We start from the raw sequence: 54879 nt of genomic DNA, 5'->3' as shown, positions 1-54879 counted from the left end.
GCTACCCGGCGGCCGCCCCCATACATGGTCGTGTGCGGTGAGGAAATCAGACACGCATGGCGTGTCCCTACGCGGGAGAGCGGCATTTCGACGTGGATGCGTGATCGTGCGCTGGCTGTTTTGGTAGGGTCGGTTCCCAAACGACCGCCGTGAAATCCTCCGCGTCCGGTGACGCATGGAAATGATCGGCACGGCCATGTCGGCCAACGGCCGGCACCGGCGTTTCCCGTGGCCACCGGCTCACTGTCAAAGGGTCGACCGGAGTCGGTTTGCGGGGGAATCGGCGCCATGGATGGCGTCCGCTTAGCCCCCATGGACGGGTTTACGGCGACCCCGCAAACCGGCACCGGGCGGCCCAAGCCAGGGAAACCGCGCCGGCAACGGCTGTTCGCCAAAAGCCAACAGCAGCCGGGCAGAGCCCGGCTCTACGTTGTCTGTCGAATACCGCCCCAAACAAACAAAAGCCCGCATAAGCGGGCTTTTATTTACTTCCCCCGGCAACCGTCCCGGCGGCGTCTATTTCGGCTTGGGCGCGGGCCGCGTAGAGCGTGCCTGGCGGAGGCTGGCGGCTGAAGAAGGTATGCACGCCATCCAGAACGGCACCGGCGATCTGGCGCTGGTAGGCCGGATCCATCAGGCGGCGCTCTTCGTCCGGGTTCGAGATGAACGCCGTTTCCACCAGCATCGCCGGCATGTCCGACGTACGCAGCACCGCGAAGTTCGCGCGCTCGATGTTCGGCTTGTGGTTCTTGCCGATCCGCTTCAACCCGCCCAGCACATGCCCCGCCGCGTCTTCCGACGCCTTCATGTAACCGCTCTGCGCCAGGTCCAGCAGCACATTGGCCAGCGTCCCCTCGGTCTGCTGCAGGCGCACGCCACCGACAAGGTCCGCCGCGTTTTCCTTGTCCGCCAGCCAGCGCGCACGCTGCGACGAAGCACCCTTGGTCGAGAGCACGTACACCGACGACCCCGTCGCCGCGCGGTTTTCCGCCGCGTCGGCATGGATCGAAATGAAGATGTCCGCCTTCGCCGAACGCGCCTTCTGCGCACGCATCGGCAGCGGAATGAACACGTCCGTATCGCGGGTCAGGTACGCCTTCAGGCCCGGCGTCGCATTGACCTGGCGTGCCAGCTCACGCGCCACCGCCAGCGTGATGTCCTTCTCCCGCTTCCCGGTCGGCCCCACCGCACCCGGATCCTGGCCGCCATGGCCCGGATCGATCGCCACCACCAGCGGGCGCATGCCCGACTGCATCTTGACCCGCGACGCATCGCTCGGCATCGCGGGACGCGGCGGCACCACCGTGGTCTGCACCGGCGTCGGCGCAGGCTGGGAAGGAACCACCGCCGAGGTGGGCTGGCCGGCCAGGATCGCCGCCGGCGACGCCGCATTGCTGGCCGCATTCGCGGTTCCGGCTGCGGCTACATTGGTGGTAGTTACTGCGGTCGGCGCTGCCGGCGTCGGCACGGCCGTAGCCACACTCGCACTGGCCTGCTGCCGCACCGTCGCAGTCAACAACGCCGCAGCGCGGGCTGCATCGGCACGCGCCTGCGCCTGCGCGGCTTCAGCCGGCGTCGGCGGCAACGTACGGGTTGTTTGAGCAACCGGCGCCGGCGTCGGCTGCGCGGCCACAGGGGTCGACGCGGTCAGCGACGTCGCAGACGGAGTTGATGCAGGCGCGGACGCAACCGGCGCACTCGCAGCCGGCGTCTTGGCAACGCTGCCCGGCGCGTCGCCCGGCCACTCGATCACCAGCCGCGAATCCTGGCCCTGCTTCACCATCTGCGGCTTGAACGGCGCCACCGACTCGGCCAGGTCGAACACCACCCGGAACGTGCCCGGCACCGGTTGCCCGGTACGCACCGCCGTAACCACGCCGGTCGGCGCAGGCAGCTTCAGGTTGCGCACCGCGCTGGAATCCGGGAAATCGACCACCAGCCGGTTCGGACCGGACAGGCTCAAGGTCTTGTAACCACCGCTGCCAGCCAGCGCGATCTCCGCTCGGGTGCCGGTGGAACCGGTCTCCAGGGCCACCTGGCGGACCTCGCCAGCCCACGACATCGCGCTCGCCAGACAGAGTCCGACGGCGGCGCAGATGGCGGTGAGTGGTTTCCCCATTGGCATGGCTGAGGATTCAATCACCGCGCTGAATGAAATGCAACCGCTTTTTCCTTAATAATCCGTAACCTGGGGGTCTTTCCTACTGTCAGCCCACAGATAGGGCCTGCAAGTCGCCCCCTTGCGGCAACCGTTCCAGCCATTCATGTCCGGCCGCACTGACCGCGGAAAGCCGCGCCCGGCGGCCCTTCCCTTCGATTTCCAGCGCCACGATGAGGTCGCTCGGCGGCAGCGCACCGGCGCCGCGCTCCGGCCATTCGACCAGCCACAGCGAGGCGCTGCCCTCGTCCAGGCCGAGGAAGTCCAGCTCCTCGGCCTGCCCGATCCGGTACAGGTCCAGATGCCAGGCCTCGTGCCCGTCGGCCAGCGGGTAGCGCTCCACCAGGGTGTAGGTCGGGCTGCGGATGCCGCCTTCCACCCCCAGCGCGCGCAGCAGCGCCCGCGCCAGCGTGGACTTGCCGGCGCCCAGATCGCCCTGCAGCTGCACCACCGCGTGCGGCGGGCGGGTGGCGGCCAGCCATTGCCCCAGCAGGTCGGTGTCCTGCGGTTCGGCCAGGAAGAAGTCGATCATGGGGTCACGGTTCCGGGTTCGCCCGCCGGCGCAGCGGCACCAGCAGGTCGGTGGGGAGCAGGCCACGCTGGCCGTCGCGGGCCGCGTCGTCGCCAGCCAGGGCATGCAGCAGCGCGCCGCCGCTGGCGGCGTCGAACGCGTCCAGGCCCTGCGCGCGCAGGGACGCAACGACGCCGGTAAGCAGATCGCCCATGCCGCCCACCGCCATGCCAGGGTTGCCGGCGGCGATGCATCGGGGCCGCGACTGCGGTGCAGCCACCAGCGTTGCAGCGCCCTTGAGCACCACCACCGCGTTGTAGCGGGCCGCCAGCGCGGTCACGGCGGCGACGCGGTCGGCCTGCACCGCCTTGGTCTCGGTTTCGAGCAGGCGCGCGGCCTCGCCCGGGTGCGGGGTCAGGATTGCGTCGTGCAGCGGCTGCGGATGCGCGGCCAGCAGATTGAGCGCGTCGGCGTCGATCACCAGCGGCTTGCCGCTGGCCAGCACCTGGCGCCACAGCTCGCGGGCCCAGTCGTCCTGCCCCAGTCCGGGGCCGATCGCCACCACCGTGGCACGCTTCAGGAGTGACTGCAGGTCACTGCTGTCCTCCACGGCGTGCACCATGGCCTCCGGCAAGCGCGCCAGCAGTGGCGCCACGTGCTGCGGCCGGGTCGCCACGCTGACCAGGCCCGCACCGGCGCGCAGCGCCGATTCGGCGGCCAGCATCACCGCACCGCCGCTGCCGGCATTGCCGCCCACGCACAGCACGTGGCCGTTGCTGCCCTTGTGGCTGTCCACGGGCCGTGGCGGCAGCAGCGGCACCAGGCGCTGCGCCTCCCACACGTCATACGGTTCAGCAAGCTCGGACATGCCGGGATTCTATACTTGTCGCCATGTCCGCGGTTCCCCTGCCCACGCCCGTCCACCTGCCACGCGCTGCCGAACGCGTGCGCGCACTCGCGCGCGAACACGGCTTCCAGCGCTGCGGCATCGCCGGCATCGAACTGGGCGAGGACGAAGCGCACCTGGCGGATTGGCTCGGCAAGGGCCTGTACGGGACGATGGAATGGATGGCACGCCACGGCACCCTGCGCGCGCGCCCGGCCGAACTGCTGCCCGGCACCGTGCGGGTGATTTCGGTCGGCATGGACTACGGCCACAAGGACGACAGCCAGGCCTGGGATACCCTGCACGACGGCGACCGCGCCTACGTGGCGCGCTATGCGCTGGGCCGCGATTACCACAAGCTGATGCGCAACCGCCTGCAGAAGTTCGCCGACGCGCTGGCCGCGGAGATCGGCACGTTCGGCTACCGGGTGTTCGTCGATTCGGCACCGGTGCTGGAGCGCGCACTGGCCCGCAACGCCGGGCTGGGCTGGATCGGCAAGCACACCTGCCTGATCGACCGCCACGGCGGGTCGTGGTTCTTCCTGGGCGAGATCTACATCGACCTGCCGCTCCCGGTGGACACACCGGCCACCGCGCACTGCGGCACCTGCACGCGCTGCATCGACGTGTGCCCGACCCAGGCCATCATCGCGCCGCAGCGGCTCGACGCGCGGCGCTGCATCTCCTACCTGACCATCGAGCACGACGGCGCCATTCCCGAAGACATGCGCGTGCCGATGGGCAACCGCATCTACGGCTGCGACGACTGCCAGCTGGTCTGTCCCTGGAACAAGTTCGCACGCCGCACCGACGAGCCGGATTTCCGCGCACGCAACGATCTGGACAAGGCCACCCTGGCCCAGCTGTTCGCATGGGAAGAGGACGAATTCCTGCGCCGCACCGAGGGCAGCCCGATCCGCCGCAGCGGCCACGAACGCTGGCTGCGCAACATCGCGGTGGCGCTGGGCAACGCGCCTGGCCACGCCGATACGCTGGCCGCGCTGCAGTCGCGCGTGGAACACCCCTCCGCGCTGGTCCGCGAGCACGTGCAGTGGGCGCTGCAGCAGCACGCCCTGCGCGGCAACGCCGGCTGACCATTGCCTGCACGCCGCGCGCGCGGGCATGCGACCATGGACCCCCGTTCGTACCGTTTGACCCGTCATGGACCGTAGCGCGCAGATCCTCACGCCCAGCCAGCTCAACATCCTGGCCCGCGACCTGCTGGAGGGCTCGTTCCCGTCGGTGTGGGTGGAAGCCGAACTGGGCAGCGTGACCCGCCCCGCCTCCGGCCACATGTACTTCACCCTGAAGGACGCGCGCGCGCAGATCCGTGCGGCCCTGTTCAAGCCCAAGAGCCAGTGGCTGAAGTTCGTGCCGCGCGAAGGCATGCGCGTGCTCGCACGCGGCCGCCTGACCCTGTACGAAGCGCGCGGCGAGTACCAGATGGTGCTCGACCACATGGAAGAAGCCGGCGAAGGCGCGCTGCGCCGCGCCTATGAGCAGCTCAAGGCGCGGCTGGAAGCCGAAGGGCTGTTCGCGCCCGAACGCAAGCGTCCCCTGCCCGCCCATGTACGCCGGCTGGCGGTGATCACCTCGCCCACTGGTGCGGCCGTGCGCGACGTGCTGAGCGTGCTCGAACGACGCTTCCCACTGCTCGAAGTCGATCTGCTGCCCAGCCTGGTTCAAGGCGACAGCGCCGCCGCGCAGATCACCGCGCTGTTGCGCAGCGCCGATGCCAGCGGCCGTTATGACGTGATCCTGCTGACCCGCGGCGGCGGCTCGATGGAAGACCTGTGGGCCTTCAACGACGAGCAGCTGGCCCGCGCGATCGCGGCCAGCGGCACGCCGGTGGTGTCGGCGGTAGGCCACGAAACCGACTTCAGCCTGGCCGATTTCGCCGCCGACCTGCGCGCGCCGACGCCCTCCGTGGCGGCGGAGCTGCTGGTGCCCGACCAGCGCGATCTGCAGCTGCGCCTGCGCCGCCAGGCGGCGCGGCTGGTGCAACTGCAACGGCACGGACTGGGACAGGCCATGCAGCGTGCAGACCGCGCCCTGCTGCGGCTCAACGCACAAAGCCCGCAGAATCGCCTGCAGCTGCTGCAGCGGCGCCAGCAGGATCTGGCGCGGCGCCTGGCCGGCATCTGGCAGCAGCAGCATGAGCGCCGCCTGGCACGCCTGCGGCACGCCAGCGTGGTGTTGCGCAACGGCCACCCGCAGCGGCAGCTGGATGCGCTGGGCCAGCGCCTGCAGCGCGCGTTGCCGCGTGTCGAAGCGGCGATGGCGCGGCAGTTGCAGCGCGACACGCTGCGCCTGCGCGCGTTGGCGCGTTCAATGGAGGCGGTGAGCCCGCTGGCGACGGTGGCGCGCGGTTACGCGATTCTTACGCGGGAAGACGACGGCCGCCTGGTGCGGTCGCCGCTGGATGTGTCGCCTGGCGACGCGCTTAAGGCGCGGGTGCAGGATGGGGTGATCGAGGTGGTGGTCAAGGACCGTTGATCAATGCGTCGCGGCCGACCCACCGGCCGTTTCGCAGAACCGTTGGCGGTATTCCATGGCCTTGGGCATCAACGCCTGCAGGTTCTGGATGCGCGTGCCGGGATTCGGGTGCGTTGAGGAGAATTCCGGCGGGGCCTGGCCGCCGCTGGCCTGGCCCATGCGCTCCCACAGCGGCACCGCTTCGCGCGGGTCGAAGCAGGCGGCCGCCGCCAGCATCAGGCCGACCTCGTCCGCCTGGGTTTCATGGCTGCGCGCGTACGGCAGCAGATAGCCGTAGCCCATCGCCGACATCACCATCTGTTGCTGCCCGGGGTCCATGCCGCTGGCGGCACCGGCCATCTGGCCGATCTGGGTCAGCTTCTGCTGGGCCATGCGCTGGGCGCCATGACGCAGCAGCGCGTGCGCGATTTCATGGCCCATCACCACCGCCATCGCGTCCTGGGTCTGGGCCACCGGCACCAGCCCGGTGTAGACCGCCATCTTGCCGCCGGGCAGGCAGAACGCGTTGGCCTGGTCGGACTGGATGACGTTGACCTCCCACTGGAAGTCTCGCGAGAAGTGCGCCGGCTTCAACCCGTGTTCCTGGGCCAGCGAGGTCTCCACCACGTCGACCTTGCGGATGAGCCGTTCGGCAATGGCGCGCACGTCGCGCGAGACCTGCGCGTTGGGGTCCAGCGGGCGCTCCTGCTGCAGGATCTCCTGGTAGGCCTGCAGGCCCATCGCCATTTCCTGGTCGGCATCCAGCGAGCTGTCGATCAGCACGCTTTCACCGGTGTACGGGTCCACGCTGCGGTTGGAGAACCAGTAGAACGCGGCATAGCCGGCGAACGCCAGCAGGACCCACCAGCGGATGTTGCCGAACAAACCCGGGCGCCGCGCCCGTTGCTGCTGCTGACCGCCGAAGGGATCGCTGCGCATGCTGGAGGTTCCTGAGGGTTGAGGGAAATGCTACCGCCAAATCCGCCCGGTCAGATACCCCGGACCAGGCGGAATCCGATCCTGGCGCTGGTCGTGTCCGAATCCTGTGATTGTCGCCACGCCGCCCGGGTCTGCTCCGGCGCATTGGCCCAGTTGCCGCCCCGGATCACCCGCTGCCGGCAGCCCGGGTTGAACCAGGCCAGGCCATCGGCCGGGGCCCGCCGGTAGCTGGCGTGCCAGCAGTCGGCCACCCACTCGCTGAGGTTGCCGGCCATGTCGTGCAGCCCCCAGGCGTTGGGCTCGAAGGTGGCCACCGGGGCCGGACCCCACCAACCGTCGCCATAGCCGACGAAGGCGTTGAACCAGCGCCTGCCGGACGGCGAGACGTCTTCGCCGCCGGTGAAGTTGCCCGACAACGGCGGCGGCGTACCCTCATTGCCCCACGGATACCGGCCGCTCGTGCCGGCGCGCATGGCGTATTCGAATTCGGCTTCGCTGGGCAGGCGGTAGGAGCGCCCGGTCTGCTCGGACAGCCACATCGCATAGTGCTCGGCATCGCGCACGCTGACGTGCATCACCGGCGAGTTGGCGATGGCCGGGGTGCCGTCATAGCCCGAACGCCAGTCCACCCCGCTGCTGCGGGTGAAGTTGCCGCTGCGCTCGTCGTAGATGATCGAATGGCCGCGCCGGGTGGCGCGCGGGCGTGCGTTGCTGGCCTGTACGTAACGGCGGTAGTCGGCCACGGTGACTTCGGTGATCGCCATGGCGAAGCCGCGTTCGAAGCGCACGTAATGCGCTGGCTTTTCCGCATCGCTGGCGCCGAGCTCGTTGTCGCCGGCGCCCATCTGGAAGCCGCCATGTGGCACCACGATCATCTGCGGGCCGCGGCCACCGTCGCGCAGCGCGTCGCTGAACACCTGGCGCGGGCGGAAGCTGCCGTAATGGGTCGCCAGCTCGATGCGCTCGCGCAGCTGGGCCACCACCGGGTCGCCGGGCATCGCGATGCGCAACGCGTCTTCCAGCTTCTCCCGTGCCGACTTGAGCCCCTGCGGCGTAGCCAAGTCGCGCAGCCCCTGGTCGCGCAGGCGGACCAGGGTCTGGGCACGGATGGATTCGATCCGCTCGAACGCGTCGTCGATGGTCGGGGCCGAATCGCGCACCTTGGCTGCTTCGGCCAGCCAGGTACCGGCGGCGGTGAAATCGGCGCTGCGGGCGGCCGCTTCGGCACGCCGGATCAACGCGCTTTCGGCAGCCGCCAGGCCCTGATGCGCGCGCGGGCTGTCGGCCTGCAGCGCCAGCGCCTCGCGGAAGTTGGGAATGGCGCCGTCGCCGTCTTCGCCGATCCGGTCGGCACGCAGGTCATCTTCACCCGCACGGTTGTAGGCGATCACCCGCTGGGCGAGTTCCACGCGGGACTGCAGCTGCCGTACCTTCGGGTCTTCGGGGGCCAGGGTGAGCAGGACCAGCGCCTTCTCGCCCGCTTCAGCCACCGCCTCACGCTGTTTCAGGGGACGCTCCAGCAGGGCCGAAGCGTCAGTGAGCAGGCGCTGGCGTGCCCTGGCCAGCCCGGCCAGGGCCTGGCGGTCCTTCGGATCGCGCTCGAGCAGCGCCAGCCAGATGGGAATGGCGTCGGCGGCCGTCGCGTACAGCCGGTCTTCGGCGAAGGCCTTGGCCGCATCCTTTCGCGCCCCGGCCACGCCGTCGTCGGCAATGACCACGGCGGGCGGCTGCCAGCGCTGCGCGGTTTCGGCCGCATCTTCCCCGCCGATGGTGACCTGGGCCGGTACCGGGGCCGCGCGCCTGCCCGGTTTGGCCGGCGCCTTCTGCTTGCCCGGCTCGGCCTGGCGCGCCGTTGGCGGCGACGGCGCAGGCGTGTCGGGCGAGCACGCGGTCGTGGCCAGCAGCAGCGCGGCCAGCAACAACGGGGCGGGGCCTGGAATGCGCAATTCGGGATCCTTCGGCGGGGCAGGTTCGACGTTAGGCTATTCTCCCTCACCTGAGCAAACCTGCAGTAGACGGAATCCCTACGTGGCCTATTGGATCAAAACCCCGGCGGAACTGGACGAGCGCTACCGCCAGCGCCCCACCCGGATCGGGCTGGACACCGAATTCATCCGCGAGCGCACCTACTGGCCGCAGCTGGCCCTGGTACAGATGGCGGTCGGCGACGAAATCCTGCTGATCGACCCGCTCATTCCCGGCATGAACGAAGCGCTGGCCAAGTGGCTGGCCGACACCTCGATCACCAAGGTCATGCACAGTGCCAGCGAAGACCTGGTCACCTTCAAGGTAGCCTGCGGCGTGTTGCCGCGGCCATTGTTCGATACGCAGATCGCCGCCTCGCTGGCCGGCATTGGCGGCGGCATGGGCTACCAGAAGCTGGTCACCGCGATCACCGGCGTAACCCTGGCCAAGGGCGAGACCCGTTCGGACTGGATGCGCCGCCCGCTCTCGGACGCGCAGCTGGAATATGCCGCCGACGACGTCGAGTACCTGTTCGCGATCCATGATGTGGAAGAAGCGAAACTGGCCGAGCTCGACCGCCGCCAGTGGCTGCAGGACGACGCCGAGCGCCTGCTGGCCAGCGTTGAGCATGACGAAGAGCGCTGGCCGCACGTGGCGATGCGCTCGGCGCAGTTCATGGACGCGGCCGCCCAGCGTCGCCTGTTGCGCCTGCTGCGCTGGCGCGACGTGCAGGCGCGCGCCAGCGACAAGCCGCGCAGCTGGATCCTGGACAACGAGCTGGCCGCCCTGCTCGCCCGCACCCCGCCGGCCGATGCGGCCGCACTGGCGAAGGTGATGGAAGGATTCCCGAAGGCGCCGCGCAAGCTCGCCACGCAGGTGTGGGAAGCACTGGACACCCCCCTGCACGACGAAGCCGAGGCACCGCTCGCGCTGCCCGCCAACGACGCCAACAAGCAGGCCCTGAAGCGCCTGCAGGACGCGGTGAGCGCGCGCACCGCCGAACTCGGCCTGCCCGACGGCGTGCTGGCCTCGCGCAAGCACCTGGAGAGCTATCTGGAAAGCCGGAAGTGGCCGCAGGCTTTGGCCGGCTGGCGGCAGGCGGTGCTGGAACCGGTGTTGGCGCCGTTGTTGCCTGTCGCAGGCTGATTGCACGCAATCAAAAGGCCCCGCTTTCGCGGGGCCTTTTGTATTCAACCCATTACCAGTTGAGGTTCAACGAGACCCCCACGGTCCGCGGTTCGTTGTACACCGCTGCCATGTAGTTCTCGATCACGCCCTTCAGGTTCTTCTCGTTGGTGATGTTGCGCGCGAACAGCGCCGCTTCCCACGCACCGTAGTTGCCGGAGTACCCCAGCTTCAGACCACCCTCGAAGCTGCCCTTCGAGTTGAACTCGGCAGTGTCATACAGCACGAAGCTCGTATATCCCTGCTTGTTCCAGTCGGTGGAAATGAACACCGCGTCGCTGTCGTTCACCGGCATGTCGTAACGCGCGGCGAAGTTCAGGTTGTACTTCGGCGCATTCGGCAGCGGGCTGCCATTGATCTGCGCGAAGGTATTGGCGCCGACCTTGATGGTCGGGTCGTTCACCGTACACACCACCACGCCATTGAGCGCGCAGACCTGCGCATACACGCGGTCGTCCTGGATCTCGCTGTGCAGCAGGCTCACGCCGGCGGTCAGGCTCAGGTTCGGGATCGGGCGCAGTTCCATGTCCGCTTCCAGGCCGTAGGCCTTGGCCTTGTCGGCGTTGAACAGCACGCCGTTGCCGTTGGAGTCGTTGCCGTTGAGCTGGATGTCGTTGACCGTATAGGTGAACGCCGTGGCGTTCAAACGCAGGCGGTTGTCCCACAGGCTGCTCTTGACCCCCGCTTCCCACGACAGGATGGTTTCCGAGTCGGCGGTGGTGAAGTCGGCATTGAACACCGCCGAGCGGCCCTGGATGGTCGGGCCGCGGAAACCGCGCGCGACCTTGGCATACACGCTCACCTGCGGATTGAACGCATACATCGCGCTCAGGTCCCAGCTCGGCGTGGTGTCGCTCATCTCCACATCGGTGCGGCCACGGTAGGTGACCACGCCGGCGGCGGTGTCGGCCGTCTTGAGCAGGCGCGTACGCTTCTCGTCGCGGGTCTGGCGCAGGCCCGCGGTCAAGGTGAATTTGTCGGTCACGTCGTAGCTGAGCTGGCCGAACCCGGCGAACGAGGTGTTGGTGTTGCGCAGGCGCACCCAGTTGTTCGGGTTGCGCGCGGCGCCCTGCAGGAACCAGGCGCGCTGGTAGAAGTCGGTCGTGTCGCGACCGTCGAAGTAGTACGCGCCAACCTGCCACTTCAGGCGGTTGTCGTCGGCATTGGCCAGGCGCACTTCCTGGGTCCACTGGTCCAGGTCACGGATCTGGCCCATCGACTGGCCGTAGCCGTTCGGCACGCCATTGACCGGGAAGTTGACTGCCGCGCCGCCGTCGGTGTCGCCACGGCTGTAACCGGACGTGGTTTCGTACGCGGTGATCGAGGTCAGCGAGACGTTGCCGAAGTCGTAGATCGCCTTCAGCGAGCCGCCGTAGGTCTTGTACGCCTGCGGATTGTTGTCCGCTTCGTCGTAGGCGACCTGGTCGCGCGGCACGTCCACGCTGTTGGAGCCCTTGGTGATCGCGCTGCGCAGGAACAGGGTCGAGGTGCCTTCGTAATCGCGGGCATGCGCCGAGGCCAGCAGCGAGAAGTTCTCGCTGGGCTGCAGCAGCAGCTGTGCGCGCACGTTGCGGTCGTCGAAACCGCCCATCGCGTTCTTCTTCGGCGCCACCGTCCCGTCGGCGCTGGGGCCGGTGTAGGTGTTGTCCACGTAATCGTCGCGGTGCTGGTACAGCGCCGAAACGCGGAACGAAGCGATGTCGTTGATCGGGCCGCCGAAGCCCCCGTCAACCGCCACGCTGCCGTAGCTACCGTAGCTGGCCTGCACGCGGCCGGCGTAGTCCTGGCTGGGCTTGATGCTGTCGAACTTGACGATGCCGGCGGTGGTGTTGCGGCCGAACAGGGTGCCCTGCGGGCCGCGCAGCACTTCCACCTGGTCCACGTCGAAGACCGGGTTGGACTTGAGCACCACGTGCTCGAGCACCACGTCGTCCTGGATGATCGACACCGGCTGCGAGGCACCCAGGTAGAAGTCGATGTTGCCCAGGCCACGGATGTAGAAGCGCGGGAAGATGCGCCCGGTGGTTGTTTCGGCGTAGAAGCTCGGCACGCGGCCGCTCAGTGCCAGCAGGGTGTCGTCGCCACCGGCAGTGAACTCGCGCAGGCGCTCGCCCTGCACTACGCCAACTGAAACCGGCACCTCCTGCAGATTACGCTCGCGGTGGTCGGCGGTGACGGTGATGGCATCCAGGGAGGTCGGGGATGCGTCCTGGGCAAGCGCGGTGCCGCTGAGACCCAGCAGCGCGGTGCAGGCCAACGCCAGCGCATGCGGGCGCGGCTGCCGGGTGATCGAAGCAGAAGCAGTACGGTGGAACGACATGGAAGTCTCGGGCAATCCGTTGGAGATGCGGAAAGGTATTGCGCCGATGTTTCAAACGGATTTCAAGTGTCACTTAGACCTGGCGGTGGCGTCTGCGACTCCCCATCGCAGACGCCACCGCACCCGATCAGGCCGCAACGCGCTCCCTGCGCGCGGGCTGCGCGTCGGCCAGGCGGAACTGCCCGACCGATTGCTGCAGCTCGGACGACTGCGCGTTCAATGCACGCGCAGCGGCCGAAGCCTCCTCGACGAGGGCAGCGTTCTGCTGGGTCACACCGTCCATCTGTACGATGCCCTGGTTGACCTGCTCGATCCCTGCCGCCTGTTCCTGGCTGGCGCTGGCGATCTCTTCGATCAACCCGCCCAGCTCGCCCACCGACGCCACCACGCGCTGCAGGGTCTGCCCCGCCTGGTTGGCCAGTTCGCTGCCGTCGGCCACCTGGGCCGCCGACGCTTCAATCAACGTCTTGATTTCCTTGGCCGCGCTGGCCGAACGCTGCGCCAGCGCACGCACTTCCGAGGCCACCACCGCGAAGCCACGGCCTTCTTCGCCTGCACGTGCGGCTTCCACCGCCGCGTTCAAGGCCAGGATGTTGGTCTGGAACGCGATACCGTCGATCACCGTGGTGATGTCGGCAATGCGGCGCGAGGACGCTTCGATGCCGCTCATGGTCTCCACCACCTGGGCTACCGCAGTACCGCCCTGCACCGCCACCTCGGCTGCCTCGGCCGCCAGGCGGTCGGCACGGCGGGCGTGGTCGGCGTTCTGCTTCACGGCGGCGGTCAGCTCTTCGAGCGAGGCCGCCGACTCTTCCAGGCTTGCCGCCTGCTGCTCGGTACGGCGCGACAGGTCGTCGTTGCCGGCCGCGATCTCCGCCGAGGCGGTCGCCACCGACACCGCGGCCTGCTGGATTCCGCCCACGATGGCGGTCAGCTGGGCCACGGTGGCGTTGGCGTCGTCGCGCATGGTCGCAAACACGCCCTGGAACTGGCCGTCGATGCGGCCGCGCAGGTCGCCCTGGGCCAGCGCCCGCAGCAGCCCGGACAGCGCGCTGAGGTTGCGGTCGGCGGTCACCATCAGGGTGTTCAGGCCGTCAACCATGACCCGGAAGTCGTACTGGTAGGCATCGGCATTGCCGCGCACGCTGAAGTCACCGGCCGCAGCCGCGGCCACCAGGTGCTTGATCTCGCCGTTGATCGCCTGCAGGCGGTCACGTACGCCGTTGACGGCCTCGGTGATGCGAGCCTTTTCACCCGGCAGGTCGTCCATCGGCTGCGAGAGATCGCCGTCGGCATAGCGGCGGACCAGGTCGACCATGCGCATCTTGACCTCGATATGCGCGGCAACCAGTTCGTTCGTGCCCGTGACCATGGTGCCGAACTCGCCTTCGAAGCGGCTGGCGTCGATCCGGTGGCTGATCGCGCCTTCGGCGTGGCGCTGGCTCATCTCGTTCTGCGCGTGGATGATCTCGCGCAGCTTGTCCTGCATCTGCTGCAGCGCGCCCATCAGGCGACCGACCTCGTCCTGGCTGCGCACCACGATGCGCTGGTCCAGGCGGCCGGCGGCCACGTCACGCGCGACCTGCCCAGCCTGCGCCAGCGGTGCGCTGATGACGCGGCGAACCACCACGATCAGCGCAACGATCACCGCCAGCAGGCCGAGACCCGACACCATCACGATCTGCAGCATGAGTTTGTGCAGCACGGCCTGCAGCACCGAGGTCGGCTCCAGGCCGAGCACGGTCCACTGCCACGGGCCGTAAGACTGTGCGCTGACGAAGTACGGCTGCGCAGGCGCATCCTTGGCGCTGCGCAGGTTGAGCGTGGCCTGCGTGGTCTTGCCGGTCAGCAGCGCCTCCAACGCTGCCTGGTCGGCCGGGTCCACCAGCGCGGAAATCAGTTCGCCTTCGCCTGCGGTGGCGGCCACCACGGTGCCGAACTGCTCGCCGGCACGGGTGTTGACCGCCAGGAACTGCCCTTCCTTGCCGAGCTTCGACTCACGGAGGCGCGTTTTCAGCGCCGCCAGCCCTTCGGTGTAGTTCTGCCCGACGAAGGCAATGCCGGTCACTTCACCGGCCGCATCCTTGATCGGCATGTAGTGGGTCATGTAATCCACCCCGAACAGGCGCACTGGACCGGTGAAGCCTTCGCCGGCCAGCATCTTCGGGTAGGCCGGGTTGGCGTGGTCGAGCACGGTGCCCATGGCGCGTGCGCCTTCGGCATTGCGGACCGAGGTCGACACGCGCACGAAGTCGTCGCCGTCGCGTACGAAGACCGTGGCCACGCCACCGCCGGTGGCCTCGGCAAAGCGATCCACCGCCGCTTCCTGCAGATTCAGCACCTCCTTGCCGAATCGCAGGGTCGGAGTCTGGCGCTCGCCGACCGTAACCAGCCTGGCCGGGTCCACGCTGACCTCGCCGGCCGGCAGCATCGCGCGGAACATGCCCGCCATGCGCTCGGTGCTGTCGCTCAGGCTGCGGTCGTACAGCTCCACCGAGTCGCGCATCAGCTCGGTGGAGTTCTGCATCCCGGCTTCAACGCGCTGCTCGTAGCTGCTTGCAGCCTGGCGGTAGATCAGCACGGCCAGCGCCACGAACGCCAGGGTGGTGATCAGGCCCATCAGCAACGCAAGGCGCGCGCCGACGGAAGTGGAGAAAACGGTGGCGGCACGGGTCGTCATCGTTGCTACTCGGAGGGGGGTGATGGATTGAGAGATTCGTCACAGTTCTTATCGGCACCGAAGTGGTCCTCTTTACGTAAAAAAAGACACAATCGCTGGACCTTTCGTTTCGGCCAAGTGATTGATATGAAAGGGATGTCCTGCGGTCGCATCTTCACGAAGCCGGGATTCCGTTCAGGAATCGAGCAAAAAACCTCAAGTTGGCGGCGGGTCTGCCGCCAGCGGCGCTGCGCGCCCCCACCCAAGGGGCGGCGTGCTCGGTGCGACATCGACGCACAGTGAGGGCTCTTGGCAGCGCGGGGTGCGCAGCGCTACACTGCGTCCCTCGCGGCACCCACGCCGCGTAGCAGTACACATGGGGCCATAGCTCAGCTGGGAGAGCGCGTCGTTCGCAATGACGAGGTCAGGAGTTCGATCCTCCTTGGCTCCACCACATTCTGGCTGTCATCCCTTGGATGGCAGCAAAACGAAAAAGCCACCTTACGGGTGGCTTTTTTCGTTTCACGTAGACCCGGTCGACATTGCCGCTTACCGCTGTCCGTCCCCTGCCCGCTCGGCTATGGGGCGCACCTGCTGCACAAGCGTCAGTAGGGTCTTCCCCGGTTCTTCGATCATCACCTCGTGTGCGGACTGCTCGAACCAGACCAGCTGTTTGCTGGGCGCGCGCACCGTCTTGAACCACTCGGCCGCCAACTCGGAGGAGACGTTGTAGTCATGCCTCCCAAGGAAAAGGAACAGCGGGGTCTTCAGCTCGCGCACCTGGCTCATGTCCAAGGTGAGCACCCCTGACAGGAGATGCTCCATGGAAAAGTCGTTGCCTTTCCACATCGCGGTTACATCGTGGTCGGAGTATTCGGGCGAAAGCCGGATCGCCGCCGCTTCGGCATTGCCGCCAGTGCGGTTGTGGACCATGCCGCCATAGTGGTTCAGCCACTTGCGCTGCTTGAACAGCGTTTCCAGTGGCAGCAGCGTGTTGCCCTCCGCATAGGGCGCAAGCGATTCCAGTTCCGCCACGGCTTCCGCGTTGCCGGCAGCTTTGGCCTGCTGCAGCGTCCACGCCCAGCCGCGACGTTCGCTTTCCGGCGCGTTGGTGATCTGGCCCATGCCGATATAGGCATGCAACCACTCCGGGCGACGCTGGGCCAGCTCCAACCCCAGATAGCTCCCCCAGGACTGGCCCAGAACGAAGATCCTGTCCTTGCCAAACTCCCTGCGCAGCCAGGCCACCATCTCTTCGGTGTCGGCGACCATGCGCTCGCGGGTCATGGTGGGGGCGACGAGCGCGGGATCATTCGACGCATAAGTCTTTCCGGCGCCGCGCTGGTCCCACTGGACCACGGTGAAGTACTCCTCCCAGCCGCGCTGGAAGTACCAGCTGGTGGGCATCGCCACCCAGCCCGGGCCACCGTGCAGCATCAGCAGGACGGGATTGCGGCGATCGCTGCCACGAATGGACACCCATTGGTCGATGCCGCCAATGCGCACGGTCTCAAGGCGCTCGATGCCGTTGTCCGCCACGACCTTGCGAATGTCGGCGACGATGCGGGTGGCTTCGGCGCGATTAGCCGGCGAGGACGCCGGTGTGTCGGCGCCCGCGCGGAGGGGAAGCAACAGCATCAGTACGGCGCTGCAGAGCAGGCCGGCAATTCCGTGTGTCATCGGCGTACAACCCTTGGAAGCAGCGGTGGTACGCCGATTGTGTCACGCGTCGGGGTTGTCCTTGGTCGGCGGACGGCGGCTTTCGGACTCGCGGATCTGCTCGTCGGTCTGGCCCTGGCGGGTCTTGGCGACCTCGTCCTGCTTGCGGTCCTGCTGGGCCTCGTTGACGCCCTGCTGCTTGCCGGGCTGTTTTTCGGTGGTCATGGTGCGCGCTCGTTGTGGCCAGCCCCGTCTGGGCATGGCCACAACCTAGCCATTGGCGCGTGACGCAGGGGTCAACCTTCGACGAACGCCAGCAGTTCCGCGTTGATCGCATCGGCATGGGTGGTGCACATGCCGTGCGGGTAGCCCGGGAAAACCTTCAGGGTGCCCTGCGTCAGCAGCTTGATGGTCAGCAGGCTGGCGTCGGCGATCGGCACGATCTGGTCGTCATCGCCATGCAGCACCAGGGTCGGCACCGTGATCGCCTTCAGGTCCTCGGTGAAGTCGGTCTCCGAGAACGCCTTGATGCCTTCGTAATGCGCCTGCGCGCTGCCCGTCATGCCTTGCCGCCACCAGTTGCGGATGGTGCCTTCCGACACGGCGGCACCGGCGCGATTGAAGCCGTAGAACGGACCGCTGGCCAGGTCCAGGTAGAACTGTGCGCGGTTCTGCGCCAGCTGGGCGCGGAAGCCGTCGAACACCGACAACGGCAGCCCGCCCGGGTTGGCCGGGGTCTGCAGCATGATCGGCGGCACGGCGCTGATCAGCACCGCCTTGGCAACACGGCCTGGCGCCGCCTTGGCCACGTAGCGCGCCACTTCGCCACCGCCGGTGGAGTGGCCGATATGCACGGCGTTCTTCAGGTCCAGATGGTCGGCGACTGCGGCCGCATCGGCGACATAGTGGTCCATGTCGTTGCCTTCGCTGACCTGTGCTGAGCGTCCGTGGCCGCGGCGGTCGTGGGCGACCACGCGGTAGCCCTTGGCGAGGAAGAACAGCAGCTGGGCGTCCCAGTCGTCGCTGGACAACGGCCAGCCATGGTGGAAGACGATGGGCTGGGCGCCTTTCGGGCCCCAGTCCTTGTAGAAAATCTCGACGCCGTCGGCGGTGGTGAGGATGCTCATCGGTGCTGCTCCTGGAGTGGTGGGGACTGCAGGGACAGACTAGGTGGAGGCGATTGGGCGCGACATCGTACGCTTGGGTCGCTGGCTCATACCGAGGTATGGATGGCGAGCGGCTGCCGATCTGGGTCATGCGTTCGTCGCACGGATCATTCTGGTCGGCGGTCGTTTGGGAACCGACCCTACCTCACCCCGCCGGCGTCATGGGATACCCAGCGCTTCGGCCAGGCAGCGCGCCATGGCGTCGCCATCCACCGGCTTGACCAGGAACGCGCGGGCGCCGCGTGCCATCACGCGGGCGCGCAGGGCGTCGTTGGGGAATCCGGTCATGAAGATCATCGGGTAGGTGCAGCCACGGGCCAGCAGCTCGGCCTGCAGCTGGTCGCCGTCCATCTGCGGCATCTGGATGTCGGTGAGCAGGCAGTCCGGCGCGTCGCCGTCGTCGGTGAGGAAGGCGGTGGCGGAGGGATAGGTGCGCACCTCGTGGCCCAGCGCGCGTACCAGGCTCGAGAGGGACTGGCGCACGCCGTCATCGTCGTCAACGATGGCAATGCGGTAGATCGGCTTCATGGCGCCATTTTCGCCCGATCCGCCGGCGCGCGGGAACCATACACAGGTTTGGGCCTGCGCCCTCAGGCGGGCGAGTGCCCCACGCCGAGCGCTTCCGCCTGCCGCACCAGGTCGGCCAGCGCGCGCACGCCCATCTTGCGCATGACGTTGCCGCGATGGATCTTCACCGTGATCTCGCTGAGATTCAGCTCACCGGCCACCTGTTTGTTCATCAGCCCAGCCACCACGTGCGCCATCACCTCACGCTCGCGCGGGGTCAGGGTCGCGTAGCGCGCGTCCAGCGCAATGCGCGCGGCACTGTCCTGGCGACGGCGGCTGTCCCGCTCGATTGCCGCGCTCACCGCATCCAGCATGTCCTGGTCGCGGAACGGCTTGGACAGGAAGTCGACCGCGCCGGCCTTCATCGCGCGCACCGTCATCGGGATGTCGCCATGCCCGGTCATGAACACGATCGGCAGGTGGATGCCCTGCGCGGCGAGCTGGCCCTGCAGGTCCAGGCCGCTGATGCCGGGCAGGCGCACATCCAGCACGATGCAGCCGGGCACGTCCGGCAACGCTGCCTGCAACAGCTCGGCCGGCGATCCCAGCACCCGGGTCTGCAGGCCGACAGAGCGCAGCAGGCTGTCCAGCGCCTCGCGCACGGCCGCGTCGTCGTCAACCACCACGACCAGGGGCCCGGACGGCACGGTGGAACCGCGTTGGGGAGTGGCTGGGCTCATGACGGCATGCCTTCAGGGTTGGGGGTGGCCAACACCAGCCGGAAGCGGGCGCCACGGCCGGGCGCGTTGTCGACCGACAGCTGCCCGCCGTGCGCTTCGGCGGTGGATCGGCAGATCGCCAGCCCCATGCCCATGCCCTGCGGCTTGGTGGTGAAGAAGGGTTTGAACAACGTGTCCAGGTGGTCCTCGGGAATGCCGGGACCACTGTCGGTGATGTTGATGACCACCTCGCCCGGCTCGCCCGCGCGCGCGTCCACCTGCAACTGGCGCGCGGCCTCCTGGCCGGCCATCGCCTGGCTGGCGTTGATCAGCAGGTTCACCAGCACCTGTTGCAGCTGCACCGCATCGCCGTGCAACGGCGGCAGGTTGCCAGCCACGGCTACGCGCAGCTGCACCGCTTCGCGGTTGAGTTCGTGCTGCACCAGGCGCACCGCGTCGTCGATCAGGGTCGCCGTGTCCAGCGCCTCGCGGGGCGTACTGCGCTTGGCCAGGAATGCACGCACCCGCTTGACGATCTCGCTGGCGCGGCGCGCCTCGCCTACGGTGCGGTTGATCGCCGCATCCACTTCCTGCAGATCCGGGCTGTCGCGGTGCAACCAGCGCAGGCCGGCCTCGCCGTTGGTCACCACCGCCATCAATGGCTGGTTGACCTCATGCGCGAGCGTGGCCGCCAGTTCGCCGAGCGTGGCCACGCGGGTTGCATGGGCCAGCTCGGCCTGCGCGCGCAGCGCTGCATCCTCGGCCTTGCGGCGCTCGGTGACATCGGTATGGGTTTCCATCACCCCCACGGCCCGCCCCTGTCCATCGCGCTGGATCACCCAGCGGCTGTCCAGCACGCGCCACTGTCCCTCACGGGTGCGTTGTTCCAGCGTGCCTTCCCAGCTGCCGTGTTCAAGCAGCGCGGCCTCCACGGCCTCGCGCGCTTCCGGGTAGCGGGTGGACAGCAGCGTGTCGGCCACCTGGCCGATGGCCTCGTCTGCGGACCACCCGTACAACTGCGCGGCGGTGCGGTTCCAGAACGTGATCACGCCACTGCGGTCGCGCACGAAGATCATGTCGTGCGACAGGTCCAGCAGCATCGCCTGGCCACGCAGGCGCTGCATGGCATGTTGATGCTGAAGCGCCAGCAGCGCGGTGATGCCGATTGCCGCCAGGCTCACCAGCGCGCGGAAGGTCTGCGCGCCGACATGGTTCACCCCGTGCGAATCCACATACGCCACCACGGTAAGCACGATGCCGGCCACCGCCGCGATCACGATGTCGGCGCGCCGCCCGGTGCGCGCCACCAGCAGCACCGCTACTACGTACAGCACCGCCACCGCACCTTCGAGCGTGCTGAGCACATCGACCAGGAAGATGCCCAGCGTCAGCAGCGCGGCCGCCCCCCTGAACAGGATACGGCGACGCGGCGAGGCCCCGACGACGCGCGCGCGCTCGGGGCGGGGGCTGGGCACGGTCTGGCCGGCGGGCATCGCGCAGTCACCTTCGGTGGGATGGGCCCAGTATCCCCCGCCCTTGCGCCCGGTTGATCCCTCAAAAGAGGGATGCGCCGGCGCCCGGCCCAAACCAACGTATGAACCGGGAAAACGATGGCGCAATACCGGCGCCGCGCGCCCCTGCCTAGTCTGGATCCGTCGGCCCACCCGCGCTGCCAGCGGACCGGGCCCACCACCCCAGCTACCGAGACCCGCCATGAACGAGCTTTCCCCGCAGGCACGCCAGACCGCCCCGCTGCGCACCCCGTCCGACCTCAGCCAGCAGGCTGGCAAGGACATCGTCGGCGCGCTCACCGTGCTGCTGGCCGATGTGTTCGCGCTGTACCTGAAGACCAAGAACTTCCATTGGCACATGTCCGGGCCGCACTTCCGCGACTACCACCTGATGCTGGACGAACAGGGCGATCAGATCTACGCCACCACCGACGCCATTGCCGAGCGGGCGCGCAAGGTCGGCGGTACCACGCTGCGCTCGATCGGGCAGATCCACCGTATCCAGCGCCTGCTCGACAACGATGCCGACTACGTGACCCCGCAGGACATGCTGGCCGAACTGGCCGACGACAACCGCCGCCTGGTCCAGTTCCTGCGCGCCACGCACGAGGTCTGCGACACGCACAACGACGTGGCCACCGCCAGCCTGATCGAAAACTGGATCGACGAGGCCGAAGGCCGCAGCTGGTTCCTGTTCGAAAGCACCCGCCCCACCCGCTGAGCCGCGTTTCCTTCCCCCCGCAGGAGTTCGCCATGAACAATGCTTCACGCAGCGCCGCACCGGTGGGCGCCCCCGCCCCGCCGTTCCAGCTGCCCGCCACCCCTGACCAGCGTCTGAGCCTGGACGAACTGCGCGGCCACCCGGTGATCCTGGCGTTCTACCCTGCCGACTGGAGCCCGGTCTGCGGCGACCAGCTGGCGCTGTACAACCAGCTGCTGCCCGAATTCCAGCGCAGCGGCGCGCAGCTGGTCGGCATCTCGGTGGACGGGGTGTGGTGCCATGCCGCGTTTGCCGGGGAGCGCCACCTGCACTTCCCACTGCTGGCCGACTTCGAACCCAAGGGCGAGGTGGCCCGTCGTTACGGCGCCTATCGCGAGCAGGACGGCGTATGCGAACGGGCGCTGTTCGTGATCGACGCCGACGGCATCGTGCGCTGGCGCTACATCTCTCCTTTGGGGATCAATCCCGGCGCCGACGGCATCCTCGAAGCGTTGGCGCAGCTTCCCTCCACCGCCTTACTTCCTGCAGGAGCATCATCATGAAAGGACTGTCCATCGCCGTCAGCGCGAACGACCACAGCCAGGGCGCGCGCGACGCACCGATCACCCTGGTTGAGTATGGCGACTACCAGTGCCCGTACTGCGGCGCGGCGTACCCCGTACTCAAGGCGGTGCAGCGGGCCATGGGCAAGCGGATGCGCTTCGTGTTCCGCAATTTCCCCATTACCGAAAGCCACCCGAACGCCCTGGCTGCCGCGCGCTTTGCCGAAGCCGCTGCCGAGGGCGGGAAATTCTGGGAAGCGCATGACCTGCTTTACGCGCGCCAGGACGCGCTGGGCCCGGACGATCTGAAGGCTTATGCCAGCGAGCTCGGCTTGAACAAGGCGCTGCTCGACGCCGCCGACAACGGTGCCTTCGATCATCGGATCGAGACCGACTTCATGGGCGGCGTGCGCAGCGGCGTGAACGGGACACCGTGCCTGTTCATCAACGGCGAGCGTTACGACGGCCCGGTCGATGTGGACAGCCTGATCGAATACATGACCGAACTGGCCTGACCTGTTACGCCGGCGCGCCGGGGCACGCCCCTCCCCCACCCGGGCGCGCCGGCACCTGCATAGGATCCTGCAATGTCCGCATCCCGCCACGTCCGGTCGTTATGGACGGCCACCACGGTCCATGACGACGCCCTGGGTTCGATCCGCCGGCTCAACGCCGACGACTTTCCGTTGCTGGAAAGGATGTCGATCAAGCGCATGCTGCTGGCACCCGGCAGCATCCGCGAACCGCACTGGCATGCCAACGCCAACGAGCTGGGCTACGTGCTGGCCGGCAGCGTGCTCATCACCATCGTGGGCAATGCCGATGCAGTCAGCACGCTGCGCGTGCGCGCTGGTGAGATGTTCCACATCGAGAGCGGCGCGCTGCACGCCATCGAGAACATCGGCGATGACAGTGCCGAGCTGGTGATCGTGTTCGGCCATGAACGGCCGCAGGACTTTTCGCTGCACGCCGCGTTCGGTGCGATGTCCGACGCGGTACTGGGCAACACCTACGACATGGACAGCGTCGCCTTCAGCACCCTGCCCCGCGACACCGGTTCGCCGTACCTGGTGAAGCGCAGCGGACCGCCGGTGGTACCGGACGAGGCCGACCGCGCCGACCCGCATCGCTTCGACATCGAAGCGCAGTCGCCGCCGGTCGACTTTCCGTACGGCCAGGCGCGGGTGTCGCGCACGCAATTCTGGCCGGCGTTGCGCAACCTCTCGATGTACTCGTTGCGCATTGCCGACGACGGCATGCGCGAGCCGCACTGGCACCCGGAGACGGCGGAGCTGGGTTACGTGCATCGCGGCCAGGCACGGATGAGCATCCTCGACCCCGACGGCTCGGTGGACACCTACCTGCTGCAGCCGGGCGATGTGTACTTCATCCCCCGCGCTTACCCGCACCAGATCGAAGTACTGGGCGAGGACGTGCATTTCCTGGTGTTCTTCGACCAGCCCACGCCGGGCGACGTCGGCTACCGGCTGGCCGCCACCGCGTTCGCGCCCGGCGTACTGGCCGCCACGTTCGGCGTGGACGCCGCCGCGCTGCCCACCTTCCCGCGCACCGTACACGACCCGTTGATCGTGGCGCGCCGGAATGCGTTGGATCCGGTATCCCGGTGATGCCGCACATCCTGTGGCGGGCGGCATGCATCGCGGCGATACCGTACTTCTCGGGGCAGGCAGCGCCTTGGTAGGGTCGCATCCCAATCGACCGCCGATAACTCCGCCACGACCGATGGGGCATGACCTCGAACGGAGACGCGTTTTCGCCAACAGCGCGCACGGTGTTGGGCCCATGCGTCAATGCATCACCGAATACGGTCGGCGGCCGTTTGGGAACCGGCCCTACCGCGCCTCCACTGCAAGGGACTCATCCCCATCTCAACGCGGAACATGTAATTGAACGCCGAGGCTGAGGCGTAGCCCAGCTCATGCGCAATCGTCGTCGGCGAACGCCCCTGCACCAGCCACTCAATCGCGCGCAACAAGCGCATCCGCGTGCGCCAGGCTCGCAGGCTCATTCCAGTTTCACGCTCGAAGTGCCGCGCCAACGTGCGCGGCGATGCGCCAAGCACGCCTGCCCATTCCTCCACGGTGCGCGCATCGGCCGGTTGGTCGTGCAGCGCCTGGCACCAGCGCTGCAGCCGCGCGTCCTGCGGCCATGGCAGATGCCGCACGTGCTGGCGCTGGCGACGCAATTGAGCAATGACCAGCGCACAAAGATGGACGTAGTACTCCGTATCGTCTTCGGGCCTTACCTGCCCCAGTTCCACGATCAACTCACGCAGCAACGGCGTGACATCCAGAACCGCACAGCGGTCCGGCATGCCGAGTGCCGGATCGTCAGCCACATACAGATTGCGGAACGCCGCCGCACTCACCGCACCGGTGTGGTGCACCATCCCGGTCGGCACCCACAGCGCCTGCTGCGGTGTGATCACGTGGCGCGCGTTGCGCGCGGTCACCTGCAGCACGCCCTCAGTCGCAAACACCACCTGGTTCCAGTCATGCGCGTGCGGCGGAAAGCGCTCGCCGGCCGCTAGTTGCTGGCTGCGCGCCACCACCGGCCACGGCAGCGTGCGCAGTGGCGGCACCGGCACCTCTTTCCAGAGGCCGTCGGGCGTGGCCGCAGGAGCGTGGCGAGTGGTCGACATCATGCGGCATTCTATCGAAAGACAGCCGCACCGGTCTGACTGAGGATGACCCCACCTTCCCCCGGTCGCGCCAATGCCCGCCCCCACCCCACTCCCCGCTTCCCTCAAACCCTGGAAGGTCATCGGCGCCGGCATCTGCGCGCTGGTGCTCACCGTCGGCCTGGCCCGCTTCGCCTACACCCCGCTGCTGCCCCTGATGCGCGTGGATGCCGGGCTCAGCGCCGCGCAGGGCGGCTGGCTGGCGACCTTCAATTACCTGGGCTACCTGTCTGGCACCCTCCTGGCCGCGCGGGTCGGCGACATGCAGCAGAAGTTCCGCTTCTACCGGATCGGCCTGCTGCTGGCAGTCGGCGCCACCGCACTAATGGGCGTCACCACCCAGACCTGGCTGTGGAGCCTGCTGCGCTTCGTGGCCGGCCTGTCCAGCACCGCCGGGCTGCTGCTGGCGTCCGGGCTGGTGCTCAACTGGCTGCTGGCCCACCAGCATCGCCCACGGCTCGGCCTGCACTTCGCCGGGCTGGGGCTGGGCATCGTGGTCTCCGGCGTGGCCACCGGGCTGCTGGCCGGGCATGCCAGCTCCAGCGCGCAGTGGGTCTGGCTCGGCCTGCTCGGGGTCGTGTTCCTGATACCGGCCTGGGCCTGGATGCCCCGCCCGACCCCCACCTCCGCCCACAACGCCGCCCAGGCCCCACCCCCGCCCAGCCAGCGCTGGCGCCGCCTGCTCATCGCCGCCTACTTCTGCGCCGGGGTCGGCTTCGTGGTCAGCGCCACCTTTATCGTCGCGATCCTCGAACAGACCGCCGCGTTCCGTGGGCATGGCAGCGCGGTATGGGTGCTGGTGGGGCTGGCCGCCGTGCCCTCGACCTTCGCCTGGGACCGCATCGCCGCCCGGCTCGGCCTGATCCGCGCCCTGATGCTCGCCTTCGCCCTGCAGGCCGCTTCGTTCGTGCTGCCGCTGCTGGACGACGGCCTGGCCGCCGGCATGGGCAGCGCCCTGCTGTTCGGGCTGACCTTCGCCGGCATCGTCAGCCTCACCCTCACCGTGGTCGGGCGCCACTACCCACACAACCCAGCCAAGGCGATGGCCAACCTTACCCTCAGCTACGGCGTGGCCCAGATCCTGGCACCCGCGCTGGCTGGCACCCTGGCGCGGAGCAGCGGCAGCTATCAGGCGTCGCTGCTGCTGGCAGCGATCTTCATGGCGATCGGCATCGTGTTGCTGGCGGCGATGCACGACCAACGCGCATGAACGTCGATTCATGCGCGCTGCGTACCAGCGATCAAGCACTTAAGCGCGCCTTGCAGGCCCGCAGCAACGAATGTGAAATTTTTTCCATGAAAAGCTTGCCGAACCCTGCAGACCTACGTATTATTCGCGTCCTCGCCAGCGGCAACGCAGCGATGAAGTGGCCGAGTAGCTCAGTTGGTAGAGCAGGGGATTGAAAATCCCCGTGTCGGCGGTTCGATTCCGTCCTCGGCCACCATGATTTTAAAGACCTGCAGAAATGCGGGTCTTTTTTTTTGCGCGGAATATTCAGCACAATACAGGCACCGTCATTGAACAAGGATGTCTCATGCGTATTACTGTACTTCTGCCGTTGTTGCTGCTCACCGCCGGTTGCGCGCACCAGACGACGATGACCGCACCGAAGCCGCCGGTTGCGCCGATGGCGCCAATGGTGCCTGGTTGGATCACCCCTGCCGAAGCGGTATTCGCAGTCAACGAAGATCCGCAGCGCGGCATCAGTGGCACGTTCGTGTTCACCGTCAAGAACACCGACGTCACCGAACACCGCCTCTACCTCAACAGCGAACATGACTATCGCCACCAGCTCGCGCTGAACGTATCGATGGACGCGGCGCAGCGCGAAGCACTGCAAAAGCAGCTGGGCATGCCGCTTGAGCGGCTGGTCAACCGTCGCCTGCTGGTAAAGGGAACGGCGCGCCGCACCCGGATCGACTTCACCACCGAAGGCAAGCCCACCGGCAAGTATTACTACCAGACCCAGGTCCAGGTGTACGACCCGCGCCAGGTGCAGTTCGCGCCCTGACCCGACGCGCCTGACAAAACCTTTACACCTGACTGCGCGCCGCCCCCTAAGCTCGGGCCTCCTGTCGGGAGACCCGTTCATGCGCCTTCGCCCTGCCCTGCTCGCCACCGGCCTGCTGCTGGCCAGCCTTGCTGCCCACGCAGTGGAACCGGTGCGTTCGGTGCCGGCGCTGGACATGGGCCGCTACGCCGGGCAGTGGCATGAGATCGCGCACCTGCCGGTGTCCTTCCAGAAGAAGTGCGTGGGCGACATCACCGCCACCTACGCGTTGCGTGGCGACGGCCGGATCAGCGTGTACAACGCCTGCCGCACCGGCGACGGCGAGCGCATCGCCGCCGAGGGCGTGGCGCGCCCGGTCGAAGGCGAACCCGGCCAGCTGCAGGTGCGTTTCGTCCCCGACTGGCTGGCCTGGGTGCCGCTGGTCTGGGCCGATTACTGGGTGATCGCGCTGGACCCGGACTACCAATGGGCGGTCGTAGGCGACCCGGACCGAAAGTACCTGTGGATCCTGTCGCGCTCGCCGAGCATGGATGCCACGCTGCTCGCCAGCCTGAAGGCCAAGGCCGAAGCGATGGGGTATGACCTCGGGCCGCTGAAGGTGATGGCGCCCGTGGATTGACCTTGGGCCGGTAGAGCCACGCCCTGCGTGGCTGCCAGGCGGTGCGTGCCACCCCAACGAATTCAGCCACACAGAGCGTGGCTCTACCATTGATGCACATCTGCACAACCACCATACGCCGTAGTATGCTCATACCTGCAAGAGGACTTTCGCCCATGTTCCATCGCCTCCGCCCCGCCCTCACCGTGGCCCTGCTGGCCGGCATCGCCGTGGGCCTGGCCGCCTGCAGCAGCAACGTCAAGCGCGTCTCGCCGCCGGCGGCCAGCGTGCAACAACTGACCGTGGGCGCCAATGGCAACTGGACGCTGGCCCTGCGCCTGCAGAACTTCAGTTCCATGCCGATGACGTTCGACAGCGTGGACCTGCAGATGCAGGTGGGCGACCAGGACGCCGGCAAGGTGGCTGCGCGCCCGGGCATTTCCATCGGCGGCGTTTCCGCCGACGTCATCAACGTCGAACTGCAGCCCTCCTCGGCCGCGCGCATCGTGGTCGCCGACGCACTGGCCGGCAACCGCACCCTGGCCTATTCGCTCAAGGGCACCGTTGCCGCGACCCCGCAGGAAAAGAAGCAGCGCAGCTTCGACATCGACAACCGCAGCACCCTCAACCAGGCCCCGGGCCTGCCCGGCGTGCTGCGCTGATTTCCCTACTTTTCTGCATCTGATCGAGACCTGACGATGAGCAGCTACACCGCCCCGCTTTCCGATATCCGCTTCGCCCTGCACGACGTGCTGAAGGTGGAGTCGCTGTTCGCCCGCCTGGGCTTTGCCGACGCCACGCCCGACGTGGTCGACGCGGTGCTGGAAGAAGCCGGCCGCTTCAGCGGCAGCGTGCTGGCGCCGCTCAACAGCGTGGGCGATGAAATCGGCTGCGTGCTCGACCAGGCCAGCGGCGAAGTGACCACCCCGCCCGGTTTCAAGCAGGCCTACACGCAGTTCGTCGACGGTGGCTGGACCGGCCTGACCGCCGCGCCGGAACTGGGCGGCCAGGGCCTGCCGCACACCCTGGGCGTGCCGCTCAACGAAATGATCAACGCCGCCAACCTGGCCTGGGGCAACTTCCCCCTGCTCTCGCACGGCGCCATTGAAGCGCTCAAGCAGCATGGCGAAGCGTGGCAGCAGGACGCCTTCCTCAAGCCGCTGATCGAAGGCCGCTGGACCGGCACCATGTGCCTGACCGAACCGCATTGCGGCACTGACCTGGGCCTGCTCAAGACCAAGGCCGAACCCAATGCCGACGGCAGCTACGCCATCACCGGCACCAAGATCTTCATCACCGCCGGCGAGCACGACCTCACCGACAACATCGTGCACCTGGTGCTGGCCAAGCTGCCCGACGCACCGGCCGGTGCCAAGGGCATTTCGCTGTTCGTCACCCCGAAGTTCAAGGTCGACCGCGAAGGCAACGTCGGCGAGCGCAATGCGCTGCGCTGCGGTTCGATCGAACACAAGATGGGCATCAAGGGTTCGGTCACCTGCGTGATGAACTTCGACGGCGCCGAAGGTTACCTGGTCGGCCAGCCGCACAAGGGCCTGCAGGCGATGTTTACCATGATGAACACCGCGCGCCTGGGTGTCGGCCTGCAAGGCATCGGCCTGAGCGAGCGTGCCTACCAGAATGCGCTCAAGTACGCCCGCGAGCGCCTGCAGTCGCGCTCGCTGAGCGGCCCGAAGAACCCGGAGAAGCCGGCCGACCCGATCCTGGTCCACCCGGACGTGCGCCGCATGCTGCTCTCGATCAAGTCGCTGGTCGAAGGCAGCCGCCTGCTGGCCCTGCATGCGGCCACCCTGATCGACGTGGCCCACCACGCCGAAGACTCCGCCGAGCGCGAGCGCGCCGAGACCCTGGTGAGCTTCCTCACCCCGATCTCCAAGGCCTGCCAGACCGAATGGGGGATCGAGAACACCTACAACGCCCTGCAGTGCTTCGGCGGCCACGGCTACATCCGTGAGCACGGCATGGAGCAGCTGGCCCGCGATGCGCGCATCACCACCCTGTACGAAGGCACCACCGGCATCCAGGCGCTGGACCTGATCGGCCGCAAGACCGCCGCCAGCCAGGGCGCCGGGCTGAAGCTGATGCTGGCCGAGATCGAAGCGTTCGCGAAGGCCAACGAAGGCAACCCCGCGCTGGCCGAGTTCATCGCCCCGCTGCGCGCCAAGGCCGACGAATGGGGCAAGCTGACCCTGGCCACCCTGCAGCGCGCGGCCGCCAACCCGGACGAACTGGGTGCGGCCAGCTTCGATTACCTGTTCTATTCCGGCTACGTGGTGCTGGCCTACTGGTGGGCTCGCAGCGTCGCCGCCGCCGGCGAATCGGGGCAGAGCGACGCGTTCAAGCAGGCCAAGCTTGAAACCGCGCGGTTCTACTTCGCGCGGATGCTGCCGCGCACCCTGAGCCACGCCGCCGCCATCCAGGCCGGCGCAGACTCGCTGATGGCAATGGAAGACGCCCGCTTCGGGGAGTAAAGAAGTGCCGCCCGAAGGGCGGCAACCCAGCCATGTATCTGGAGAAAAGCCCCCTTTTGTTAAAGGGGGCGCGCCAACGGCGCGGGGTATAGGAGGAATGCCCCGGACCGGATTCGTTGCAATTTGGGCATGGGCGTCTTCGCCCATACCCAAATTGCAACGAATCCGGTATAAGCTGTTTTCCCGATGGAGACAGACACTACACGCTTAGGTCTGATCGATACCGGAGCCTCGCCAGCCCCGGTCGCCGAGGTATCGCCGATCGCCACGCTGCATCGGCCCGGCAGCGTCCGGTTGCTGTCCCTGGACGCCCACGGCCGCGTCCTCGACTGGATCACCTGGCAGGACGCCGCGTGCCTCTATTCGCGCGACGCCGTGTCCTGGACCCTGGGCGACCCCTGCCTGCACATCCACGGCGGCATCAACCGCCTGACCGGCCTGCAGAGCGGTATCGACCTGCACCCGATCATCGCCGCCCGCGGCCATGCCCGCTCGCGTGCCATCGACCCCACTCCGAACCTGTCCAACCAGGCCCTGTTCGCGCGCGACGCACACCTGTGCATGTACTGCGGCCAGCAGTTCCACCGCCCGCAGCTGACCCGCGACCACGTCATGCCGCTCTCCAAGGGCGGCCTGGACGTCTGGGAGAACGTGGTCAGCGCCTGCTTCCACTGCAACTCGCGCAAGAGCGACCGGACCCCGCAGCAGGCCGGCATGCCCCTGCTGGCGGTGCCCTACCGGCCCAGCTGGATCGAACACATGATCCTGTCCAACCGCAACATCCTGGCCGACCAGATGGCGTTCCTGAAGGCGCAGCTGCCCAAACGCTCCAAGCTGGCGGCCTGAGCCTGCGACAACCTGTCGCAGTGCACCCTCACTGTTTGCTCACCGGCACAGCGGTTTGCTTGCCCCACCCCGGTTTGGGGGCGAAAATAGGCGCTTGAGAAGAAGCGCGATAAACATGATCGATTCCGCACGCTATCCCCGCCTGTCGCGCATCCAGAACCCGGATGACCTGCGCAGGTTCGATGAATCCGAACTGCCCGCCATTGCAGATGAACTGCGTGCCTACCTGATCGAGTCGGTCGGCAAGAGTGGCGGCCATTTCGGCGCCGGGCTGGGCGTGATCGAACTCACCGTGGCCCTGCACTACCTGTACCAGACCCCGGTCGACCAGCTGATCTGGGACGTCGGCCACCAGACCTACCCGCACAAGATCCTCACCGGCCGCCGCGACCAGATCCATACGGTCAAGCAGAAGGACGGCGTAGCGCCGTTCCCCAAGCGCGAGGAAAGTGAGTACGACACCTTCGGGGTCGGCCACTCGTCCACCTCGATCTCCGCCGCACTCGGCATGGCCATCGCGCGCCAGCGCGAAGGCGACGACCGTCGCGTGGTGGCGGTGATCGGCGACGGCGCGATGACCGCCGGCATGGCCTATGAAGCGCTCAACCATGCCGGCGGCATGGACAACGAGCCGAACCTGCTGGTGATCCTCAACGACAACAACATGTCGATCTCCGAGGCGGTCGGCGGGCTCACCAAGATCCTGGGCCGGGCCACCGGCAGCCGCACCCTCAATGCACTGCGCGAGGGCGGCAAGAAAATCCTGGGCGACAAGAAGAAGTCGCCCTCGGCGCGCTTCGTCAAGCGCTGGGAAGAACACTGGAAGGGCATGTTCGTGCCCTCCACCTTCTTCGAGGAAATGGGGTTCCACTACACCGGCCCGATCGACGGCCACGACGTGCCCGCGCTGGTGGCCACGCTGAAGACGCTCAAGGGCCTGAAGGGCCTGAAGCTGCTGCACGTGATGACCACCAAGGGCAAGGGCTACGAGCGCGCCGAAGGCGACCAGATCGGCTACCACGCCGTGGGGCCGTTCGACCCGGACAAGGGCCTGGTGTCCAAGGGCGGGGTCAAGAAGCCCACCTACACCGACGTGTTCAGCGACTGGCTGTGCGACGCCGCCGCCGCAGAACCGCGCCTGCTCGGCATCACCCCGGCCATGCGCGAAGGTTCGGGCCTGGTGCGTTTCAGCAAGGAATACCCGGAGCGCTACTTCGACGTGGCCATCGCCGAGCAGCACGCGGTGACCCTGGCCGCCGGCATGGCCACCCAGGGCGCCAAGCCGGTGGTGGCGATCTACTCCACCTTCCTGCAGCGCGCCTACGACCAGCTGGTGCATGACGTAGCGGTGCAGAAGCTCGATGTGCTGTTCGCGATCGACCGCGCCGGCGTGGTCGGCCCGGACGGCGCCACCCATGCCGGCAACCTCGACCTGAGCTTCCTGCGCTGCGTGCCGCACATGGTGGTGATGGCCCCGGCCGACGAGGCCGAATGCCGCCAGATGCTCAGCACCGGCCTGCACTACGAAGGTCCGGCGGCGGTGCGTTACCCGCGCGGCAGCGGCACTGGCGTGGACGCCGGTACCGACCTGTCCACGCTGGAGATCGGCAAGGCCGACCTGCGCGTGCAGGGCAGCCGCATTGCGTTGCTGGCGTTTGGCAGCACCGTGCCGGCGGCCGAAGCGGTGGGCCGCGAGCTGGGCCTGACCGTAGTCAACATGCGCTTCATCAAGCCGCTGGACCGCACGCTGCTGCTGGAACTGGCCAAGACCCACCAGGGCTTCGTGACCATCGAAGACAACGTGGTGGCCGGCGGCGCCGGTTCCGGCGTGGCCGAACTGCTCAATGCCGAAGACGTGCTGCGCCCGTTCCTGCACCTGGGCCTGCCCGACAGCTTCCAGCACCATGCCAGCCGCGAAGACCTGCTGGCCGAAGCCGGGATCGACGCCGCCGGTATTCGCGCCGCCGTGTTGAAGCGCTGGCCGAACGCCAGCACGCAAGCCGCGTGATACAGGGCCTGCCCCGCTCAACGGGGCAGGCCTCTACCGTCAACGCACTTCAAACTCCGCACGGCAGCCGCCATTCACCCACACGCCGTCGCGGTCGTGACCCCACGTACGGCCTTCAACACAGGCCGTGCGTGAGGTCTGGCGCACCAACCGCACATCACGGCGCACGCTCACGTTGCAGCGGCGCATGCGCTGGTCGTTGGAATCGCAGCTGATGATCTGGCCGCGCCCACCGCCCCAGCCACCGCCGCCGTTGTTGCCCCAGCCACCGCCATGCGAAGGACGGCCGCGTTCGGCGATGAACTCGGCACGGCACCCGCGGGTCACCCATATCCCGTTACGCGCCTGGCCCCAGGTGTCGCCTTCAATGCAGGGCGACCCGGACAGCTGGCGCACCAGGCGCGCGCGGCCGTCGATCGGGCACTGCTGGGTACGGTTCTTGATGGACTCGCAGCGCACCGGGCCGTCGTTGTAACGGTCGTCGTAACGGTCATCGTAGCGCTGCGCATGCGCGCTGCCGGCCATGGCCATCAGGGCTACCGGCAGGAGGGCCCACATTCCGATCTGCGTTGCCTGCTTCATTGCGGTGTTCCTCGTGCCGGTGGATGAATAGGCACAGGATCAGCGAAATCCCGCACTTCGCCTATAGGCCGGCAGGGGGTTATTTCAGGCGCGATTCAACAAGCCGACGCGCAGCTGAAACTCAGTCGTACTGGATGGCGTCCACGAATGCCCCGCCCACTTCCACCCGGACCGCGCTGCTGTCGCCGGTTTCGGCATGGTGGGCGCGCGCCAGGTCGTTGGCAAAATCGAAGGCCGTTGCGCCACTTTCAAAGGGGACCGGCGCAGCATCAGGCTGGAGGACCTGCCATTGGTGGTCCTGGTGTTGCACTTTGATCATCATCGGTGCGGCCTCGGTTGGCATCCTGCGGGGGCGAGGCGCGCTCCAGGCGAGCGGCATCGCGGGGGATCTTGCGTGGCGTGGGTTCCTTCCCAGCGCTGGAGAAAAGATACGCGCGGACTGCCTGCCAAACTATCGGATTAATCTGAATTTACTGCCCACCTGTGCCCAGGAAGGTGAATGGTTTGGAGGGTGTGAACTGTGCCAAGGCATCGCCGGCGAATACATTGCGCTGGTCCGGGCCCAGATCCAGCTTCAGGACCTGCCCGGTGGCCGCGCTGAAATCGACCTTGTTGAGATCCACCCAGAAGGTATTCGGGGTCAGCGCGGATTCGAAGAAATACAGTTTCCGTTTGTGGTCGGCCACGGTTCGCCAGCGGGTGGAGGAAATATTGGGCTCTTCCGGCGTGGTAATCCCGAACGGCACCGATACGTTGCGGATCACGCTGAACACGCTGGCCAGCGCCACGCGCGGATCCTCGCTCTTGGGAATGGCATTGATATAGAACTTTGCCCGGGTAAACCGGTCCGACGCGCGGTTGGTGCCCGGCAGCATCACCGTGCCGCCAATCTGCTGCCAATAGGCATTCAACGCCAGCTGCTGGTCGAACACCGGCGAATTGGTCATCACCTGGTATTTGCGGTCATGGTGGATCACCTGCTTGCCGCCGATGTATTCGATGATGGCGCTGTCGCCACTGGCATCGGACAGCGAGAGGTGCAACGTCGCCGTACGGTCTTCGCCCGGCAGCTTGTCGGTTACCAGCGTATAGGGCTCGCGCTCCAGCGCCGTCACGGCTTCGGCCACGCTGGCGAAGTTGTCCAGTACGTACTGCGCCCACAGCGAAATCGCCAGGCCGGGTTTGCCATTGCCGTGCTGCGGGTACTGCGACTCCACCAGCCACAGCACATTGGCAGAGAGGCCCTTTTCATTCAGGCCATCGGTGGTGGAAATGTCGTAGCCGCTGGCGATCACGCTCCCGTACTTCGACGTCCATTCGATCGATTTCGGCCCGGCCTGCCCGGTCCGTTTCATGCCCTGCGGGAACACCCACAGATTGGTGGCGACGTCTTCTTTCCAGTCCATGGAACGGGCGGTAATCACATCGTCGTTGGCGCCCAGGTACACCACCCGGGTGCAGGCATCGGCCTGGGCGGCAACCAGCGACAGTGCAACGGCCAACAACGCAGGGCGCAACGACAGCGGAAAACGCATGGCAACACCTCGTGTGCAGGGAAATCCTAGAAACGCCATTCAAGGCCCAGCCCGGGGCCGGCCATCGCGCCATCGAAATCCAGGTAACGCGTCACCTGGCGCATGGCCAGGTAGCGGTAGCCCACGCGCAGCCAGGCGTGGTCGGTGATGCGCACGCCGTAGCTGGCCATCAGGTCCCAGCGCACCGCATCGCTGGCGCTGCCGAGCGCCCAGACCGTAATGCCCTGCCGCCCGCTCAACGTCCAGCCCAGCCGCACACCCAGCACCGGGTCGACCCAGTTGCGGGAAATATCGACGCCGCGTCCCAGCGCCGGCACGTCGACCTTGCCGCGCAGGTGCCAGTAGCGCGCGCCGGCGATGGCATCCAGGCCCCAGCGGGCTTCATCGATGAAGCGGTAGTGCCCCATCAGCGCCGCCGTGGCGACGCGCGTTTCAAGCGTGGCAGGCAGCCCCACACGCGGCACCATGGCGTCTTCGCTGGTATCGACCCAGGTGAAATCCGAGAGTATTCCCCAGCGTCCACGGCGCGCGTCGATGATGGCCATCGCTGCCATGTCCAGGTGCTGGAAGGTATCGCTGAAGGACTTGTGCACCGTTATCGGTGCCAGCGGCGGCGCATTCACGTCCGCCTTTACGCTCGCGCCCCAGATATAGGGCACCACGCTGAGCTGCCAGTCATCCTGTGCGAACGCGGTGCACGGCAACAACAGGCACGACAACCACCAACCGCGCATATCCGTTCCTGGAGTAGATGGGGTGTTCTACCCCATCACATCGCACTCACGGTGATGGCGTGGTGAACCGGGACTCGGTAAAGGCCGCACCTAATGCCTATCGCGCTACGGGAAGCGACATCACAAAGCGCGCGCCGCCACCAGCGGCTTCTTCAGCCACGATGCTGCCGCCGTGGCGCAACAGGATTTCGCGCGCCAGGTAGAGGCCCAGGCCACTGCCGCTGCCACTGGGACGCAGGCGATGGAACGGCTCGAAGATTGATTGCCGTGCCTGCTCGGGTACGCCATCGCCTTCGTCGCTGACCGACAACAGACCGCTGGGCTGCAGTTCCACCATCACCGTGCCACTGCCACCGCCGTGCGCGATCGCATTCTGCAGCAGCCCGCTGATCACCCGATGCAGTGCATCCGGGTCGCCGTGGACCCACACCGCGTCGTCCGGCGCCTCCACCGCGAATGCGTAGCCGGCATCGATCAGGAGCGGCGCGACGTCAGCGGCCACCTCGCGCGCGAGTGCCGCCAGGTCGACGCGTTGGTGCTGGCTGCGGTGATGGTCCAGCCGCTGCAGGTCAAGCAACTGTTCGGCGATGTTGCTCAACCTCCCCAGATCGCGCTGCAGGCGCGAACGCAGCTGGCCGGGAGGAAGGTCGGCAATGCGGGTGGCAAGGATTGCGATCGGCATGCGCAGCTCATGCGCCGCCCCCACCAGGAAGCGGTCCTGCGCGTCATAACTTTCGCCGATGCGCTTCACCGCCGCGTTGAACGCATCCACCAGCGGCACGATTTCGCGTGGCACGGCATGAGTGTCCAGGCCGCGCCCCCGCTCACTGATTTCGATGGCGGCCGCCTGCGCCGCCACCCGGTTCACGCCGCGCAGAGAGCGATGGATGGCCCACGGCGCCACGACCAGGGTGATCACCATCAGCGGGAGGGTGATCCACCCGCCCAGGTAACCGATCACCACCAGCATCTGCCGCCAGAAACCGCGATGCGGAAGCCCACCGATCATCACATGCACGCGCGCACCGTCCTGCTCAGCCACCCACACCCGCATCGCCAGCTCGGTGCCTTGGGTGCGGGTGCGCACGTCGGTGGGTTCCACATGCTGCAACTGTTCCACCAGCGGCCGGTACACCGCGGGCACTGGGCCATGCTCGCTGCGGTGGCCGCGTTCGTCGGCCGCGGCAAACCAGAACGTCGCCGGCCGATCAGGCACGGCTGCATCGATCGCGGGCCAATCCACCTGCAGGGCGTTGTCACGCACGCTGATTGCATTGGCCACATCTTCACCGGTGCGCCAGTCCACGTAGGCCGCACTGCTGTCCCCATAGACCAGCACCATGCCAACCAGTGCACTCAGCACCATGGCCACCTGGATCAGGCAGATCTTCCACGCAAGGCTGAACGACAGCGAGCCGGGTTTGAGGAACTTCATGCGGTTTCCTTCAGCAGATAGCCAATGCCGCGCATCACATGGATTTCCACCTGCGCCTCCGCATCGGCCAGCGCGCGGCGCAGTTTGGAGACGTGCGCGTCCAACGCGTTGGACTGGATGTCATCGTCGAAGCCATACACCGCTTCCTGCAATGCCGCGCGTGCCACCGTGCGCCCCTGGCGCAGGGCCAGCGCTTCCAGCACCAGCAACTGCCGTCGCGGCAGCCCCAGCAGCGCACCGGCCACGCGGGCTTCGCGCGCCACGAAATCGAACTGCAGCCGCCCCAGCGTGAGCATCGGCAAGGTGATCTGCGCCGGCCGCCGCGAGATCGCGCGGATCCGCGCGAGCAGCTCTTCCACCGCGAACGGTTTGGTCAGGTAATCGTCGGCACCCACATCCAACCCGACCACCCGGTCGGCCACCGAGTCGCGCGCGGTCAGCATGATCACCGGCAGGTTGGGCACATGGCTGCGCGCCACCCGCACGAAGTTGGCGCCGTCGCCATCGGGCAGCTGGCGGTCCAGCAGCAGTACCTGGTGCACCCCCGCCTTGAGCGCCTCCGCCGCCTGTGCCATCGACACCACCAGGTCCACCACCATGCCGTGCCGCCCCAGGCTGGCCTGGATGGCACCGGCCAGTTCGGGGTCGTCTTCGAGCAGCAGGATGCGCATGGGCGGTGCAGGCAGGGGCGGAGGCCGCCGATGGTACCGCGCCCGGTGACGCAACGTTCCCATAATGTCCGGGGGACATCATGGCGGTTTGATCATCCCCCAGGAGCGTTACCCATGCACAGCGGTTCACGGAAGACAGCAGCGGCAAGCCTCGCCCTCATCGGGCTGCTGGCCAGCGGCAGCGTGCTGGCCCAGGCCGCTCCCGGGGCCAAGCCACGCAGCAGCGTGGGCCTGGCGGTGGTCGCGCAGAAGTCGCCCTACGCCGGCTACGACACCGACGTACTGCCGGTACCAGTGATCAACTGGGAAGGCGACCGGTTCCATTTCCGTGGCGGCAGCCTGGGCTACAAGCTGATCAGCAACGAAAAAACCGAGGTCTCGCTGCTGGCGTCGCCGTACTTCATGCGCTTCAAGCGCAACGACACCGACAACCCGCAGTTGCGCCAGCTCTCCAACCGCAGCATGTCGGCGATGGCCGGCGTGGCCGTGCGCCACACCGCGCCGTGGGGCGTGCTGCAGGGCAATGTGCAGGCGGAAGTGAGCGGGCACGGCGGCGGCGTCGCGGCCGACGCCAAATACACCTATCCCATTCCCACCGGCCGCGTGGTGCTGGTGCCCGGCGTAGGCGCCCAATACGCCAGCAGCAAGCTCAATGACTACTACTTTGGCGTGAGCGCGGTGGAAGCGCAGCGCAGCGGGCTGGCGGCCTACCGCGCCGGCAGCGGCGTTGCCCCGTACATGGACTTCAGCGCGGTGATGCCGCTCGGCCCGCACTGGACCGCCACCGCCTCGCTGCGCCGCACCCTGCTTTCCAGCGCGGTCAAGGACAGCCCGATGACCGTCGGCACGCACATGGACAGCGCGCTGCTGGCGCTGAGCTACGGGTTCTGAGCATGCGCACCGGCATCGTACGTCGCGTCGCCACGCTCGCGCTGCAGATCGAGCCGGACCGCAGCCGCGTGCTGCACTGGATCGTGCACACCCCGCTGGCCGCACTCGGCGGACTCACTACCTTCGAGCTCGCCTGCAATGGCCAGGGCGAGCGCGTGGTGGACCTGCTGCGCGGCCTTCTGGAGCAGCCTGGCCCCCTGCCATTGCACCTGCCGCAGGCCTCTGCGGCGCTCTGATGCCTGCCACCCACCCTGCCCCACTTCCGGAGCCCGCATGAGCCGACCCTTCCCGCTGCTCAGCACCGCCGAGCCGACCGACGCACCCGCACTGGCCAGCGCGCTGACCGAATTCGACCGGGCAGTGCAGACATTGGTCGCGCAGGATCCGGAGGCCTACGGGCGTTTCTCCCGCGCGTATGTCACCGCCATTTTCCACGCCTGCCTGCTGCCGCCGGAACCCGGCGCAGGCATTCCACGCGGACGACCCGACCCTGAAGTAGCGCAGGCGCTGAAGCACTGGATCCAGTCGCAGCTGCACCTGCATCCGGGCGAAGGCGACGACCATCGCCTTACCGCCGCACGGCGCGCCGCGCACGGGTTCTGGCTGCAGTCGATGGCCTGCCCGATCGACGACGACGGGCAGCCGCGCGCGGCACGCCTGCTGGAAGGCCTGTTGGCCCTGACCCGGCCGCTCTGACCGCACCGGCCCGCCCTCACGGCGCGTTGCCGCCGCATCGCTAGGCTGCTGCTGTTTCCTCAGCGTGGGTGTGGCGATGCGAGCATGGGTGGGACTGATTCTGGTGGCGTTTGCGGCGCCTGCCTGGGCGCAGCAGGACGAGGGCGAAACCCCGGCCTTCGACCGCCCGGGCCTGGGCTTCGCAGCCTCGGTGCTGCCCGCCGGTGGCGTCGCCCTGGAACTGGGCCTGCCCGATTACGAGCGCGACCGCGACGATGCAGGAACGCGCACCACGCAGTACGGCACCGACCTGCGCCTTCGCGTGGGCTTGGGCGCGAACCTTGAGCTGCAGGCCTTCGGAAGTCCGTGGAATCGCCTGCGCGAAGCCCCGCGCAATGCCCCATCGAACACCACGCGCGGCGCCGGCGACAGCGGCCTGGCACTGAAGTTCGCGCTACCGCTCGATTCGGACCGCCACGCCGTCGCCTTGCTGGCCAGCAGCAGCTTCGACACCGGTTCGCGTGATTTCAGCGAAGGCGGCACCCAATATCAACTGGGCGCCAGCTACGAATACACCTTCAACGACCGCTGGACCGGCGCCCTGTACGCCAACGCCACGCGCGGTGCCGGCGAGGACGCCTTCGAGTGGTCGCCGAGCCTCAGCCTGGCCGTAAGCGTCAACGTCAGTGCCTTCATCGAAGCCGGTTTCACCCACACCGACGGCGAACCTTCCACCTCTGTGGCCGGCGCCGGGCTCACCTGGATGCCCGCCCGCCGCGTGCAGCTCGACGCCTCCTTCGACCTCGGACTGGACCGCAACAGCCCGGATCTACAGGCCGGGCTGGGGGTTTCGTTCTACTTTGAGTGAGGCTTCCGACCACCCCGCGTCGCCACGCGATTCACAGCACTAATGAATTCGCTCAAATCGCGCTTTTGAATCAATTGGACGAGCACTCGTTAGCGTGTCTTCCTGTCTCGATGCCCCGTCAAAACCTGTACCCGGTCTACATCCATCACCAAGCCAACCGCGCCTACGGTGCGATCCTCCCCGACCTGCCCGGGGTGCACTCCGCGGCTGACGAGCTTGTGCAGCTTCCTGACGAAATCAGGGAAGCCGTTGCCTTGATGTACGAAAGCGACCCGGGCGACGTTCCACCGCCGTCCCCCATCACCTCATACATCGATAAAGCGGAGTACGAAGGCGGCTTCTGGATGCTGGTAGACATCACGCCACACCACCCCTGAGTTTCATGGCCGCAACAAAAAAGCCTGCGCATCGCTGCGCAGGCTTTTGCGGTTTCAGCCGCGGCGACCTTGCGGTCAGGTCACCTTCTTGGCGACCGTCATACCCAGCAGGAACAGGACGACGGCGATGATGATGCCTGCCCAGAACAGGAACTTGGCCACGCCGATGGCGGCGCCGCCAATGCCGGCGAAACCGAGCGCGCCCGCGATGAGGCCGATGATGGCGAAGATGATGGCCCACTTGATCATGTTGTTCCTTTGCCCGATTTCCGGGATGACTGACAGGCCTCCACGCTATCGATCCGGCTGTGCCGCAGGGGTGAATGAGACGCGGGCAGCGTGTGAAGGCGCTACCTAATGTGAACGGCACGCGCCACGTATTCAGAAGCGCTTGTAGGAATTTTCCGACGGACGGTAGGGAAGCACTCCGCCGCTTAACACGCAAGTGATTGATTTCAAAGCTCGCTCACGCATCCTCTCATCACAGCACTGAATGTGTGACCGTTGCCTCAATTTCACCGCATGGTCACAATGATGACGTCCCACAACGGCCATCACCGCCATGCGCGCATTCGTAACCAAGCAGCACCCGGCATTGCTCAAGGTGTACTTCGTGGCCTGCTACGTCGTGCTGATTGAAGAAGTGATCCGCGCGGTCAGCTGATCGCGCGACAGCCGCTGCCTCAGCGCAGCGATGGACCGTCGGCGCCGGGCGTTGCCCCGCCGGATGGGTTTGTCACCCTCTCGATTTCCCTGCGCAGCTCGCGCATCTTGAACGGCTTCTGCAGGCCGTAACGACCTTTCAGGCGCTCGGGAAGACTGTCCGGCCCATAGCCGGTGAGGAACATGTAGGGAATGCCACGTGCTTCGAGCACCTCGGCAACCGGGAACGACGGCGTGCCGGCCAGGTTCACGTCGAGCAGGGCCACATCGAAGGTGCACTTCTCGGCCGCATCCAACGCATCATCCAACGTGCCAGCCAGGGCGACCACTTCATAGCCCTCGTCGACCAGATAGTCCTGGACCATCATCGCGACCATCGACTCGTCTTCGACCACCAGCACCCGCCCGTTCAAGGGTGTACCCGCACGTCGTCATCCACCGGCGGGAACAGCACGCGATAGCGCAGGCCACCCGGGTCGAAGGCCAGCTCCACCTTGCCGCCCAGGTCGTGCTTGAGCCCCTGTTCCAGCAACCGGGACCCAAACCCACGCTGGCTTGGCGGCTGTACCGGCGGCCCACCGCTTTCCTGCCAGACCAGCTCGATCATGTTGCGACCGGCAAGCTTGTGTTTGTCCCAGTGCAGCGACACGCGCCCATCGGGACCGGACAGCGCACCGTACTTGACCGCGTTGGTGCCCAGCTCGTGCAGCGCCATGGCCAATGCCAGCGCCCGGCGCGGGTCCAACCGGCAGGGGTCGCCCTTGATGTCATAGCGCTCGTCGCGGTCTTCGGCGTGCACCGTCGCTGTGGCCTCGATCAGCTCGTGGATATCGGCGCTGTGCCAGTTTTCGCGGGTCAGCACGTCGTGCGCGGCGGCCAGCGCCATCAGGCGCTGTTCGACCTTTTCGCTGGCCTCGGCCACGTCGGCCGCATTGCGGAACGTCTGCCGTGCGATGGACTGCACCATCGCCAGCGAATTCTTGACCCGATGGTTGAGCTCGTTGATCAGCAGCTGCAGGTGCTGCTCGTGGCGCTTGCGCTCGGTCACGTCGCGGGTGCTGCCGGCGATGGCCTCCACCTGCCCGTCCGGCCCGATCACCGGAGTAAAGATGTAGTCGTAGATGCGCACGCCCTCGGTGGCGTGTGGAAACGGCACGTCGCCGCGGATGGGTTGTCTGGTAGCGATCACCCGATCGATTTCCGCGTCGTGCATGGCCGCATGCCAGGGCTCGTAGCCGATCTCCAGGCAGGTCTTGCCGATCGCCTCGTCCCAGGTCATGCCCACATCGAGAGGAGTGCCTTGTTGGCATAGATGAAGCGGTGGTCCAGGTCGAATACGTACGAAAGGTCGGGCGTCGCCTGCAGCAGGGCCTCGTAAATCCGCCACTTGGGGGTGTCTTCTTCCTGCTCCTGCAACACGGTTCGAACCCTGTGAATTTCGCCAGAGCATAGGGTGGCTGCCGTGAAGCCCGGATCACGTCGCGGCAGTGCCATCTGCATGGGCTGATAGACCAGTCCGGCGTACTCGCCGACCGCTCCGGACACCACGAATCCGTAACGCTGGTAGGCCGCCACAGCGGCCAGCGACGCCCGCACCGTGACCACCTCGGCCCGCGCGCATTCCAGCAAGGCGTCCATCAGCGCCCGACCAATCCCCTTCCCCTGCCAGCCCGGGGCCACGAACAAGGTGGCCACGTGCTGGCCGCCCATCAGTTCGGCCACCCCGACCACCCGGCCGTCGGCCTCGTACACGAACATGTCGTTCTCGTCGGACAGGCGCCCGGCAAACCCCTCCACCGAGACGATGCCGGCAAAGGTAGCGACACCCTCCGGCCCCAGCGACGGCGCAACCGCGTCCATGAAGGAGGCCATGCACACGGCACTGGCCTGCTCCAGATCGACAGCCCGCACTCTCCTTGTTGCCATCTGCCTGCGCCTGATCCTTGGGTTCCGGTCTGGAACCGACAGGGAAATGGTAACGGGGGTGCGGGCGGTAGGCACCGCTTACCAGCGCTGCATGGCCTTCCGTACCTGAAACAGTGCCTTTCATGACAGGCTTGATTGACAGTTGCCGAGCACCAAGAGCAGGATCGCCGCGTCGCCAGATAATCGGCGACCGGGATTGGCGTCCCGAATCAAAGGAGCAGCAGCAGCGCCCATCCGTGCATATCGGAAGGGCGCTGGAACTTACTTCTATCGAGGACGTCCTTCATGCACGTTGATCCCTTCGCCGCGCCGTCTCGCGTGACAGTTGACCTGAACTACTATTTCACCGCCATCGCCGAGACCTTGGACTGGGGCAGCCCCGCCTGGGTCACGCTCGAATCCAAGCTCCGAACCGACATCCGCACATCAGACCAGCTGACGATGGGCGAGATACTGAAGGCGATCTCATCGACTCGCTGCGATGCTACGACAAAGGCGGGAACGCAGGTGCACCGCCTGATCGGTGCCAACGACCCTTCAAGGCACGAAGTGTTCCGCGCAATCCGCAGTCTGCTGCGCATCTACGATTTGCGCATTGTCGAGCTGCTATCACTCATCGATGTAATCGAGCGATGCCCTGGCAATGTCGAAGACATGAGCATCAAGAACCTGCTGGCGCTGATATCGCTCGTGGATCTGGAAGAGGTGCCGTTGGCACCGTTGGGGCCGCCGCCGTCAACGGCCGGCGCACCGGCTCCCGTCGAATAATCACTGCCACATTCGTACGCAGCACCTGGAATGGAGGCTCCGACCGGAGCCTTCACTCGACGACAGATCCAGCCTTCGTCTCAGCGTGAGCAAGCTTACAATCCAATAGGGTGATTCGGGTGTGCGGCCACCGGCAACCCAGAGAGCAAGAGCGGCTTCGGCCACAAGCGAGCGCCAAAGGAAGTTTCAGTACCAGTAGGCGCAGTTCGGGGCGTGTGTCACACCGTCAGAAATTGCTGTCCGCTTCTCGCCCTGTCAGCACCACGCCATCCGGTCGAGGTAGGGTAATGCGATGGATCTCCTTCAGGGAGGCCAGATCAATCACGGCGACGAAGCCATCCGGGGTGCAGGAGATGAAGGCCCGATTGCCGCTGGGATCCATATAGACGCCAGCGCCATGCCCGGTCTGCAGACGCTTGATAAGCTTGTGGCTGGAAGCGTCGAAGATTGCCAACGCGCCGGTCTTGACGCTTGCCACCATGATCCGGTGACCGTCGGGAGTGAACGCCAAGCGGTGAGCCCCATCCAAGCCGCTGTCAAACCGATCTACAACACGTTTTGAGGTCAGGTCGATCACGTACAGCGTGCCGTCCGGCGCAACGGTCCAGAGCTTGCCTCCGTCAGGCGAGACGTCGAATCCCTCAGTGCCCGGACCTGTCGGCACCAGTGTGTGCACCCAGTCCATTCGCGACGTCGCCCCGGCCGGAGGGATGCCGGTGGGCGGGGTGTTCGGCGGCACCAAGCGCCGCTCGAACAAGCTGACAGTGCCTGAACCAGAGTTCGTGGCGTAGGCATGCTGGCCGTCTGCTGACACATGCAGTAGGTGGGTGGTGTCCTGACCTGTGCCCATGACCCATTCCACTTTGTTGGCTTGACGCCTTGGATCCAACCTTGCGATGGATTTGGATCCTTGGGCGGTAAACCACAGGCGACCCTTCACGAAGGCCAGCCCATGCGGCCCGAGCAGTGGCATCGTGTCGATCGGCGCCCTCGCCGTGCCGGTTCTCAGATCGATCACGTCAATGCGGTGTAAGGATCCGTAGCCAGGATTCGAGACGTAAGCGGTGTGTCCGTCCGGGTCCAAAGCGATCTCATGCGGATCGGGACCCAGTGGAGCGGTTTTCAGCAGCTCAAAGCTCTCAGGATCACGAAGTTGCAGTACATGATCGGCTTTCGATATCACCAGCAGCAGGTAAGGAGGCAAATCCGCTGCAACAGCGGAGAGCGGAGACAACACCACGAGCAAGGCGGCTGCAATCCTTTCCCGCCAGCACATCACTGCGCCGCGCCTTTGCCCGGGCCGCGGTAGCGAGACAGCCAATAGCCATAGGATGCCGGCAAGGTCTCCGACGGCTGAGCCTCACCCAGCGCAAGCGCCATCTGGTAGGCATAGTGCGGATTGGCCAAGTGGGCCCGGGCAATCAGCACGAGATCCATCTCGCCCTCAGCTACCGCCTGCTCGGCCATCTGCGGATCGTCGATGCACCAGCTCGCAGCGACCGGCATCTGTGTATCCCGCTTGACGCGGCCGGCCACCGGAACGAAGAAGCCAGGGCCCCAGGGCGCCTTACCATTCGTGGTGGAGAATCCAATGCTGGCGTCGATCAGATCCAGGCCCCCATCGCGCATCTTCCGCACCAGTTCGACGGCCTCGGGGTAAAAGGTTTCGTCGTGTCCGTCAAACTCAACGACGCCGAATCGCGCGGTCAGCGGAAGATGCTCAGGCCACACTTCACGCACCGCCTGCAATGTTTCCAGCAGGAACCGACCGCGATTCTCGGCGTTGCCGCCGTACTTGTCGGTCCGTTGGTTGGCGAGGGGCGAGAAGAAGCTTTGCGCCAGGTAACCATGTGCAAAGTGCAGTTCCAGCCACTGGAAGCCTGCAGACAGCGCACGCTCGGCCGCCGCCACGAAGTCGGCTTGGACCTGCGCGATGTCCTCCAGTGTCATCGCTTGAGGCACCTTGGACAGGCCGCCGCCGAAGGGAATGGCCGAGGGCGCAAGCGTCGGCCAGCCGCGACGGTCGCCTTCGCCGATGTGGTCATCGCCCTCCCAAGGCTTGTTGGCGCTCGCCTTGCGACCCGCATGGGCGATCTGGATGCCTGCAACCGCTCCGGCGGCCTTGATGGCCGACGCGACACGCGCCATGCCTTCCACCTGACCATCCTCCCAAAGACCGGTGCAGCCCGGGGTGATACGACCTTCCGGCGAGACGCCAGTGGCTTCCACGATGACCAGACCGGCACCGCCACGTGCAAGGCCGGCGTAGTGGACCACGTGCCAATCGTTTACGTATCCCTCGTGAGCCTGGTACTGGCACATGGGCGGAATTGCGATGCGATTGCGAAGGGTGACGTCTTTCAGCCCGAATGGAGTGAACAGCGCAGACATGAACTACCTATATAGCTATGAATGATTGAGAATGACAGGATGGGGCCGATGGAACCGTCACCGCGCTTTGTTCATCCGCGCAGCGTCCACCAATCCCACAAGCCAGTCCTGGTGTCCGTTGATCATCGGGTTTGGTTTGGCAGCATGCAGCTCCGCAGCGGGCTTACCCTTCTGCGTCTCCTGGGTAAGGATGCGAACACGGCCTCCCTCCAGATCCTCAACCAGCCACGCGTGGTGGACGTCCAGCCGATCATCGGCACCTACCTCCCCGGCCCAGCCGTGCCAGGCAACGCGACCCGGGTGGCCACCCGCCGGCGCAACATACTCATTGCACTGCGCCTCGACCGGGAAACCGAAGGTCTCAAAGTAGAAGCGGTCGCCATCAGCCAGCACTGGTCCCTTCCCGTCATGGAGGCGGACATTGGCCGAGTTGGCGTAATAGGACGGCCACCTGGCCGGCTCGGCGAGAAGGGGCCAGATATCTGCCGCGTTCAGGCCCGCCACGATGACCTCGTTGGAAGCGAAATTTTCAGTAAGGCCCGGGACGTAGCCCTCAGGCCAGTGGATTGCATTCATCTTCATGGGTGGAGCGTAGGTATTGGGAACGATTGTCCGACAGCGAAGACTAGGCGCATCGATACAACAGGTGATCTAATGGATCATTATCCTTTGGATAAATTATTGTTATGTACAATCCACAATGGCTTCGTTCGTTCGCCACTGTTGCCGTCCTCGGGGGCTTCACGCGGGCTGCCAACAAACTGGGGCTGACCCAGGCTGCCGTGAGCCAACACGTGCGGCATCTGGAAGAACAATTGGGTCCCCTGCTCATCCGTCGGCCACGACAAATCGAACTGACACCTGCCGGTACCGCGTTGATGGCGTTTATCCAGGACATGGAACGTGCTGAGCGTCGGTTGAAGGCGACCCTCTCTGAGGAAGTTTCCGATCAAGGCGAAGTGAGTCTGATCACCCCCGGCAGCGTCGGTCTTGCCCTCTACCCGGTTCTGCTGGACTTTCAGCAGAACCACCTGGGCCTCTCCATCCGGCATCGCTTCGCGCCGGATTCCGAGGTGCTTCACGCGGTTCTTGAGAAGCACTACGAACTCGGGCTAGTAACACTAAAACCAGACGATCCTCGCGTTTCCGCCTCAGCGTTCACGGAAGAAGTGCTGGAACTGGTGGTTCCCGCAGGTTCCAGCGCAAAGTCCTGGATTGATCTGCAGAGACTTGGCTTCATCGACCACCCAGATGGCAGGGCGATGGCCACCCGCCTGCTCTCCAGGCGCTTCCCGGGCAATCCGGGAATTGGCTCGCTACCCGTGCACGGCTTTACCAACCAGGTTGCACTGATCCTGGAGCCTGTGTCGCGAGGCCTCGGCTTCACGGTCATTCCGAGGCATGCTCGCGAATCGTTTGCACAGCCGGCATCCATCAAGACGGTGGCCTGCGGTGATCCTGTAGTGGACACACTCTGGCTGATTCATCGATCGGAATGGCCGCTGTCAGGAGCGGCACAATGGCTGGTCGAGCGACTGAGAGGAGTGCCGCGCTTTCGACGTGGTCGTGCCGGATAGTTCCTGCGGACCCTCGGCCGCTGGGCACGCTCGAACGCGGTCTCAATTAGAGGGCTTCTGCAGCAACTGCGTCCTACAGCCGGGTTAGACAGGGCTGAATCCAAGATCCTGCCGGATTCTGGCACCATCCATGAGCGCGCTGAAAGCGGATGCACGCTCGGCCTGTGAACCGTCAGGCGCGGGCTGGCCGACCGCGGCGAACAACTGCGAAATCGTTGGCGGCTCGTCGTCTACAACGGCCCAACCCGAACGATGTTCGGATAACCCATGCGTGTCAGACGCCGCCCGGAGCGTCACTTCGTCGGAACTTTCGCTGGCATGCTTTTTCGCAAAATCACGAAGATGCTCAGGCGATATCGCCATTTTCCGCCTCCGCCAGCGTCGGAACGAAGGCCACACTGACAGCCCTAGAGCTCGTAGCCGGATAATCGGCAGCTACCAAATGGTCCAGAAAATCCCACTCCGCGTCGCTGCTGATACTGGGTGGAGCATGGATCAACACGTGGAAGTGCAGCGTCGCCGGACCGGACTTGTCGGGAACAAAGGAGGATCTCACTGCAATGACCTTCAGACGCTGCTGGCGCAGGAACCTGATCGCACACCCTAGGGCTCCAACCAGGCGTCTTCTGCCAACCCGTAGGCCATCTGCAGCGCTTTCGCGTCCTCTGCACCGACCTCTTCGCCAAAGGTTTCGTTGAAGATCGTGTCGTAAGCGGCATTAATAGCCATGATCGTACGGCCAGTTAACGGGGGCGCCAACCTACTACCATGTGAAGTCAAAAACAGTGCACTTCGTTGCAACAACAAAAAAGGGCTCGCACCGAAAGTGCGAACCCTTGATCGTGTTACCAACAATGGTCGGGACGGCCGGATTTGAACCGACGACCCTCTGCCCCCCAGGCAGATGCGCTACCAGGCTGCGCTACGCCCCGACTGATGCTGCGATGTGCCCGCCAGTGCGGCGGGCCGTGAAGTATAGCGGATTACGATGGAAATGGGATCAGCGGCGCAACAACTGCAGCACTTCTTCCAGCTCCATGCGCACCTGCTTGATGATCTGGTTGCTCAGCGCCGATTCCTCGCGGGCATCGGGCCCATCCAGACGCAGGCGTGCGCCACCGATGGTGTAGCCCTGTTCGTACAGCAGGCTGCGGATCTGCCGCACCATCAGCACGTCGTGGCGCTGGTAGTAGCGGCGGTTGCCTCGGCGCTTGGCCGGCTCAAGGCTGGGAAACTCGGTTTCCCAGTAGCGCAGGACGTGCGGCTTGACGTCGCACAGCTCGCTGACTTCACCGATGGTGAAGTAGCGCTTGGCCGGGATCGGCGGTAGTTCGCGGTTACTGCCCGGATCCAGCATAAGCTTCCACCCTCTCCTTGAGCTTCTGGCCCGGACGGAAGGTGACCACCGTACGGGCGGAAATCGGAATTTCCTCGCCGGTCTTGGGGTTGCGACCCGGGCGCTGGTTCTTGCGCCGCAGATCGAAATTACCGAAGCCCGACAGCTTCACCTGACGTCCCTGTTCCAATGCTTCACGCAGCACATCGAAAAACGCGTCGACGAATTCCTTGGCTTCCCGCTTGTTCAGACCGACTTCGTCGAACAGCTTTTCCGCCATCTCCGCCTTGGTCAATGCCATTGCCTGCTACCCCCGAGTGCTGCCCGCTCAGCCGCGGATCCGGGCGTGGTGTTCACGCTCGATGGCAGTGACCGCCTCGGCCACCACCGCATCCACGTCGCGGTCCGTCAGAGTGCGCGACTTGTCCTGCAAAATCAAGCCCATAGCGAGACTCTTGAAGCCCGGCTCTACCCCCTGGCCGACGTAACGGTCGAACAGGGTCACCTGCTGCAGCAGCGGGCCGGCGGCCCGGCGCAGGGTCGCTTCGAGGTCGGACCAGGCCGCAGCCTCGGGAACCAGGAAGGCCAGGTCGCGGCGGACCGAGGGGAACCGGGACAGGTCGCTGGCGCGCGGCAGGGCGCGGGCGGCCAGGGCGGCCAGGTCCAGTTCGAAGCCGAATACGTCGGCGTCGATGTCCATGGCCTTGGCCAGGCGCGGGTGGATCTGGCCGATCCAGCCCAGGCTGGCGCCGTCGCGCAGGACCTCGGCCGAGCGGGCCGGGTGGCCGTACGGGCGGGTCGAGGGCACGAAGCTGAGCTCGGCACCGGAGGCGGCAGCCAGCGATTCCAGGTCGCCCTTGAGGTCGTGGAAGTCGACCTTGCGGGTTGGCAGGCCCCACTGTTCGGGGGTGGCGTCGCCGCACACGGCCACGGCCACGCGCTGGGTTTCCAGCGGGGCGGCGCCCTGCCCGGCCTGCGGGTGGAACACGCGGCCCAGCTCGAACAGGCGCACGGTGGGCTGCTGGCGCGCGGCGTTGCGCCCCAGCGTGGCCACCAGGCCCGGCAGCAGCGCCGGGCGCATCACCGCCAGCTCGGCCGAAAGCGGGTTGGCCAGGGCCACCACGTTGTCCTGCAGCTGCCAGCTGGCCAGCAGGCCGGCGTCGACGAAGGCGTAGTTGATGGTTTCCTGCAGGTCGCGGGCGACCAGCTGGCGACGGCTGCTCAGGTCGTCCAGGCGGGTTTCGCTGGGCATGGCGATGCGCGCCGCGCCACCCGGCAGGGTGGTCGGAATGCGCTCGTAGCCGTGGATGCGGGCCAGCTCTTCGATCAGGTCTTCTTCAATGGCGATGTCGAAGCGGCGGCTGGGCGCGGTGACCTGCCAGCCGTCGGCGGCAGCGGCCACGTCCATGCCCAGCGCGCGCAGGATGCGCTCGACGTCGGCATCTTCAATCTGGATGCCCAGCACGCGGGCGATGCGCGCGCGGCGCAGGCCGATGGTCGCGGTAGCCGGCAGGTCGCCTTCGCGCACGGCCTCGGTAACCGGAGCCGGGGTGCCGCCAGCAAGGTCCAGCACCAGGCGGGTGGCGTACTCGATGGCGGTACGCGGCAACGCCGGGTCCACGCCACGCTCGAAGCGATGGCCGGCGTCGGTGTGCAGGCCCAGCTTGCGGCCACGGCCCATGATGGCGGCCGGGGCGAAGTGCGCGGCTTCCAGGAACACGGCGGTGGTGTCGTCGGTGACGCGGGTATCAAAGCCGCCCATCAGGCCGGCCAGGCCGACCGGACGGTCGGCGTCGGTGACCACCAGGAAGCTGTCGTCCAGCGCGGCGTCGCGGCCGTCCAGCAGCTTGAGGGTTTCGCCGGCGCGCGAACGGCGCACGCCGATGCTGCCCTGCAGGGTACCCAGGTCGTAGGCGTGCATGGGCTGGCCGAGTTCGAGCATCACGTACTGGGTGATGTCGACCAGCAGCGACACCGGGCGCACGCCGCTGCGGCGCAGGCGCTCGGCCATCCACAGCGGGGTGGACGCGCGCGGGTTCACGCCTTCGATCACGCGGCCCAGGTAACGCGGCGCTTCGGCACCGGCTTCAAGCGCAATGCTGAGTTCACGGTTGCCCACCGCAGCCACCGGGGCGGCGTTGAACGGCACCACTTCGCTGGCGCACGCGGCGGCCACGTCGAAGGCGATGCCGCGCACGCTGAAGCAGTCGGCGCGGTTGGGGGTGAGCTTGATCTCGATGCTGGCGTCCGGCAGGCCCAGGTACTCGACCAGGGCTTGGCCAACCGGCGCGTCGTCAGGCAGTTCGAACAGGCCGGAGGCATCGCTGTCCAGGCCCAGCTCCTTCGCCGAGCAGAGCATGCCGTTGGAATCGGCGCCGCGCAGCTTGGTGGCCTTGATGGTCATGTCACCGAACCTGGCACCGATCATCGCCAGCGGCGCAACCAGCCCGGCGCGCGCATTGGGGGCGCCGCACACGATCTGCAGGTGCTCGCCCTGCCCGGCGTCGACCTGGCAGATCTGCAGTCGGTCGGCTTCGGGGTGGCGCTCGGCGGAGATGATGCGCGCGACCACCACGTGGTCCAGGTGCGCGCCGAGGTCGGTGACCTCTTCCACTTCCAGGCCGATCGCGGTCAGCACCGCGCTCAGCTCGGCGCGCGAGGCGGTGGTGGGAACGTGGCTGCGCAGCCAGTTTTCAGAGAATTTCATGGTGTCACCCTGGTGGGCCGGCGCATGCGCCTGGGCCTTGATGGTCTTGGATGCATTCCAGCCCGGCATGGCCGGGCTCTACGCTGATGTGCTTACGCGAATTGTTTCAGGAACCGCACGTCGTTTTCGAAGAACGCGCGCAGGTCGTTCACGCCGTAACGCAGCATGGCGAAGCGCTCCACGCCCAGGCCGAAGGCGAAGCCGGTGTAGCGCTCCGGGTCGATGCCCACGTTGCGCAGCACGTTCGGGTGGACCATGCCGCAGCCGAGCACTTCCAGCCAGCGGGTGCTGCCGTCGGGCTGCTGCCACGCAATGTCCACTTCCGCGCCCGGTTCGACGAACGGGAAGTAGCTGGGGCGGAAGCGCATTTCGAAGTCGCGTTCGAAGAACGCGCGCACGAACTCGGACAGGGTGCCCTTGAGGTCGGCGAAGGTCGAATGCTCATCCACCAGCAGGCCTTCCACCTGGTGGAACATCGGCGAATGGGTCTGGTCGCTGTCGCTGCGGTACACCTTGCCGGCGGCGATCATGCGCAGCGGCGGCGCGTGGTCGCCCATGTAGCGCACCTGCACACCGGAGGTATGCGTGCGCAGCAGGCGGCCGTCGCCGAAATAGAAGGTGTCGTGCATGGCACGCGCCGGGTGGTGCGGCGGGAAGTTCAGCGCTTCGAAGTTGTGCCAGTCGTCTTCGATTTCCGGGCCTTCGGACAGCTCGTAACCGAGGCGGCCGAAGATTTCGGTGATGCGTTCCAGGGTGCGAGTTACCGGGTGCAGGCCACCGCGTTCGGCGGCGCGGCCCGGCAGGGTGATGTCGATCGCTTCGGCGGCCAGGCGCGCGTCGAGCGCAGCGTCCTCCAGCACGGCCTTGCGCTCGCCCAGCGCGGTGGTCAGCGCGTCGCGCGCCTGGTTGATGGCTTCGCCGGCGGCCTTGCGCGCGTCGGCAGGAAGCGCACCGAGCTGCTTGAGCTGGGCGGTGATGCTGCCGCTCTTGCCGAGCAGGCCCACGCGCAGCGCTTCAAGCGCTTCGGGGCTCTGTGCGGCGGCCACGTCGGCCAGCGCCTGGGTGGTCAGGGATTGGATGTCACTCATGGATAGCCAGGACCTCGCGTCGGTCTGCCTTCGCGATGCGCGCCGGGCCGACTCCCGGCGGCACAAAAAAGAATGGGGAAGGACTTGCGCCCTTCCCCATGCATTGCCTTACCCGCAGCCGTTGCGTTTGCACGGCAACGGCGGGGAATGGACTTATGCCGCCAGCGCGCCCTTGGCCTTTTCGGCCAGTGCAGCAAAACCGGCTGCGTCGTGCACGGCGATATCGGCCAGGACCTTACGGTCCAGGGTGATACCCGCCTTCAGCAGGCCGTTCATGAAACGGCTGTAGCTCAGACCGTTGATGCGGGCAGCCGCGTTGATGCGGGTGATCCACAGCGAGCGGAAATTACGCTTCTTCTGCTTACGACCGATGTAGGCGTACTGCTGTGCCTTGATGACGGCCTGCTTGGCAACGCGGAAGACCTTGCGGCGTGCGTTGTAGTAACCCTTGGCAAGGGTCAGGATTTTCTTGTGGCGGCGACGTGCCTGTACACCACGCTTTACTCGAGCCATGGTTCAGTCCTCAGAGGTAGGGAAGCATACGGTTCAAACGGCCTGCGTCTTCTGCACGAACATGGTTCGTCTGACGCAGATTGCGCTTACGCTTGGTCGACTTCTTCGTGAGGATGTGGCTGCGGTTGGCGTGGCCAGCCTTGAACTTGCCGGAGGCGGTCTTGCGGAAACGCTTGGCCGCCGCCCGGTTGGTCTTGATCTTGGGCATTGCAATGTCCTTGATGATGTTTTTTTACTGACCAGGGCGGTGGCGATGCCACACTTTCCGTCCGTGCCCTTGCCTGCTTGTAAGCCCGGATTCCCCTCTGGGAATCGGGCGGGTCCTTCACCCCGCAATACGGGGCCGCCCATTATGCCAGCGACCGGAGCCGGTTGCAAATGGTTGATTGGGCGGGGGTAAAGCGGCCGGGCAGAGCCCGGCGCTACGGGCCGGTGCGGTCCCGTTCGGCGGTGCAGCCGGGCAGAGCCCGGCTCTACGTCCGCAGGTTATTTCTTTTTCGGCGCGATCATCATGACCATCTGCCGGCCTTCCAGGCGCGGACGGGACTCGATCACGATGTCCTCGCCCAGATCGGCTTCGATCCGGTTGGCCATTTCGCGACCCAGTTCCTGATGGCTCATTTCACGACCACGGAAGCGGATGTTCACCTTGATCTTGTCACCCTCTTCCAGGAAACCGCGCATTTTGCGCAGCTTGATCTGGTAGTCGCCTTCGTCGGTGACCGGGCGGAACTTCACTTCCTTGATCTCGACCTGCTTGGTCTTCTTCTTGGCCTCGTTGGCCTTCTTCTGCGCTTCGAACTTGAACTTGCCGAAGTCCATGATCTTGCACACCGGCGGATCAGCCTGCGGCTGAATCTCGACCAGGTCCAGACCTTCGTCTTCGGCCATCGACAGCGCTTCATCACGCGTCAACACGCCAATCATTTCACCGTCGCTGCCGATCACGCGTACGCGCGGCACCCGGATTTCCTGATTCTTGCGGTTCTGTTTGTTGTCAGGGGTACTGATATTGCAATCTCCCAGAGGAATCAAACCGGCCCATGACGGATCATCCGCGGGGCCGGGACTGTCTTACACGGACTGTTCTGCCTGCAACCGCTCGATGAAGGCCTGGACGGACATGCTGCCCAGATCCTCGCCCGAGCGCGTACGCACGGCTACGGCGCCATTTTCCTTCTCACGGTCGCCCACCACCAGCAGATACGGGACCCGCTGCAGCGTATGCTCGCGAATCTTATATCCGATCTTCTCGTTGCGCAAATCGGCCGTTACCCGGAAGCCTTGATCTGCAAGGGTTTTCCTGACCCCTTCCACGTATTCAGACTGGGCGTCGGTGATATTGACCACCACCGCCTGGGTCGGGGCCAGCCACGCCGGGAAGTGGCCGGCGTGGTGCTCGATCAGGATGCCCAGGAAGCGCTCCATGGAGCCCACGATGGCCCGGTGCAACATGACCGGGTGCTTTTTCTGGCTGGCTTCGTCCACGTACTCGGCGCCGAGGCGGCCGGGCATCATGAAGTCGACCTGCATGGTGCCCAGCTGCCAGGTACGGCCGATGGCGT

Annotated in this window: 56 protein-coding genes, 3 tRNA genes and 3 pseudogenes; 24 read left to right on the top strand and 38 right to left on the bottom strand. The window is 66.4% G+C overall.

The features are described from left to right. Positions 1-481: 481 nt before the first annotated feature. The 3 genes and pseudogenes from RYM47_RS14835 to RYM47_RS14825 all read right to left on the bottom strand — a co-directional run. Complete coding sequence (locus RYM47_RS14835; RefSeq protein ID WP_315388839.1) at positions 482-2119, bottom strand: N-acetylmuramoyl-L-alanine amidase; 1638 nt, start codon at positions 2117-2119, stop codon at positions 482-484. An 88-nt stretch (positions 2120-2207) separates the two neighbouring features. Continuing rightward, complete coding sequence (gene tsaE / locus RYM47_RS14830; protein WP_315388815.1) at positions 2208-2690, bottom strand: tRNA (adenosine(37)-N6)-threonylcarbamoyltransferase complex ATPase subunit type 1 TsaE; 483 nt, start codon at positions 2688-2690, stop codon at positions 2208-2210. A gap of 4 nt (positions 2691-2694) precedes the next feature. After that, a pseudogene (locus RYM47_RS14825) lies at positions 2695-3483 on the bottom strand (NAD(P)H-hydrate dehydratase); the annotation flags it as partial. 77 nt (positions 3484-3560) lie between these two features. Between RYM47_RS14825 and queG the strand changes: the two are divergent. Together queG and xseA are read left to right on the top strand one after the other, a co-directional pair. After that, the gene (queG, locus tag RYM47_RS14820; RefSeq protein ID WP_315388814.1) at positions 3561-4649 is read left to right on the top strand and encodes a tRNA epoxyqueuosine(34) reductase QueG; all 1089 of its coding nucleotides are present in this window, start codon (positions 3561-3563) and stop codon (positions 4647-4649) included. A gap of 67 nt (positions 4650-4716) precedes the next feature. Continuing rightward, on the top strand, positions 4717-6051 hold the full coding sequence (gene xseA, locus RYM47_RS14815; RefSeq protein ID WP_315388813.1) for an exodeoxyribonuclease VII large subunit: 1335 nt from the start codon (positions 4717-4719) through the stop codon (positions 6049-6051). On the opposite strand, the gene RYM47_RS14810 is transcribed toward xseA, so the two are convergent. After that, positions 6052-6969: a M48 family metallopeptidase gene (locus tag RYM47_RS14810; RefSeq protein WP_315388812.1), complete on the bottom strand. Its 918-nt coding sequence runs from the start codon at positions 6967-6969 to the stop codon at positions 6052-6054. A gap of 50 nt (positions 6970-7019) precedes the next feature. Continuing rightward, a complete protein-coding gene (locus RYM47_RS14805) occupies positions 7020-8915 on the bottom strand; it encodes a formylglycine-generating enzyme family protein (protein WP_315388811.1) in 1896 nt (631 codons plus the stop codon). An 82-nt stretch (positions 8916-8997) separates the two neighbouring features. Between RYM47_RS14805 and rnd the strand changes: the two genes are divergently transcribed. Beyond that, on the top strand, positions 8998-10080 hold the full coding sequence (gene rnd, locus RYM47_RS14800) for a ribonuclease D (protein ID WP_315388810.1): 1083 nt from the start codon (positions 8998-9000) through the stop codon (positions 10078-10080). A gap of 52 nt (positions 10081-10132) precedes the next feature. Here the strand turns inward: rnd and RYM47_RS14795 are convergent, their stop codons facing one another. Both RYM47_RS14795 and RYM47_RS14790 read right to left on the bottom strand, forming a co-directional pair. Further along, positions 10133-12439: a TonB-dependent receptor gene (locus RYM47_RS14795; protein ID WP_315388809.1), complete on the bottom strand. Its 2307-nt coding sequence runs from the start codon at positions 12437-12439 to the stop codon at positions 10133-10135. A 127-nt stretch (positions 12440-12566) separates the two neighbouring features. Then, on the bottom strand, positions 12567-15119 hold the full coding sequence (locus tag RYM47_RS14790) for a Cache 3/Cache 2 fusion domain-containing protein (protein WP_315388808.1): 2553 nt from the start codon (positions 15117-15119) through the stop codon (positions 12567-12569). 357 nt (positions 15120-15476) lie between these two features. Between RYM47_RS14790 and RYM47_RS14785 the strand changes: the two genes are divergently transcribed. Further along, positions 15477-15552: transfer RNA gene (locus RYM47_RS14785), tRNA-Ala, on the top strand. A 95-nt stretch (positions 15553-15647) separates the two neighbouring features. Here the strand turns inward: RYM47_RS14785 and RYM47_RS14780 are convergent. From RYM47_RS14780 to RYM47_RS14755, 6 genes are all read right to left on the bottom strand, one after another. Beyond that, positions 15648-16736 (bottom strand): alpha/beta fold hydrolase, encoded by a 1089-nt coding sequence (locus tag RYM47_RS14780; RefSeq protein ID WP_315388807.1) that lies wholly within the window; start codon positions 16734-16736, stop codon positions 15648-15650. An 84-nt stretch (positions 16737-16820) separates the two neighbouring features. Further along, a complete protein-coding gene (locus tag RYM47_RS14775; RefSeq protein ID WP_315388806.1) occupies positions 16821-16982 on the bottom strand; it encodes a hypothetical protein in 162 nt (53 codons plus the stop codon). A 71-nt stretch (positions 16983-17053) separates the two neighbouring features. Continuing rightward, the gene (locus RYM47_RS14770) at positions 17054-17884 is read right to left on the bottom strand and encodes an alpha/beta hydrolase (protein WP_315388805.1); all 831 of its coding nucleotides are present in this window, start codon (positions 17882-17884) and stop codon (positions 17054-17056) included. Positions 17885-18082: 198 nt separating this feature from the next. Further along, positions 18083-18451, bottom strand: coding sequence for a response regulator (locus RYM47_RS14765; protein WP_315388804.1), 369 nt, complete (start codon positions 18449-18451; stop codon positions 18083-18085). A gap of 62 nt (positions 18452-18513) precedes the next feature. Further along, positions 18514-19170, bottom strand: coding sequence for a response regulator transcription factor (locus RYM47_RS14760; RefSeq protein WP_315388803.1), 657 nt, complete (start codon positions 19168-19170; stop codon positions 18514-18516). Further along, the gene (locus RYM47_RS14755; protein ID WP_315388802.1) at positions 19167-20642 is read right to left on the bottom strand and encodes an ATP-binding protein; all 1476 of its coding nucleotides are present in this window, start codon (positions 20640-20642) and stop codon (positions 19167-19169) included. The genes RYM47_RS14760 and RYM47_RS14755 overlap by 4 nt, the downstream gene beginning before the upstream one ends. Before the next feature lie 220 nt (positions 20643-20862). On the opposite strand from RYM47_RS14755, the gene RYM47_RS14750 reads away from it, so the two are divergent. The 4 genes from RYM47_RS14750 (at position 20863) to RYM47_RS14735 (ending at position 23551) form a co-directional block, all read left to right on the top strand. Next, a complete protein-coding gene (locus RYM47_RS14750) occupies positions 20863-21381 on the top strand; it encodes a DNA starvation/stationary phase protection protein (protein ID WP_315388801.1) in 519 nt (172 codons plus the stop codon). A gap of 32 nt (positions 21382-21413) precedes the next feature. Beyond that, on the top strand, positions 21414-21923 hold the full coding sequence (locus RYM47_RS14745) for a redoxin domain-containing protein (RefSeq protein WP_315388800.1): 510 nt from the start codon (positions 21414-21416) through the stop codon (positions 21921-21923). Next, positions 21920-22438, top strand: coding sequence for a thioredoxin domain-containing protein (locus RYM47_RS14740; RefSeq protein ID WP_315388799.1), 519 nt, complete (start codon positions 21920-21922; stop codon positions 22436-22438). The genes RYM47_RS14745 and RYM47_RS14740 overlap by 4 nt, the downstream gene beginning before the upstream one ends. 72 nt (positions 22439-22510) lie before the next feature. Then, on the top strand, positions 22511-23551 hold the full coding sequence (locus RYM47_RS14735; RefSeq protein WP_315388798.1) for a cupin domain-containing protein: 1041 nt from the start codon (positions 22511-22513) through the stop codon (positions 23549-23551). A gap of 188 nt (positions 23552-23739) precedes the next feature. On the opposite strand, the gene RYM47_RS14730 is transcribed toward RYM47_RS14735, so the two are convergent. Continuing rightward, positions 23740-24588, bottom strand: coding sequence for a helix-turn-helix transcriptional regulator (locus RYM47_RS14730; protein WP_315388797.1), 849 nt, complete (start codon positions 24586-24588; stop codon positions 23740-23742). Between the two features lie 70 nt (positions 24589-24658). Between RYM47_RS14730 and RYM47_RS14725 the strand changes: the two genes are divergently transcribed. The 9 genes from RYM47_RS14725 to dxs all read left to right on the top strand — a co-directional run bounded on the left by RYM47_RS14725 (position 24659) and on the right by dxs (position 32577). Beyond that, entirely contained in the window at positions 24659-25834 is a 1176-nt protein-coding gene (locus RYM47_RS14725) for a YbfB/YjiJ family MFS transporter (RefSeq protein WP_315388796.1), read from the top strand. Then, positions 25831-26028 carry a hypothetical protein gene (locus RYM47_RS14720; protein WP_146033401.1) on the top strand — a complete coding sequence of 66 codons (198 nt, stop codon included), beginning with the start codon at positions 25831-25833 and terminating at the stop codon, positions 26026-26028. The genes RYM47_RS14725 and RYM47_RS14720 overlap by 4 nt, the downstream gene beginning before the upstream one ends. Continuing rightward, positions 25994-26069: transfer RNA gene (locus RYM47_RS14715), tRNA-Phe, on the top strand. Before RYM47_RS14720 ends, RYM47_RS14715 begins: the two co-directional genes overlap by 35 nt. Before the next feature lie 90 nt (positions 26070-26159). Continuing rightward, entirely contained in the window at positions 26160-26636 is a 477-nt protein-coding gene (locus RYM47_RS14710) for a hypothetical protein (protein WP_315388795.1), read from the top strand. Between the two features lie 79 nt (positions 26637-26715). Further along, on the top strand, positions 26716-27255 hold the full coding sequence (locus RYM47_RS14705) for a lipocalin family protein (protein WP_315388794.1): 540 nt from the start codon (positions 26716-26718) through the stop codon (positions 27253-27255). A gap of 155 nt (positions 27256-27410) precedes the next feature. Continuing rightward, positions 27411-27896 carry an LEA type 2 family protein gene (locus RYM47_RS14700; RefSeq protein ID WP_315388793.1) on the top strand — a complete coding sequence of 162 codons (486 nt, stop codon included), beginning with the start codon at positions 27411-27413 and terminating at the stop codon, positions 27894-27896. 36 nt (positions 27897-27932) lie between these two features. Then, positions 27933-29723 (top strand): acyl-CoA dehydrogenase C-terminal domain-containing protein, encoded by a 1791-nt coding sequence (locus tag RYM47_RS14695; RefSeq protein WP_315388792.1) that lies wholly within the window; start codon positions 27933-27935, stop codon positions 29721-29723. A 186-nt stretch (positions 29724-29909) separates the two neighbouring features. Further along, entirely contained in the window at positions 29910-30569 is a 660-nt protein-coding gene (locus RYM47_RS14690; RefSeq protein ID WP_102944569.1) for an HNH endonuclease, read from the top strand. 115 nt (positions 30570-30684) lie between these two features. Beyond that, positions 30685-32577, top strand: coding sequence for a 1-deoxy-D-xylulose-5-phosphate synthase (dxs, locus tag RYM47_RS14685; RefSeq protein ID WP_315388791.1), 1893 nt, complete (start codon positions 30685-30687; stop codon positions 32575-32577). 39 nt (positions 32578-32616) lie between these two features. Here dxs and RYM47_RS14680 read toward each other — a convergent pair whose 3' ends face one another. From RYM47_RS14680 to RYM47_RS14655, 6 genes are all read right to left on the bottom strand, one after another. Next, positions 32617-33159: a DUF3011 domain-containing protein gene (locus RYM47_RS14680; RefSeq protein ID WP_315388790.1), complete on the bottom strand. Its 543-nt coding sequence runs from the start codon at positions 33157-33159 to the stop codon at positions 32617-32619. Between the two features lie 121 nt (positions 33160-33280). Next, the gene (locus RYM47_RS14675; protein WP_315388789.1) at positions 33281-33478 is read right to left on the bottom strand and encodes a hypothetical protein; all 198 of its coding nucleotides are present in this window, start codon (positions 33476-33478) and stop codon (positions 33281-33283) included. Positions 33479-33629: 151 nt separating this feature from the next. Further along, complete coding sequence (locus tag RYM47_RS14670) at positions 33630-34694, bottom strand: linear amide C-N hydrolase (protein ID WP_315388788.1); 1065 nt, start codon at positions 34692-34694, stop codon at positions 33630-33632. A gap of 26 nt (positions 34695-34720) precedes the next feature. Then, positions 34721-35428, bottom strand: coding sequence for a hypothetical protein (locus RYM47_RS14665; RefSeq protein WP_315388787.1), 708 nt, complete (start codon positions 35426-35428; stop codon positions 34721-34723). A gap of 97 nt (positions 35429-35525) precedes the next feature. Further along, the gene (locus tag RYM47_RS14660) at positions 35526-36863 is read right to left on the bottom strand and encodes a HAMP domain-containing sensor histidine kinase (protein WP_315388786.1); all 1338 of its coding nucleotides are present in this window, start codon (positions 36861-36863) and stop codon (positions 35526-35528) included. Further along, entirely contained in the window at positions 36860-37534 is a 675-nt protein-coding gene (locus RYM47_RS14655; protein ID WP_315388785.1) for a response regulator transcription factor, read from the bottom strand. Before RYM47_RS14655 ends, RYM47_RS14660 begins: the two co-directional genes overlap by 4 nt. A gap of 114 nt (positions 37535-37648) precedes the next feature. Between RYM47_RS14655 and RYM47_RS14650 the strand changes: the two genes are divergently transcribed. From RYM47_RS14650 to RYM47_RS14630, 5 genes are all read left to right on the top strand, one after another. Then, on the top strand, positions 37649-38425 hold the full coding sequence (locus tag RYM47_RS14650) for a MipA/OmpV family protein (RefSeq protein WP_315388784.1): 777 nt from the start codon (positions 37649-37651) through the stop codon (positions 38423-38425). Between the two features lie 2 nt (positions 38426-38427). Beyond that, positions 38428-38661 (top strand): hypothetical protein, encoded by a 234-nt coding sequence (locus tag RYM47_RS14645; RefSeq protein ID WP_315388783.1) that lies wholly within the window; start codon positions 38428-38430, stop codon positions 38659-38661. 37 nt (positions 38662-38698) lie between these two features. Continuing rightward, complete coding sequence (locus tag RYM47_RS14640; RefSeq protein ID WP_315388782.1) at positions 38699-39121, top strand: hypothetical protein; 423 nt, start codon at positions 38699-38701, stop codon at positions 39119-39121. 88 nt (positions 39122-39209) lie between these two features. Continuing rightward, positions 39210-39968, top strand: coding sequence for a transporter (locus RYM47_RS14635; protein WP_315388781.1), 759 nt, complete (start codon positions 39210-39212; stop codon positions 39966-39968). Between the two features lie 110 nt (positions 39969-40078). After that, on the top strand, positions 40079-40345 hold the full coding sequence (locus RYM47_RS14630) for a type II toxin-antitoxin system HicB family antitoxin (RefSeq protein WP_315388780.1): 267 nt from the start codon (positions 40079-40081) through the stop codon (positions 40343-40345). 75 nt (positions 40346-40420) lie between these two features. On the opposite strand, the gene RYM47_RS14625 is transcribed toward RYM47_RS14630, so the two are convergent. From RYM47_RS14625 to RYM47_RS14610, 4 genes and pseudogenes are all read right to left on the bottom strand, one after another. Continuing rightward, positions 40421-40594 (bottom strand): DUF1328 domain-containing protein, encoded by a 174-nt coding sequence (locus RYM47_RS14625; protein ID WP_070207834.1) that lies wholly within the window; start codon positions 40592-40594, stop codon positions 40421-40423. 434 nt (positions 40595-41028) lie between these two features. Then, complete coding sequence (locus tag RYM47_RS14620; RefSeq protein WP_315388779.1) at positions 41029-41421, bottom strand: response regulator; 393 nt, start codon at positions 41419-41421, stop codon at positions 41029-41031. Continuing rightward, positions 41418-42424 (bottom strand): annotated as a pseudogene (locus RYM47_RS14615) (HWE histidine kinase domain-containing protein). The gene RYM47_RS14620 and the pseudogene RYM47_RS14615 overlap by 4 nt, the downstream one beginning before the upstream one ends. A gap of 81 nt (positions 42425-42505) precedes the next feature. Next, positions 42506-42868, bottom strand: a pseudogene (locus tag RYM47_RS14610) (GNAT family N-acetyltransferase); the annotation flags it as partial. 351 nt (positions 42869-43219) lie between these two features. On the opposite strand from RYM47_RS14610, the gene RYM47_RS14605 reads away from it, so the two are divergent. Continuing rightward, a complete protein-coding gene (locus tag RYM47_RS14605) occupies positions 43220-43702 on the top strand; it encodes a hypothetical protein (RefSeq protein ID WP_315388778.1) in 483 nt (160 codons plus the stop codon). 226 nt (positions 43703-43928) lie between these two features. On the opposite strand, the gene RYM47_RS14600 is transcribed toward RYM47_RS14605, so the two are convergent. From RYM47_RS14600 to RYM47_RS14590, 3 genes are read right to left on the bottom strand one after another with little or no spacing between them, the layout of a single operon-like run. Then, a complete protein-coding gene (locus RYM47_RS14600; protein ID WP_315388777.1) occupies positions 43929-44948 on the bottom strand; it encodes a YncE family protein in 1020 nt (339 codons plus the stop codon). A 29-nt stretch (positions 44949-44977) separates the two neighbouring features. Further along, positions 44978-46093, bottom strand: coding sequence for an NADH:flavin oxidoreductase/NADH oxidase (locus RYM47_RS14595; RefSeq protein ID WP_315388776.1), 1116 nt, complete (start codon positions 46091-46093; stop codon positions 44978-44980). A 57-nt stretch (positions 46094-46150) separates the two neighbouring features. Further along, on the bottom strand, positions 46151-46675 hold the full coding sequence (locus RYM47_RS14590) for an SRPBCC domain-containing protein (protein ID WP_315388775.1): 525 nt from the start codon (positions 46673-46675) through the stop codon (positions 46151-46153). 104 nt (positions 46676-46779) lie between these two features. On the opposite strand from RYM47_RS14590, the gene RYM47_RS14585 reads away from it, so the two are divergent. After that, positions 46780-47670 (top strand): LysR family transcriptional regulator, encoded by an 891-nt coding sequence (locus RYM47_RS14585; protein ID WP_315388774.1) that lies wholly within the window; start codon positions 46780-46782, stop codon positions 47668-47670. A gap of 84 nt (positions 47671-47754) precedes the next feature. Here the strand turns inward: RYM47_RS14585 and RYM47_RS14580 are convergent, their stop codons facing one another. The 11 genes from RYM47_RS14580 to RYM47_RS14530 form a co-directional block, all read right to left on the bottom strand. Next, positions 47755-48033, bottom strand: coding sequence for a hypothetical protein (locus tag RYM47_RS14580; RefSeq protein WP_315388773.1), 279 nt, complete (start codon positions 48031-48033; stop codon positions 47755-47757). Between the two features lie 240 nt (positions 48034-48273). Then, positions 48274-48399, bottom strand: coding sequence for a hypothetical protein (locus tag RYM47_RS14575; RefSeq protein ID WP_315388772.1), 126 nt, complete (start codon positions 48397-48399; stop codon positions 48274-48276). Between the two features lie 126 nt (positions 48400-48525). Continuing rightward, positions 48526-48602 (bottom strand) — tRNA-Pro (locus RYM47_RS14570). Positions 48603-48670: 68 nt separating this feature from the next. Then, positions 48671-49027, bottom strand: a complete 357-nt coding sequence (locus RYM47_RS14565) for a MerR family transcriptional regulator (RefSeq protein WP_005410431.1) — start codon at positions 49025-49027, stop codon at positions 48671-48673. Beyond that, complete coding sequence (locus RYM47_RS14560) at positions 49008-49307, bottom strand: integration host factor subunit alpha (protein WP_005410432.1); 300 nt, start codon at positions 49305-49307, stop codon at positions 49008-49010. Before RYM47_RS14560 ends, RYM47_RS14565 begins: the two co-directional genes overlap by 20 nt. A 27-nt stretch (positions 49308-49334) precedes the next feature. Next, a complete protein-coding gene (pheT, locus tag RYM47_RS14555) occupies positions 49335-51713 on the bottom strand; it encodes a phenylalanine--tRNA ligase subunit beta (protein WP_315388771.1) in 2379 nt (792 codons plus the stop codon). A 92-nt stretch (positions 51714-51805) separates the two neighbouring features. Beyond that, complete coding sequence (gene pheS, locus RYM47_RS14550; protein WP_315388770.1) at positions 51806-52801, bottom strand: phenylalanine--tRNA ligase subunit alpha; 996 nt, start codon at positions 52799-52801, stop codon at positions 51806-51808. A gap of 153 nt (positions 52802-52954) precedes the next feature. Then, a complete protein-coding gene (gene rplT / locus RYM47_RS14545; protein ID WP_003484828.1) occupies positions 52955-53314 on the bottom strand; it encodes a 50S ribosomal protein L20 in 360 nt (119 codons plus the stop codon). Positions 53315-53324: 10 nt separating this feature from the next. Continuing rightward, complete coding sequence (gene rpmI / locus RYM47_RS14540; protein ID WP_017355265.1) at positions 53325-53522, bottom strand: 50S ribosomal protein L35; 198 nt, start codon at positions 53520-53522, stop codon at positions 53325-53327. A gap of 278 nt (positions 53523-53800) precedes the next feature. Further along, on the bottom strand, positions 53801-54340 hold the full coding sequence (gene infC / locus RYM47_RS14535; RefSeq protein WP_026070650.1) for a translation initiation factor IF-3: 540 nt from the start codon (positions 54338-54340) through the stop codon (positions 53801-53803). A 48-nt stretch (positions 54341-54388) separates the two neighbouring features. Further along, positions 54389-54879 (bottom strand): threonine--tRNA ligase (locus RYM47_RS14530; RefSeq protein ID WP_315388769.1); only part of this gene is annotated, 491 nt, incomplete at its 5' end.

The sequence above is a fragment of the uncultured Stenotrophomonas sp. genome (genome assembly GCF_963519125.1).
Lineage (GTDB): Bacteria > Pseudomonadota > Gammaproteobacteria > Xanthomonadales > Xanthomonadaceae > Stenotrophomonas.
Note: the sequence above shows the minus strand (reverse complement) of the source record. Positions and strands in the feature narration are given on the sequence as shown.

Bases quoted from the DNA above. Each gene is read 5' to 3' on its own strand.
- RYM47_RS14740 (WP_315388799.1), top strand. From the start codon at position 21,920: ATGAAAGGACTGTCCATCGCCGTCAGCGCGAACGACCACAGCCAGGGC.
- RYM47_RS14700 (WP_315388793.1), top strand. From the start codon at position 27,411: ATGTTCCATCGCCTCCGCCCCGCCCTCACCGTGGCCCTGCTGGCCGGC.
- RYM47_RS14605 (WP_315388778.1), top strand. From the start codon at position 43,220: ATGCACGTTGATCCCTTCGCCGCGCCGTCTCGCGTGACAGTTGACCTG.
- RYM47_RS14710 (WP_315388795.1), top strand. From the start codon at position 26,160: ATGCGTATTACTGTACTTCTGCCGTTGTTGCTGCTCACCGCCGGTTGC.
- RYM47_RS14585 (WP_315388774.1), top strand. From the start codon at position 46,780: ATGTACAATCCACAATGGCTTCGTTCGTTCGCCACTGTTGCCGTCCTC.
- RYM47_RS14735 (WP_315388798.1), top strand. From the start codon at position 22,511: ATGTCCGCATCCCGCCACGTCCGGTCGTTATGGACGGCCACCACGGTC.
- tsaE (WP_315388815.1), bottom strand. From the start codon at position 2,690: ATGATCGACTTCTTCCTGGCCGAACCGCAGGACACCGACCTGCTGGGG.
- RYM47_RS14780 (WP_315388807.1), bottom strand. From the start codon at position 16,736: ATGCTGTTGCTTCCCCTCCGCGCGGGCGCCGACACACCGGCGTCCTCG.
- RYM47_RS14705 (WP_315388794.1), top strand. From the start codon at position 26,716: ATGCGCCTTCGCCCTGCCCTGCTCGCCACCGGCCTGCTGCTGGCCAGC.
- RYM47_RS14680 (WP_315388790.1), bottom strand. From the start codon at position 33,159: ATGAAGCAGGCAACGCAGATCGGAATGTGGGCCCTCCTGCCGGTAGCC.
- RYM47_RS14725 (WP_315388796.1), top strand. From the start codon at position 24,659: ATGCCCGCCCCCACCCCACTCCCCGCTTCCCTCAAACCCTGGAAGGTC.
- RYM47_RS14695 (WP_315388792.1), top strand. From the start codon at position 27,933: ATGAGCAGCTACACCGCCCCGCTTTCCGATATCCGCTTCGCCCTGCAC.
- RYM47_RS14665 (WP_315388787.1), bottom strand. From the start codon at position 35,428: ATGCGCGGTTGGTGGTTGTCGTGCCTGTTGTTGCCGTGCACCGCGTTC.
- RYM47_RS14645 (WP_315388783.1), top strand. From the start codon at position 38,428: ATGCGCACCGGCATCGTACGTCGCGTCGCCACGCTCGCGCTGCAGATC.
- RYM47_RS14790 (WP_315388808.1), bottom strand. From the start codon at position 15,119: ATGACGACCCGTGCCGCCACCGTTTTCTCCACTTCCGTCGGCGCGCGC.
- RYM47_RS14655 (WP_315388785.1), bottom strand. From the start codon at position 37,534: ATGCGCATCCTGCTGCTCGAAGACGACCCCGAACTGGCCGGTGCCATC.
- pheT (WP_315388771.1), bottom strand. From the start codon at position 51,713: ATGAAATTCTCTGAAAACTGGCTGCGCAGCCACGTTCCCACCACCGCC.
- RYM47_RS14745 (WP_315388800.1), top strand. From the start codon at position 21,414: ATGAACAATGCTTCACGCAGCGCCGCACCGGTGGGCGCCCCCGCCCCG.
- pheS (WP_315388770.1), bottom strand. From the start codon at position 52,801: ATGAGTGACATCCAATCCCTGACCACCCAGGCGCTGGCCGACGTGGCC.
- RYM47_RS14675 (WP_315388789.1), bottom strand. From the start codon at position 33,478: ATGATCAAAGTGCAACACCAGGACCACCAATGGCAGGTCCTCCAGCCT.
- queG (WP_315388814.1), top strand. From the start codon at position 3,561: ATGTCCGCGGTTCCCCTGCCCACGCCCGTCCACCTGCCACGCGCTGCC.
- dxs (WP_315388791.1), top strand. From the start codon at position 30,685: ATGATCGATTCCGCACGCTATCCCCGCCTGTCGCGCATCCAGAACCCG.
- xseA (WP_315388813.1), top strand. From the start codon at position 4,717: ATGGACCGTAGCGCGCAGATCCTCACGCCCAGCCAGCTCAACATCCTG.
- RYM47_RS14730 (WP_315388797.1), bottom strand. From the start codon at position 24,588: ATGATGTCGACCACTCGCCACGCTCCTGCGGCCACGCCCGACGGCCTC.
- RYM47_RS14690 (WP_102944569.1), top strand. From the start codon at position 29,910: ATGGAGACAGACACTACACGCTTAGGTCTGATCGATACCGGAGCCTCG.
- RYM47_RS14670 (WP_315388788.1), bottom strand. From the start codon at position 34,694: ATGCGTTTTCCGCTGTCGTTGCGCCCTGCGTTGTTGGCCGTTGCACTG.
- RYM47_RS14640 (WP_315388782.1), top strand. From the start codon at position 38,699: ATGAGCCGACCCTTCCCGCTGCTCAGCACCGCCGAGCCGACCGACGCA.
- RYM47_RS14590 (WP_315388775.1), bottom strand. From the start codon at position 46,675: ATGAAGATGAATGCAATCCACTGGCCTGAGGGCTACGTCCCGGGCCTT.
- rplT (WP_003484828.1), bottom strand. From the start codon at position 53,314: ATGGCTCGAGTAAAGCGTGGTGTACAGGCACGTCGCCGCCACAAGAAA.
- RYM47_RS14835 (WP_315388839.1), bottom strand. From the start codon at position 2,119: ATGGGGAAACCACTCACCGCCATCTGCGCCGCCGTCGGACTCTGTCTG.
- RYM47_RS14760 (WP_315388803.1), bottom strand. From the start codon at position 19,170: ATGAGCCCAGCCACTCCCCAACGCGGTTCCACCGTGCCGTCCGGGCCC.
- RYM47_RS14595 (WP_315388776.1), bottom strand. From the start codon at position 46,093: ATGTCTGCGCTGTTCACTCCATTCGGGCTGAAAGACGTCACCCTTCGC.
- RYM47_RS14650 (WP_315388784.1), top strand. From the start codon at position 37,649: ATGCACAGCGGTTCACGGAAGACAGCAGCGGCAAGCCTCGCCCTCATC.
- RYM47_RS14625 (WP_070207834.1), bottom strand. From the start codon at position 40,594: ATGATCAAGTGGGCCATCATCTTCGCCATCATCGGCCTCATCGCGGGC.
- RYM47_RS14765 (WP_315388804.1), bottom strand. From the start codon at position 18,451: ATGAAGCCGATCTACCGCATTGCCATCGTTGACGACGATGACGGCGTG.
- RYM47_RS14720 (WP_146033401.1), top strand. From the start codon at position 25,831: ATGAACGTCGATTCATGCGCGCTGCGTACCAGCGATCAAGCACTTAAG.
- RYM47_RS14750 (WP_315388801.1), top strand. From the start codon at position 20,863: ATGAACGAGCTTTCCCCGCAGGCACGCCAGACCGCCCCGCTGCGCACC.
- RYM47_RS14660 (WP_315388786.1), bottom strand. From the start codon at position 36,863: ATGAAGTTCCTCAAACCCGGCTCGCTGTCGTTCAGCCTTGCGTGGAAG.
- RYM47_RS14810 (WP_315388812.1), bottom strand. From the start codon at position 6,969: ATGCGCAGCGATCCCTTCGGCGGTCAGCAGCAGCAACGGGCGCGGCGC.
- RYM47_RS14755 (WP_315388802.1), bottom strand. From the start codon at position 20,642: ATGCCCGCCGGCCAGACCGTGCCCAGCCCCCGCCCCGAGCGCGCGCGC.
- RYM47_RS14560 (WP_005410432.1), bottom strand. From the start codon at position 49,307: ATGGCATTGACCAAGGCGGAGATGGCGGAAAAGCTGTTCGACGAAGTC.
- RYM47_RS14575 (WP_315388772.1), bottom strand. From the start codon at position 48,399: ATGGCTATTAATGCCGCTTACGACACGATCTTCAACGAAACCTTTGGC.
- rpmI (WP_017355265.1), bottom strand. From the start codon at position 53,522: ATGCCCAAGATCAAGACCAACCGGGCGGCGGCCAAGCGTTTCCGCAAG.
- RYM47_RS14580 (WP_315388773.1), bottom strand. From the start codon at position 48,033: ATGGCGATATCGCCTGAGCATCTTCGTGATTTTGCGAAAAAGCATGCC.
- RYM47_RS14565 (WP_005410431.1), bottom strand. From the start codon at position 49,027: ATGCTGGATCCGGGCAGTAACCGCGAACTACCGCCGATCCCGGCCAAG.
- RYM47_RS14775 (WP_315388806.1), bottom strand. From the start codon at position 16,982: ATGACCACCGAAAAACAGCCCGGCAAGCAGCAGGGCGTCAACGAGGCC.
- RYM47_RS14630 (WP_315388780.1), top strand. From the start codon at position 40,079: ATGCCCCGTCAAAACCTGTACCCGGTCTACATCCATCACCAAGCCAAC.
- RYM47_RS14770 (WP_315388805.1), bottom strand. From the start codon at position 17,884: ATGAGCATCCTCACCACCGCCGACGGCGTCGAGATTTTCTACAAGGAC.
- RYM47_RS14795 (WP_315388809.1), bottom strand. From the start codon at position 12,439: ATGTCGTTCCACCGTACTGCTTCTGCTTCGATCACCCGGCAGCCGCGC.